Raw genomic sequence first — 57671 nt, forward strand, 5'->3', positions numbered from 1 at the left:
ATCCCGACCGTCACGATCTTCATGGACGGCTTCGCGGACGGCGTGAAGTACTACAACGAGCAGAAGTCGAAGGACGTCAAGGTCGTCGGCTGGGACGTCGACAGCCAGAAGGGCTCCTTCACGGGCGGCTTCGAGGCCGGCACGCAGGCCAAGGCCGTCGCGCAGACCCTGATCGACCAGGACGCCGACGTGATCCTGCCCGTGGGTGGCCCGATCTACCAGTCGGCAGCCGAGGCCATCAAGGACGCGAACAACGGTTCCGTGCTGATCGGTGCGGACAGCGACCTCTACGAGGCCGACCCGCGCTACAAGGACATCGCGTTCACGTCCGTCGAGAAGGGCATGCGCCCCGCCGTCAAGGACGTCGTCGAGCAGGCCGCCGACAAGAAGTACTCCAACGAGCCGTACGTCGGCACGCTGAAGAACGACGGCGTCGGCATCGCGCCGTTCCACGACTACGCCGACAAGGTCGACAGCGGCCTCGAGAAGGAGCTCGACACCATCAAGTCGGGCATCATCGACGGCTCGATCAAGGTCGAGACCAAGGCGACCGTCAAGTAGTCCGGTGAACGCGGGCGGGGGAACCTCCCTCGCCCGCGTTTCCGTGCGTCGATCACAGAAACAGACCCAGAGAACATGAAGCTCGAACTCCGCGGCATCACGAAGCGGTTCGGCCCCCTCGTCGCCAACGACCACATCTCGCTCACCGTCGAGCCCGGTGAGGTCCACTGTCTCCTCGGGGAGAACGGCGCCGGCAAGTCGACCCTGATGAACGTCCTGTACGGCCTGTACCAGGCGGACGAGGGCGAGATCCTCCTCGACGACGTCGTCCAGGACTTCGACGGACCCGGTGACGCCATGCGTTCCGGCATCGGCATGGTGCACCAGCACTTCATGCTGGTCCCCGTCTTCACCGTCGCCGAGAACGTCATGCTCGGCCAGGAGCAGACCGCGTTCGGCGGCCGGCTCGACCTCGCCGGCGCCCGCAAGCGCGTGCGGGAGATCTCCGAGCGCTTCGGGTTCGACGTCGACCCGGACGCCAAGGTCGAGGACCTCCCCGTCGGTGTCCAGCAGCGGGTCGAGATCATCAAGGCGCTGTCCCGCGACGCCTCGGTCCTGGTGTTCGACGAGCCGACGGCCGTCCTCACCCCGCAGGAGACCGACGAGCTGATGGGCATCATGCGCCAGCTCCGTGCGGCCGGCACCGCGATCGTGTTCATCACCCACAAGCTGCGCGAGGTCCGCGAGGTCGCCGACCGCATCACCGTGATCCGCCTCGGCAAGGTCGTCGGCGAGGCATCGCCCACCGCGACGAACAACGAGCTCGCGGCGCTCATGGTCGGCCGTGCCGTCTCCCTCGTCGTCGACAAGGCACCAGCCACCGGTGGTGAGGACGCGCTCGTCGTCGACGGGCTGACCGTCACCGACCCGTCCGGCATCGTCCTCGTCGACGACGTCTCGTTCACGGTCCGGCGCGGCGAGGTCCTCGCCATCGCCGGGGTGCAGGGCAACGGGCAGACCGAGCTGACCGAGGCGATCCTCGGCCTCGAGCCGGTGCACGCCGGCCGGGTCACGCTCGACGGGCGCGAGCTCACCGGCCGCACCGTCAAGCAGATCCTCGACGCCGGCGTCGGCTTCGTCCCGGAGGACCGGAAGGAAGACGGGCTCGTCGGCGAGTTCACCATCGCCGAGAACCTCATGCTCGACCGTGCCGACCACGCCGAGTTCGTCCGCGCCGGCACGATCCGATCGGCGGAGCGCGACGCGTTCGCCGACGAGAAGATCGCCGAGTTCGACATCCGCACGCCGAGCCGCACCACCGCGGCCGGCCGGCTGTCCGGCGGCAACCAGCAGAAGATCGTCCTCGCCCGCGAGCTGAGCCGCGACCTGCGCCTCTTCGTCGCGGCGCAGCCGACCCGCGGCATCGACGTCGGGTCGATCGAGTTCGTGCACAAGCGCATCGTCGCCACCCGCGACACCGGTGTCCCGGTCATCGTCGTCTCCACGGAGCTCGACGAGGTCGTGGCACTCGCCGACCGGATCGCCGTGATGTACCGCGGCGGGATCGTCGGCATCGTCCCCGCGGACACCCCGCGCGACGTCCTCGGCCTGATGATGGCCGGGGAACTCCCAGAAGGAACGGAACAGGTCGCATGATGGCCGGGGAACTCACAGAGCCCACCACGACCGGAACGGAGCTGGCAGCGTGAGCAACACGCCAGACAACACGCAGCCGGATGCCCAGCCGACGGCCGACACGCAGCCGGACGCACCGCTGACCGATGACCGCCTGCAGGACGTCGAGTCCACCCCGCACCTCATGACGGACTCCGCCGAGGACACCGAGCGACGCCAGGGCGGCGACCGCTGGCAGGCCGCACTGCAGGGCATCGTCAACGGCTCCGCGCTCGTCACGGTCCTCGCCGTCGTGCTCGCCCTCGTCGCGTGCGGCATCCTCATCGCCATCACCGACGAGAACGTCCGCTCGGCCGCCGGGTACTTCTTCGCCCGTCCGGCCGACACCTTCCGGGCGATCGGCACCGCGGTCGGCGGGGCGTACGCGTCGCTGTTCGAGGGGTCCGTCGTCAACTTCGGCGCGTCGAGCTTCCAGCAGGCCATCGTGCCGCTGACCCGCTCGATCGACTACGCCGTGCCGCTCATCGCGGCCGGTCTCGGCATCGCGCTGTCGTTCCGCGCCGGCCTGTTCAACATCGGCGGCCAGGGCCAGATCCTGATGGGCGCCGCGGCGGCCGGCTGGGTCGGCTTCTCGTTCGACGGCCCCGCGGCGATCCACATCCCGCTCACGATCATCGCCGGCATCGTCGGCGGTGCGGTGTGGGCCGGGATCGTCGGCGTCCTCAAGGCGCGGACGGGTGCCAACGAGGTCGTCCTCACGATCATGCTCAACTACGTCGCGCTGTACCTCGTGAGCTACCTGCTCCGCACGCCGGGCCTGCTGCAGGCGCCGGGCAGCCCGAACCCGATCTCGCCCGCGACGAAGGACAGCGCGGTGCTCCCGCCGCTGTTCGGGGTGCGCTACGGCGTGGACCTCGGCTTCGTCGTGGCGATCATCGCGGTCGTCGTCGTGTGGTGGCTCGTGAACAAGTCCTCGCTCGGCTTCCGCTTCCGCACCATCGGTGAGAACCCGCGTGCCGCGCGCGTGGCGGGCATGAGCGTGCCGTCCCTGACCATCTGGGTCCTCGTCATCTCCGGTGCCCTCGTCGGCATCGCCGGCGCGTACCAGGTGCAGGGCGCGGTCACGACCGGGTTCACCTCCGGCATCGACGCCGGCATCGGGTTCGACGCCATCACCGTGGCGCTGCTCGGCCGGTCGAAGCCGTGGGGCGTGTTCTGGGCCGCGATCCTGTTCGGCGTGCTGAAGAACGGCGGCTACGCCATGCAGGCCGCGAACGGCATCCCGATCGACATCGTGGGCGTCATCCAGGCCCTCATCGTCCTCTTCATCGCGGCGCCGCCGCTCGTCCGCGCGATCTTCCGGATCCCGCAGCCGGGTGCTCGTCGACGCGTCTCCACGAAGAACAGCAAGAAGGCGGTCGCCGCGTGAGCACCCTCAGCCCCACCGCGCCCAGCGCGTCGCCGATCGCCGGCCGTCCGGTCGAGACCACCCGCAGCTGGAAGCTCGCGATCGGGTACGGCGTCTTCACGCTGATCGCCCTCGTGCTCTTCGCGCTGCTGCCCCGCACCGGGACGACCACGTTCCGCCTCGCCAACAGCGGCGACTTCTTCGCCCTGCCCGACGTGCCGTTGCCGGCCGTGGGCACCGGGATCGTCGTGGTCGTGCTGCTCGCGATCCTCACCGTCTACGCGGTCGTCGAGACCCGTGCGGTGCGCCGCGTGCCGATGTGGGTCACCGCGGTGTTCGCCGTGGTGTTCGTCATCGGGTTCCTGACGTGGGCGGCCGCCGGCAAGTCCCTGCCGATCCCCGGCCTGCTGCTCGGCGCGCTGAGCCTCAGCGTCCCGCTGGTGTTCGGTGCTCTCGGCGGCGTCATCTCCGAGCGCGTCGGTGTCGTGAACATCGCGATCGAGGGACAGTTCCTCGCCGGTGCGTTCAGCTCCGCCATGGTCGCGTCCATCACCGGCTCGCCGTGGGTCGGCCTCGTCGCGGCGCTCGTCGCGGGCACGCTCGTGTCGTTCATCCTCGCGGCGTTCAGCATCAAGTACCTCGTCGACCAGGTGATCGTCGGTGTCGTCATCAACGCCTTCATCTCCGGCCTGACCGGCTTCCTGTACTCGCAGGTGCTCTCGCCGAACGAGACCACGCTCAACGTCGGCGTCCGGTTCCCGATCATCCCGATCCCGGTCCTGCACCAGATCCCGGTCATCGGTCCGGTGTTCTTCGAGCAGCGGGTCACGGTCTACCTGGCCTACGTGGCGGTCGCGGTCGTGACGTTCGGGCTCTTCAAGACCCGCTGGGGCCTGCGCCTCCGCGCGGTCGGCGAGCACCCGCAGGCGGCGGACACGGTGGGCATCAACGTCACCGGGACCCGGTTCTGGAACGTGTCCCTCGCCGGAGCGATCGCGGGCCTCGGCGGCGCGTACTTCACGCTCGACGCGGTCGGCCCGTTCACCAAGGACATGACCGCCGGCGCGGGCTACATCGCGCTCGCGGCGGTCATCTTCGGTCGCTGGGACCCGATCAAGGCGACGTTCGCGGCGCTGCTGTTCGGGTTCGCGTCGAACCTGCAGAACACCCTCGGCGCGATCAACTCGCCCGTGCCGAGCGAGTTCCTGCTCATGCTCCCGTACGTGGTGACGATCTTCGCGGTGGCCGGCCTGGTCGGGCAGTCGCGTGGGCCGGCCGCGTCCGGCAAGCCGTACATCAAGAGCTGACGGCCAGGAGGCACGGCACATGACCGACACGCACGCTGCGGGCGACGACGCGGTCGCGTCCACCGACGCGACCGCCTGGGCGGACCCGGCCACGGCCCTGGACGGGCGCGGCGGCCGGACCGCCGCCGACGGGACGGGGGCCGAGCCGCGCCTCCCGTCCGACGTGGACTGGACCGCCCTGCGGACTGCCGCGACGGCTGCGATGGGGCACGCCTACGCGCCGTACTCGTCGTTCCCGGTGGGCGCCGCGGCGCTCACCGACGACGGCCGGATCGTCTCCGGCTGCAACGTCGAGAACGCGAGCTACGGGGTGACGCTCTGCGCGGAGTGCTCGCTCGTGTCGCAGCTGCACATGACCGGCGGCGGCAAGCTCGTCGCGTTCACGTGCGTCGACGGCGACGGGGCGACCCTCATGCCCTGCGGCCGCTGCCGCCAGCTGCTGTTCGAGCACTCGACCGAGGGCATGCTCCTCGAGACGGTCTCGGGCATCCGCACCATCGACGAGGTCCTGCCCGATGCGTTCGGGCCGCGCACCCTCGCCACCTACCAGCAGGAGCACTGATCCACATGGCCGTCGAGCCGTTCGACACCGTCGACCTCATCCGCACCAAGCGCTCCGGGGGCGCCCTGAGCACCGCCGAGGTCGACTGGCTCGTCGACGCCTACACGCGCGGCTACGTCGAGGACCCGCAGATGGCGGCGATGGCGATGGCGATCTTCCTGAACGGGATGGAGCGGCGCGAGATCAAGGACCTCACGCTCGCGATGATCGCGTCGGGGGAGCGGATGTCGTTCTCGTCGCTCGGCAAGACGACGGTCGACAAGCACTCGACCGGTGGTGTCGGCGACAAGATCACGCTGCCGTTGGCGCCCCTCGTGGCGTCGTTCGGGGTCGCGGTACCCCAGCTGTCGGGCCGCGGGCTCGGGCACACCGGCGGGACGCTCGACAAGCTCGAGTCGATCCCCGGGTGGCAGGCGGCGCTGTCGAACGACCGTCTCCTCGAGGTGCTGACCGACGTGGGCGCGGTCATCTGCGCCGCCGGTACCGGCCTGGCTCCGGCCGACAAGAAGCTGTACGCCCTGCGGGACATCACCGGCACCGTCGAGAGCATCCCGCTCATCGCGTCGAGCATCATGTCGAAGAAGATCGCCGAGGGCACGGGTGCGCTCGTGCTCGACGTGAAGTTCGGGTCGGGGGCGTTCATGCCCTCGTACGAGGCGTCGCGCGAGCTCGCGCAGACGATGGTCGACCTCGGGAACGACGCCGGGGTGAAGACCTCGGCGCTGCTGACCGACATGGAGGTCCCGCTCGGGCTGACGATCGGCAACGCCCTCGAGGTGCGGGAGTCGGTCGACGTGTTGGCGGGCGGGGGTCCCGCCGACGTCGTCGCGCTGACCGTGGCGCTGGCGACCGAGATGCTCACGCTGGCCGGGTTGCCGGACGCCGACCCGGCGGCCGCACTGGCCGACGGCCGAGCGATGGACACCTGGCGGCGGATGATTCAGGCGCAGGGCGGGGACCCCGCAGCCGCGTTGCCGGTCGCCCGCGAGCAGCACGTCGTCACCGCGCCGTCGTCGGGCGTGCTCGCGCAGCAGGACGCGCTGCCGTTCGGCGTCTCGGCCTGGCGCCTGGGTGCCGGCCGGGCCCGCGCGCAGGACCCGGTGCAGGCCGGGGCGGGCATCGAGCTGCACGTCAAGCCCGGTGACACCGTCGCCGCGGGGCAGCCGCTCTGGACGCTGCACACCGACGACGCGTCGCGGATCCCGCGGGCGCTCGAGTCGCTCGAGGGTGCGTGGTCGATCGGCACCGAGGCGCCTCGGCGTGGGCCGATCGTGCGCGAGCGCATCGCGGGCTGAACCCGGGCCGTGGGACCGGCCACCGGCCGGGCTGCGGCTGCCTGCCCGGCTGTGGAGAGCCTCCAGTGGGTCCCGTCGTCTGTTGTGCACAGGTGCCTGCGCGGGGTCGGTGACCACCGATAGCCTGGGGGCATGAGCTCCGACGCCACGACCTACCGCCTGCCCGACGCCGGAGCGGTCATCAACGACCTGCCGAAGGTCTCGCTGCACGACCACCTCGACGGTGGCCTGCGCCCGGCGACGATCGTCGAGCTCGCCGGTGCCGCGGGCGTCACACTGCCGACGACCGACCCGGCCGAGCTCGGGCAGTGGTTCGCCGACCAGTCGAACTCCGGCTCGCTCGTCGAGTACCTGAAGACCTTCGACGTCACGATCTCGGTGATGCAGACGGCGCCGCAGCTGCACCGCATCGCGAAGGAGTTCGTCGAGGACCTGGTCGCCGACGGTGTCGTCTACGGCGAGGTCCGCTGGGCGCCCGAGCAGCACCTGCAGGGCGGGCTCACGCTCGACCAGGCGGTCGAGGCCGTGCAGGCCGGCATCGAGGAAGCGGTCGACGCCGCCGGCGGCAGCATCCGCGTCGGGCAGCTCGTCACCGCGATGCGCCACGCAGACCGCGCCCTCGAGATCGCCGAGCTCGCCGTCCGGCACCGTGACAACGGAGTCGTCGGGTTCGACATCGCCGGTGCCGAGGCCGGGTTCCCGCCCTCGAACCACCGTGCTGCGTTCGACTACCTCGCCTCCGAGCTCTTCCCCGTGACGGTGCACGCGGGCGAGGCCGACGGGCTCGCCTCGATCCGCTCCGCGCTCGTCGACGGGCGGGCACTGCGCCTCGGCCACGGCGTCCGCATCTTCGAGGACGTCGTCCTGTCCGACGCCGGTGACGGCTCGACGCTGGCCTCCCTCGGCGAGGTCGCCTCGTGGGTGCGCGACCGTGAGATCCCGCTCGAGGTCTCGCCGTCGTCGAACCTGCAGACCGGGGCCGTCGCGGCGTGGGGCGACGACCTCGCCGACCACCCCTTCGACGTGCTCTACCAGCTCGGCTTCCGGGTCACGGTGAACACCGACAACCGCCTGATGAGCGACACCTCGCTCTCGAAGGAGCTCGCACTGCTGGCGGGCACGTTCGGCTACGACCTCGACGACCTCGCGGCGTTCCAGATCAACGCGGCGCTCGGCTCGTTCCTGCCGCTCGAGGACCGCGAAGAGATCATCGCTACCATCACGGCCGGTCACCAGGAGGCCTGACGCATGCCACTGCCGCCGCTGCCGGACTCCGCCGTCGTGCTCGGGGCGACCGCGTCCTCGTGGCGCGACGCGCTCCGGCTGGCCGGCGGTGCCCTCGTGTCGTCGGGAGCGGCCACCGAGCCGTACACCGACGCCATGATCGGCCTGGTCGAGGAACACGGGCCGTACATCGTCATCTCGCCCGGGCTGGCGTTCGCGCACGCCCGGCCGGGGCCCGCGGTGCTGCGTGACGGGCTGTCCGTCGTGACGCTCGACGCGCCGGTGTCGTTCGGGCACCCGCACAACGACCCCGTGCGTGTGGTGCTCGGGCTCGCGGTCGCCGGGGTCGGCACCCACCTCGAGTCGATCGGGGAGATCGCGAACCTGTTCAACGACGCCTCGGTGACCGGTCGGATCGCCGATGCCGCCACCGCGGACGAGGTCCGCGCGATCATGGGGGTCACGGCATGAAGATCGTCACCATCTGCGGCGCGGGCATCGGTTCCAGCGCGATCCTCAAGGTGAACGCCGAGAAGGCCCTCGCGGCGCTCGGGCTGACCGCGTCCGTCGTGGCGGCCGACGTCGCGTCCGTGCAGAAGGTGTCCGACGACGCGAACGTGATCCTCACCAGCCAGGAGTTCGTCGAGGCGATCGGGTCCACCTACGCCGAGGTCATCGTGATCCGGAACCACTTCGACCAGGCCGAGATCACGGCCGCGGTGGACCGGGCGCTCGGCGAACACTGACGCCGGTTCCGTGGCCTCTAGAGTTGGGGCATGAGCACGGAGAACCCGCTGAACGACCCCGCCGCCGACCCGTTCGAGGTCGCGCGTGACGCCGCCGAGGTCATCGCCTCGAAGTCCGGCATCGAGCGCCACGACATCGCCCTGACCCTCGGGTCCGGGTGGGGGAAGGCCGCGGACCTCATCGGCGAGACCGTGTCCGAGATCCCCGCGTCCGAGGTCCCCGGCTTCAGCGCCTCGGCCGTCCCCGGACACTCCGGTACGGTCCGCTCGATCCGTCTCGCCGACGGCCGGCACGCGCTGGTCATCGGGGCGCGCACGCACTACTACGAGGGCCACGGGGTCCGTCGGGTCGTGCACAGCGTCCGGACCGCGGCGGCGACCGGCGCCTCGATCATGGTCCTGACGAACGGTGCCGGGGGCATCAAGGAGCACTGGACGCCCGGCACGCCCGTCCTCATCAGCGACCACATCAACCTCACCGCGAACAGCCCGCTCGAGGGCGCCACGTTCGTCGACCTCACCGACCTGTACTCGGCGCGGCTCCGGTCGGTCGCTCGCGGCGTGGACCCCTCGCTCGACGAGGGCGTCTACACCCAGTTCCGCGGTCCGCACTACGAGACGCCGGCCGAGGTCCAGATGGCGAAGACCATCGGCGGGCACATCGTCGGCATGTCCACCGCGCTCGAGGCCATCGCGGCGCGGCAGGCCGGCATGGAGGTCCTCGGCTTCTCGCTCATCACGAACCTCGCCGCCGGCATCCAGAAGACGCCGCTGTCGCACGCCGAGGTGCTCGAGGCCGGGCGCGAGGCCGAGCCGGTGATCGCCGACCTGCTCGCCCGCGTGGTGACCGCGCTGGGCTCCGCGTCGTGAAGCTCGACGTCGACGGCGTGCTCGCTGCTGCTCGTGCCTGGAGCGCGCAGGACCCGGACCCCGAGACCCGTTCCTCGCTCGATGCGGCGATCGACGCGGCGGCGACCGGCGACGGTCCCGCCGTGCAGGACCTCGCCGCGCGGTTCGCCGGGCGCCTGGCGTTCGGCACTGCAGGCCTCCGCGCCGAACTCGGGTACGGACCGCTCCGGATGAACCGGGTCGTCGTGACCCAGGCCGCCGCGGGACTCGCGCGCTTCCTCATCGACACCGGGCGTCGACGCAGCGTCGTCATCGGGTACGACGGCCGGGTGAACTCGGACGTCTTCGCCCGCGACTCCGCCGAGGTCATGCGCGGCCTCGGGCTCGAGGTCACCCTGCTGCCGTCGGCGCTCCCCACGCCCGTGCTGGCCTTCGCCGTGCGGCACCTCGACGTCGGTGCCGGGGTGATGGTGACCGCGAGCCACAACCCGCCGCGGGACAACGGCTACAAGGTCTACCTCGGCGAGGACGACGAGGGGTCGCAGATCGTCCCGCCCGTCGACGCCGACATCGCCGCCGCGATCGACGCCGTCGCCGCGGGCTCGATCGCGGACCTGCCCCGTGCCACCGACTACACCGTCGCCACGTCCGAGCTGCTCGGCGCCTACGTGTCCGCCACCGCGGCGACGGTGGCAGCGCCCGGGCTCGCTCCGGACGCGCAGCCGAAGGTCGTCTACACGGCCATGCACGGCGTCGGGTGGGAGACCGCCCGCGCGGTGTTCGAGGCGGCCGGGTTCGCCGTGCCGGTGACCGTGCCCGAGCAGATCGAGCCGGACGGGGCGTTCCCGACGGTGTCGTTCCCGAACCCCGAGGAACCGGGGGCGATGGACCTGTCGATCGCCCGCGGGGTCGCTGTCGGTGCGGACCTCGTCATCGCGAACGATCCGGACGCCGATCGGCTGGCGCTGGCGATCCCGGACGGCGACGGTTCCTTCCGCAGGCTCTCGGGCAACGAGGTCGGCTGGCTCCTCGGGTGGCGCGCTGCCGCCCGGGCGTCCGACGACGGTGTGCAGGGAACGCTCGCGGCGTCGATCGTGTCCTCGCCGGCGCTCGCACGGGTCGCGGCGCGGCACGGGCTGGAGTACCGCGACACCCTCACCGGCTTCAAGTGGGTCTCCCGCGTCCCCGGGCTGCTGTTCGGGTACGAGGAAGCGCTCGGCTACCTGGTCGACCCGGAGGTCGTCCGCGACAAGGACGGCATCTCGGCGGCGCTGTCCCTGCTGTCCCTCGCCGCGGACCTGGCCGCCCAGGGGTCGTCGATCGCCGGGCAGCTCGACGCCTTCGCGGCCGAGTTCGGGGCGTTCGCGTCAGGGCAGGTGGCGACCCGGGTCGACGACCTCTCCCGCATCGGTTCGATCATGGCGTCCCTGCGGTCGACGCCGCCGACGACGCTCGGCGGGCTGTCGGTGCTGTCGGTGACGGACTACGCCGGAGGTGTCGAGGGCTTCCCGCCGTCGGACATCCTCCGCTACGACCTGACGGGTGACGCCCGCGTGATCGTCCGCCCGAGCGGGACCGAGCCGAAGGTGAAGGTCTACATCGACACCGTCGCGGCGACCCCCGCCGAGGCGCAGTCGCTCGTCGACGCCCTCGCCGCCGACATCCGCCCCCTGGTGTCGTAGGCGCGGCCGCGCCGGCGCGCCGGCTCGCCGCGCGTCGCGCTTGCGGCGCTGGCCCGCCGCCCGCCGCGTGTCGAACCACGTTTCCGACATCGAACCAGCTCGTGCCGCTGGTTCGACGTCGGAAACGTGGTTCGAGGTTTGCGCGCGTGCGAGTTGTGAGCACGTGACTTCTCCACAGATCGAGCGTCGGGCACCGGGCACGACCCGAGCCCGGACAGGCTCGGACCATGGTGGTCCCCGTCGTCGTCCCCGTGCACCCCGACCCGGCCGCGGCCCGCGCGCAGCAGCGAGCGTTGCGCGACGGGCAGTTGATCCGCGTCGGCCACGGCGCCTTCGTCCACCGCGAGGACTGGGAGCGCGCGACCGCCTGGGAGCAGCACCTCGCTCGTGCGGCGGCGGTGCACGCCGTCACACCTCGTGCCGTCGTGTCGCATGCCTCCGCCGCGATCGCGCACGGACTGCCGTGGATCCAGCCGGTGCCGGAACGCGTGACCGTGCTCGATCCAGTGCGTCGGACCGCGCAGCGCACGAGGTTCGCGGACAAGGCCGCTGCGGCCGAACGACACGTGGTGCCGGTCGTCGTCGGAGGGCTGCCCGTCACGACCTTGGTCGACACGGTCGTGGACATCGCGCTGCGGTACGACCGTGGCCGAGCACTTGCGGTGGCGGACGCGGCGCTCCGACGTGGCGTGCAGCACGACGCGATCGAGGACGAGTTGGCGGCACGCGGCCCGGTTCGCGCAGGGCGACGGGCACGTTCGGTGCTGGAGTTGGCGGCGGGCGCCTCGGAGTCGGCGGGGGAGAGCGTCGCTCTGCTCGTGATGCGCGATGTCGGGTGTCCGGCGCCGGTCCAACAGCACGAGTTCCGCGACGACCGCGGTGTCATCGGCAGGGTCGACTTCTGGTTCCCGGACCAGGGCGTGATCGTCGAGTTCGACGGTCTCGTGAAGTACCGGGACGTCGGGATGCGCAACGGTCGCTCCGTCGAAGAAGTCGTCATCGCGGAGAAGGTGCGGGAAGATCGGCTGCGAGCGCTGGACGACGTACGCCGCGTCATCCGGCCGATCTGGCGTGACGTCGTGCCCGGCGGCGCGTTCCCGGCGATGCTGGCGGCGGCAGGTCTCCCGGTCCGGCGGGGCGTCCGAACGACGCCCGCGTGGTGAGCGGCCCCCGCGTGGAACCACGAATCCGACATCGAACCGACCAGGCGCGGTGGTTCGATGTCGGATTCGTGGTTCGAAGCGGCGGCGCGGCGCGCGGCGCGCGGCGCGCGCGGCGCAGCCGCCTACGCGAGCTCGAGCAGCACGTGGCCGGACGAGATCGTCTGGCCGACGGGGGCGTTCAGCCCCGTGACGACACCGTCACGCGGGGCAGCGACGGGCTGCTCCATCTTCATGGCCTCGAGCACGACGAGCAGGTCGCCCTTCACCACGGTGTCACCCTCGGCGACCGCGAGCTTCACCACGGTGGCCTGCATCGGGGACGTCACGGAGCCGGACGACGCCAGGCCGCCACGGACCCCGGACGACCGGCGCTTCGGCGGAGCGGACGGCCCGGCCGGACGACGACCGGCAGCACCGGCGGCGCCACCGGCGACGATCGACGGCATGGTGACCTCGATGCGCTTGCCCTGCACCTCGACGACCACGCTCTCGCGGGCTGCCGGTGCGGGGAGCTCCTCGGGGGAGCCGCTCCACGCCGGGATCTCGTTGACGAAGTCGGTCTCGATCCACTGCGTGTAGATGCTGAACGGGGTCTCGTCGGGCGTCGCGAACGCCGGGTCCGACACGACCGCACGGTGGAACGGCAGCACGGTCGGCAGGCCGGTGACCTCGAACTCGGCGAGGGCACGACGCGACCGCTCGAGCGCCTCGGCGCGCGTGGCGCCGGTGACGATGAGCTTCGCGAGCATCGAGTCGAACGAGCCGGAGACGACGTCGCCGGAGACGACGCCCGAGTCGACGCGGACACCGGGGCCGGACGGCGCATGGAACGCGTGCACGGGGCCCGGCGCCGGGAAGAAGTTGCGACCCGGGTCCTCGCCGTTGATGCGGAACTCGAACGAGTGCCCCCGCGCGACCGGGTCGGAGTAGTCGAGCACGCCGCCCTCGGCGATGCGGAACTGCTCGCGGACGAGGTCGATGCCGGTGACCTCTTCGGAGACGCAGTGTTCGACCTGCAGGCGGGTGTTCACCTCGAGGAACGAGACGGTGCCGTCGGCGCCGATGAGGAACTCGCACGTGCCGGCACCGACGTAGCCGACCTCGCGCAGGATCGCCTTCGACGACTCGTACAGCCGATCCTCCTGCGAAGCCGTCAGGTACGGCGCGGGCGCTTCCTCGACGAGCTTCTGGTGCCGACGCTGCAGCGAGCAGTCGCGCGTCGAGACGATGACGACGTTGCCGTGCTCGTCGGCGAGGCACTGCGTCTCGACGTGGCGCGGCTTGTCGAGGTACTTCTCGACGAAGCACTCGCCGCGGCCGAACGCCGCGATGGCCTCGCGCGTCGCCGACTCGAAGAGCTCTTCCACCTGGTCGCGCGAGCGGACGACCTTGAGACCACGGCCGCCACCGCCGAACGCCGCCTTGATCGCGACGGGCAGCCCGACCTGGTCGACGAAGTCGAAGACCTCGGAGACGTCCTGCACGGGCTCGATCGTGCCCGGTGCGAGCGGCGCGCCGACCTTCTCGGCCACGTGCCGCGCGGAGACCTTGTCGCCCAGGCGCTCGATCGACTCCGGCGAGGGGCCGATCCAGGTCAGCCCGGCGTCGATGACGGCGCGGGCGAAGTCGGCGTTCTCGGCGAGGAACCCGTAACCCGGGTGCACGGCGTCGGCGCCGGAGCGTCGGGCGACCGAGATGATCTTGTCGATGACGAGGTAGGTGTCGGCGCTCGTGGTGCCGTTCAGCGCGTAGGCCTCGTCGGCGAGGCGTGCGTGGAGGGCGTCACGGTCCTGGTCGGCGTAGACCGCGACCGATGCCTTGCCTGCGTCGCGGGCCGCGCGGATGATGCGGACGGCGATCTCGCCGCGGTTCGCGATGAGGACCTTGCTGATACGGGGCATGGTAAGTCAGCGTATTCGTGCGGCAGGGGCGCGAATTGACTGGCACCCACAAAGAACCGGCGCGAAGAAGTGTGGATGTCTACAGTGCCCAGAGGTCGTGCCACGCGATGCCGAACCCCCGCAGCAGCATCGCGCGCAGCACCGGGAGCGAGAGCCCGACCACGGCGGACGGTGCGCCGTCGATCCGGGTGATGTACGCAGCGGCCCGACCGTCGATGGTGAACGCCCCGGCGACCTCGAGCGGTTCGCCGGTGGCGACGTACGCGTCGATCTCCGCGGGCGACATGTCGTCGGCGAAGGTGAGCACGGCGCTGTCGACCGCCACCACCTGGTCGCCGTCGGCGACCATCGCCGACCCGCCGGGCGCGACGCCCGCGACGAAGGCAGCAGCGCCGAGCGGCCCGCCGCCCGACGCGTCCACGGTACGGACGGCAGGCACGGTGCCGGCCCGACCCGCGCCTCCAGGCCCCGGATCGGGTGCGTCCAGGGCGTCGGGTGCGTCCGCGGCGCGGCGCCGGTCCACGACGCAGTGCCCGCTCCAGAGCGTGCCGCCGCCGGCGGCGAGCATCTGCCGCCACCGCTCCCGCGCGACCTCCGGGTCGTGGGGCTTGCCGTACAGCACGCCGTCGACCTCGAACGCGGAGTCCCCGCCGAACACGAAGCCGTCGACCGGGGAGCCGTCGACGGGGGCGTCCGCGACGGCCGAGGCCTTGGCGACCGCGAGCATCGCCACCAGCTCCGGTCCGGTCAGGTCGCGGCCGAGCGACGTGGCGGCCGCGGCGACCGCGGCGTCCTCGTCGACCCCCGGCGCGACGAGCACCGGCTCGATCCCGGTCTGGGCGAGGAGGGCGCGGCGGGCGGGGGAGGTACTCGCGAGGTACAGACGCATGGGAACATCGAACCATGGGTGAATCCGTCGGAACGCTGCTCGACCTCGACGTCACCGGGATCGCCCACGGCGGCATCTCGGTGGCACGGCACGAGGGGCGGGTGGTCTTCGTGTCGGACGCGATCCCCGGCGAACGGGTGACCGCCCGCGTGACCGAGGACCGGAAGAAGTCGTTCTGGCGTGCCGACACCGTGTCGGTCGAGACGCCGAGCGACCACCGCGTCGACCACGTCTGGCCCGAGGCCGCCCTCGACCGCGACCCGGCCGTCCGCGCCGGCGGTGCCGAGTTCGGGCACATCGCCCTCGGCCACCAGCGCACGCTGAAGCACGACGTCCTCGTCGACTCCTTCGCGCGCTTCGCCCGCACGGACCTCGCTGCCGTGCTCGGCCACGACGTCGTGGTCGAGGCAGCCCCCGGCGACGACGAGTCGAACGGCACCGGCTGGCGCACCCGCGTCCGCCTGCACGTCGACGAGGACGGCACCGCCGGCCCCTTCGCGGCCCGGTCGCACACCGTCGTGCCCGTCGCGTCCCTCCCGCTCGCGAGCCGGGTCGTGCAGGAGAGCGCACCGCTCGGCCGCGGCGCGATGCCCGGCGCGTCCGTCGTCGACGTCCTCGCGCCGAGCGGCTCCGAGGGCGCGCGACTCGTGATCGACGAGCAGAAGCCGACCGTCGTGACCGAGGTCGTGGGGGAGCGTTCGTTCTCGGTCGACGACAACGGCTTCTGGCAGGTCCACCGTGCGGCTCCGGCCGTGCTGACCGCGGCCGTGCAGGACCTCGTCGACCGCGACCGGCTCGACCCGGAGGGGCAGCACCTCGACCTCTACGGCGGTGTCGGCCTGCTCGGCGCCGCGCTCGGCGACCTCGTCGGGCCGCGCGCCAAGCTCATCAGCGTCGAGAGCTCGGAGCGCGCCACCGAGCACGCGCAGGAGAACCTCTCCGAGTGGATCGGCGCCCGCGCCGAGACCGGCCGCGTCGACCGCTGGCTGCAGCGCACCGTCTCGACCCTGTCCGCCGGCGAGCGGCAGCGGCACCGCGCCGGGACGATCGTGCTCGACCCGCCGCGCTCGGGTGCCGGGCGCGAGGTCGTCGTGCAGATCGCGGCCCTCCAGCCGGCGCAGGTCATCTACGTCGCCTGTGACCCGGTCGCGTTGGCGCGCGACGTCGCGACGTTCGTGGACCTCGGGTACCGCCTGGAGGCACTGCGCGCCTTCGACCTCTTCCCGCACACCCACCACCTCGAGGCCGTGGCGCGCCTGGTGCCCGTCGCCTGACGTCGATCGCGGGTCGCCTCCAGGGCGGCGGCCGCGCGCTCGCCGGCGGTCGCGCGGGCGCCGCGCCGACCTGGCCGATTTGCGCGACGCGTGTCCGAGCGCACGACGACCGGCCGTGTCACGACCGCGTCGCGCCGCTGCCTGAGTCCGACCTGGGTATCCTTGGTCGTTGATGGCGAACCGGTTTCAGGGGCCGGGGAGCGCATCGACCAGAGAGGCCACCGTGGCAACAGACACGACCACAACCGGAACGACCGGACTGGCGACCAAGCCCGTCCGTGTCGCGATCGTCGACGACCACGAGTCCGTGCGGCTCGGGATCCAGGCAGCCTGCCAGAACGAGGGGTTCGAGGTGGTGCTGACCGCCGCGAGCGTGCCCGAGTACATCGAGAACCTCGGTGGGCGTGAGGTCGACGTCGTCGTCCTCGACCTGTCCCTCGGCGACGGCTCGACCGTGACCGCGAACGTGAAGGGTGTGCAGGGCACCGGTTCCGCCGTGCTCGTGCACTCGATCGCCGACCGCGTCGCGAACGTCCGCGAGGCACTGGCCGCAGGGGCGGCCGGCGTCATCCCGAAGTCCTCGGCGACCAAGACCGTGATGGCCGCCGTCGCCACCGTCGCCCGCGGGGACGTGCTCAACAACCTCGAGTGGGCCAGCGCGATCGACGCCGACCGGGACTTCGCGAAGGCGCAGCTCGGCCGCCGCGAACGCGAGATCCTGCACCTCTACGCCTCGGGCCTGCCGCTCAAGCTCGCCGCGCAGCAGCTCGGCATCGGGTACTCCACCGCCCGCGAGTACCTCGACCGCATCCGTGTGAAGTACGTCGAGGTCGGTCGGCCGGCACCGACGAAGGTCGACCTCCTCCGCCGTGCGGTCGAGGACGGCATCCTGCCGGGGCTCGACTCGGGCATCGACCCCGACGGCGACGGCCGCTGAGCAGCATGACGGCGGCTGACGCTGCGCCCGGGGCCGGGGCCGGGGCCGGGGCCGGGGCCGGGGCCGTGGCCGCCCGGACCGCGGCCGGGCGGATCGAACCCGCGCCGTTCGGGGCCGATCCCGCGCGGAGCGTCCGCGCGTCCATCACCCAGGCGTCGGTCGAGCGTGCGTTCGCGATCCTCCTCGCCGTGGCCGCACTCGGCTTCGGCGCGACGACCGTGCCCGCGGTGCTGTCGCAGCTGCCGTACCTCGACCCGGTGTGGGGTCCCGTCGTCGCGTTGGCGCTCGCCGCGTCGTTCCTCTTCGTCGGGGCGTCCGTCTTCGCGAGGCGCCTGGCGCAGATCGCGCAGATCGTGTGCGCCCTGGTGTTCCTCGTCGCCCTCGTCACCTGGCCGTTGACCGTGCAGGAGCCGATCCCGTCCGACCAGGCACCGTGGCCCTGGTGGCTCTGCACCGTGGGGTCGACCGCGGCCGCGATGGGCTTCGCCCCGTGGCGGGCGTCCGTCTACACCGCGCTCGTGCCGGCCGTGTACGTGGCCATCCGGTTCACCCCGCTGGGCGGCGACGCGGGTGTCGGGGCGTTGCTCAACGGCTTCTACACGGCGATCCTCAGCGGGGCCGCCCTCATCATCGTGATCGTGCTCCGCCGTGCAGCGGCAGCCGTCGACGCAGCCCAGGCCACGGCCGTCCGGCGGTACTCGCACGCGATCCGCGAGCACGCCACCGAGGTCGAGCGGGTCCAGGTCGACGCGATCGTCCACGACAGCGTGCTCACGACGCTCCTCTCCGCCGCCCGGGCCGACACCCGCGACGCCGAGATGCTCGCCGCGCGTATGGCCCGGAACGCCATCGACCACCTCGAGGCCGCGGCGGCGGACGGCCCAGGGGACGCACCCCCGGTCTCCCTCGTCGACCTGCGGACCCGCATCTCCGACGCCGTCGGTGCGCTCGCGGCGCCGGTGCGCGTCGACCGCGGGCACGTCGGGTCGATCCGGGTGCCCGCGATCGTCGCGGACGCCGTCGCCTCGGCGGCCGTGCAGGCAGCGGTGAACAGCGTGCAGCACGCCGGTCCGGCCGAGGTCGACCGGTGGATCGTCGTCGAGCAGCGCGGCGCCGGCGTCCACGTCGAGGTCGGGGACGACGGTGCGGGCTTCGACATCGCGGGGATCCCCGCCGAGCGACTCGGCGTCCGTCGTTCGATCGTGGAGCGGGTGGTCGCTGCCGGGGGCACCGCCGAGATCGTCACCGCGCCGGGAGCGGGCACCCGTGTGCTCCTCGACTGGGCGCCGGCGGCGGGGGAGCACCGGTGAAGGCCTCACTCCCGGCCGGGGTCGCGATCGGGCTCGCGACGCTCTTCTCCGTCTACCACCTCGTCCTCGCGGCGACGACGCTCCCCGGCGCCGCCCAGATCGGGCCGGTCGTCGCGTGCATGGTCCTCTACGCTGCGGCGACCGGTGTGGCGGTGTTCGTGCCCGGTCGGCCGCTCCCGGTCTGGGCGACGTGCTTCGCGCTCGCGACGGCCGTGGTGCTGCCCGTCGTCGCCTCGCCCACGGTCGACCTGACCGCCGGCCCGGGGAACGGCACGTGGTGGATCGCCGCGGTCGGCACCCTGATGGTCGTCCTCGTGGTGCGCGCGCGGGTCGCGTTCGCCTGGGTCGGTGTCGGGTTCCTCACCGTGCACGCCGTCGCGTGGGCCGGACTCGGGGCGCTCGGGTCGCTCGGCGTGCTCGGCAGTGTGGTGTGGGTGGTGATCGCCACCGGCCTCACGGCCGCGATGAGTCGGGCCACCCGTGTCACCCGCGACTTCGTCCGCGCCGAGCAGGAGACCGCCGACTGGCAGGCGGCGCAGGACGCCCACGTCTTCGAGCGGCAGTTCCGGCTCAGCCAGACGACGCGCATGGCGCTGCCGATGCTGCAGCGGATCATCGAGACCGGCGGTGACCTGGACGACGCCGAGCGTGCCGAGTGCCTGCACCTCGAACAGGCCATCCGCGACGAGATCCGGGGCCGGTCGCTGCTGTCGGAGGACGTCCGCGACGAGGTCATGCGCCTCCGTCGTCGTGGCGCCACGGTGCAGCTGCACGACGACGGCGGTCTCGACGACCTCGAGATCGACGACCTGCGCCGGGTGCACGCCCGCATCGCCGAGGCCCTGCGCCAGGCGCGGGAGGCCGACAACGTGATCATCCGGACCGTCCCCGAGGGGTCCGAGTCCGCCGTGACCGTCGTGGGGCTGCGGCTCGACCTCGCGGCGAGCGAGTCGGCGGCGCTCGGGGCCGGGATGGACGACGAGGACGGCGACGAGGACGAGTCGGTCGTCGTGTGGCTCGAGATCCCGCGGCACGAGACCGTCTGAGGCGGCCCGACACCGAACGTCGTCGGCGCCCGCGCGGACGACAGCGCCCGGAAACGGGGAACGGGCCGGTCGGATACCGACCGGCCCGTTCACGACCCGAGTCTGAGCGACAACCCGAATATCGCCCTGACTCGTAGCTGGTAGGTGGCTTCGTACCCTAGTCGGCCACCGACCTGCGATGTTCTTCGTTGAAGGACACCGAACACGAACTACTATGCCCGCAGCCGAACGCTCTGTCAGTCGTCATTATGGGGGACAAAATCGGCCATTTCCGCCGCCCTCGGCCCCTGCTGTCCCCCGTCTGCGGGGAGACCGACCGGGAATCCCGCGGTCGGGCTGCCGAGACCGCCCGGTACCCAGGGGTACATGGTCGCCCGCACCGTGCGGCACGCGCAAGCCCCCGGAGCGGCTCAGCGGAGCGATCGGCTCCAGGCGCCGGCACCGTGCTCGAGCGGTCGGCGGAGGCCCCGGGCGGACACGTCCCACCCCGAGCGCGGCGACACGGTGACCTCGGGACGGCCGAGCGACGCCGCCTCGTCCGCCTGACGCTGGAGGACGGCGATGACGGCGGCGAGCTCCTCCGGCGTGGGCTCGCCGGAGACGACACGGACGTCGGCGGCCGCTGCGACCGCCTGGTCGACGGGGACCGCGGGGACCACGGCTGCGTGGCGGCCCATCAGCGTGCGCCCGTCACAGCGGGATGTTCCCGTGCTTCTTGGGCGGCAGCGTCGCGCGCTTGCCACGGAGGGCCCGCAGCGCCTTGACGACCGAGACGCGCGTCGCGTGCGGCTGGATGATCCCGTCGAGCTCGCCGCGCTCGGCGGCGAGGTACGGGGACGCGACGTTGTACGTGTACTCGTTCGCGAGCTTCGCACGGACGGCCGCGACGTCCTCGCCGGACTCCTCGGCGCGCTTGATCTCGGCGCGGTACAGGATGTTGACGGCGCCCTGGCCACCCATCACCGCGATCTCGGCGGTCGGCCACGCGAGGTTGATGTCGGCACCGAGCTGCTTCGAGCCCATGACGATGTACGCGCCGCCGTACGCCTTGCGGGTGATGACGGTGACGAGCGGCACGGTGGCCTCGGCGTAGGCGTAGAGGAGCTTGGCACCGCGGCGGATGACACCGGTCCACTCCTGGTCGGTGCCGGGCAGGTAGCCGGGCACGTCGACGAGGGTGAGGATCGGGATGCCGAACGCGTCGCAGAACCGGACGAAGCGCGCGGCCTTCTCGCCGGCGTCGATGTTCAGCGTGCCGGCCATCGCCTGCGGCTGGTTCGCGATGATGCCGACCGTGCGGCCCTCGACCCGACCGAAGCCGATGAGGATGTTCGGCGCGAAGAGCGGCTGGACCTCGAGGAACTCGCCGTCGTCGACGATGTGCTCGATGATCGTCGTCACGTCGTACGGCTGGTTCGTGGAGTCCGGGATGACGACGTCGAGCTCGCGGTCGGCGTCGGTCGTCTCGAGCTCGGGCGCGACGTCGTAGGCCGGCGCGTCGGACAGGTTGTTGTCCGGCAGGAAGCCGATGAGCGAGCGGGCGTAGTCGAGCGCGTCGGACTCGTCCTCGGCGAGGTAGTGCGCGACGCCGGAGATCGCGTTGTGCGTCTGCGCGCCGCCGAGCTCCTCGAAGCCGACGTCCTCGCCGGTGACGGTCTTGATGACGTCGGGGCCGGTGACGAACATGTGGCTGGTCTTGTCGACCATGATCACGAAGTCGGTGAGGGCGGGGGAGTACACCGCTCCGCCCGCCGCCGGGCCCATCACGATCGAGATCTGCGGGATGACGCCGGAGGCCTGGGTGTTGAGGCGGAAGATCTCGCCGTACTTGCCGAGGGCGACGACGCCTTCCTGGATGCGCGCGCCACCGGAGTCGAGGATGCCGACGATCGGCACGCCGGTCTTCAGCGCGTGCTCCATCACCTTGATGATCTTCTCGCCGGCGACCTCGCCGAGGGAGCCGCCGAAGACGGTGAAGTCCTGCGCGTACACGGCGACGTTGCGGCCGTGGATGGTGCCGAAGCCGGTGACGACCGCGTCGCCGTAGGGCCGCTTCGACTCCATGCCGAAGGCGTGGGTGCGGTGGCGGACGAACTCGTCGAGCTCCACGAAGGAGTTCTCGTCGAGCAGCTGCTCGATGCGTTCGCGCGCCGTGGTCTTGCCCTTGGCGTGCTGCTTCGCGATGGCGGCCTCGCCCGCGGCGGTCACTGCTTCGTGGTACCGCTCGCGGAGGTCGGCGAGCCGGCCGGCCGTCGTCGAGAGATCGGGGGTGTCTCCTGGGGTCACCCGCTCACCCTACCGGCGGCGACGGCGGGGTCGGTTGGAGGACCCCCACGGTTCCTGCCCGTAGATTTGCTGCATGTCCACACCTGCGTCGTCGACGTTCCCGCTGAGTCGAACCGTCGTCGAGGCCGCGGGCGCGGTGCTCACCGAGCCGGTGACGACCGGGTCGACGAACGCAGACCTGCTCGCCCTCGCGACGACGCAGCCGCACGGCAGCGTCGTGGCGACGCTCGACCAGACCGCGGGTCGCGGCCGCCTCGACCGGACCTGGTCGGCGCCCGCCGGCCAGACGCTCGCGGCGAGCGTGCTCGTCCGCGCGGACCTCGACGACCGCGACCGCGGATGGCTGCCGCTCGTCGCCGGCGCCGCGATGCGCGACGCGGTCGTCGCCGTGCTGCACGGTCCGGAGCGTGTCGCGGTGAAGTGGCCCAACGACGTCCAGATCGACGGCCGCAAGGTCTGCGGCATCCTCTGCCAGGTCGCCGCCGACGGCAGCGTCGTCGTCGGCGCCGGCGTGAACCTGACCATCCCCGCCGACCGGCTGCCGACGCCGACGGCGACCTCGCTCGCGGTCGCCGGCGCGACGGGCTCGGCACCGGACCTCGCCGACCGTGTGCTGTCCGCGTTCCTCCGCGCGGTCCAGGAGGCCGTGGTCGCCCTGGTCGCCGGCGGTGCGGCCGCGGACGGGGTCCGGTCCCACGTCCGGTCGGCCTGCGGCACGATCGGGCAGCGGGTGCGCCTCGAGCTGCCGGACGGCACCACCTCGGAGGGGGACGCGACCGGCATCGACGACGAGGGCCGGATCACGATCCGGGATCGAGCGGGCGTCTCCAGGGGCGTCGCCGTGGGGGACGTCACCCACCTGCGGTATGCATGACGGCATGACCGACGAGCCGCCGCCCGAACGCGTGGTCGCGCGGCTGCGCCCGCACGCTCGCCGGCTCGTGCGCCCCGCGGTGTTCGTGGTGCTCGTCATGCTCGCCGGCGGGTTCGGCTTCGGGGTGTTCCGGGCACAGCTCGCCTGGCTGAACGCCGTCGTCGCCGGTCTCGTGGTGCTCCTCGTGTTCCTCGGCGGCGCGATGCCGCTGTTCCGCTGGATGTCGGAGCGCTACGTGGTGACCACCAGGCGCCTCGTCGTCGTGCACGGACTCGGCACGCGCACCCGGCGGGAGCTCCTGCACTCGCGGGGCTACGACGTGACGGTGCGTCGCCGCGGCCTGCAGGGGGTGTTCCGGTCCGGCGACGTCCTCGTGTTCCCCGGCGACGAGCCGGCCCTGGTGCTCGGCGACGTGCCGCACGCGGACCTCGTCGTGGCGGTCCTGCACGACCTCGTCGAGGCGCACGAGGCCCGGCGACGGCACCGCGAACCCGACTGGGACGAGATCGTCGGCGGGGTGGATCGACCGCGATGGGGCGACGTCAGACCCTGACGATGTCTCGACAGCGGGCGGTGCGGACGAGAACTGCGCCGAGGTTCCGGTACCGTCTTCCCGTGCGTATCTCTGTCATCGGCTGCGGTTACCTCGGTGCCGTGCACGCCGCCTCCATGGCCAAGCTCGGGCACGAAGTCGTCGCAGTCGACGTCGACCCGGTCAAGATCGAGCGGCTCGCCGCGGGTGAGGCTCCCTTCTTCGAGCCCGGACTCCCCGAGATCCTGAGCGAGGCGCTGGCCTCCGGCCGCATCCGCTTCACCACCGACATGGCCGAGGTCGCCGGTGCGCGGGTGCACTTCCTCGCCGTCGGCACGCCGCAGGGGCCGACCGGCGCCGCGGACCTCACGTACGTCGACGCCGCCGTCGCCGCGCTCACGCCGCACCTCGCCGCCGGCGAGTTCGTCGTCGGCAAGTCGACGGTCCCCGTCGGCACGGCCGCGCGCCTCGCAGCCGAGGTGTCCGAGGCGGTCCCCGGTGCGACGCTCGTCTGGAACCCCGAGTTCCTCCGCGAGGGCTTCGCGGTGCAGGACACGATCAGCCCGGACCGCTTCGTCTACGGCGTACCCGACGGCGACGCCGGGCAGGCCGCGGTCGAGGCCCTCGACGAGGTCTACGCCGAGGCCCTGGCGAGCGGCACGCCCCGGCTCGTGGTCAACCTGCCCACGGCCGAGCTCGTGAAGATCAGCGCGAACGCGTTCCTCGCGACGAAGATCTCGTTCATCAACTCGATGGCCGAGATCGCCGAGGTCGCCGGTGCCGACGTCACGGCGCTCGCCGACGCGATCGGCCACGACGCCCGCATCGGCCGCAAGTTCCTCAACGCCGGCCTCGGCTTCGGCGGCGGCTGCCTGCCGAAGGACATCCGGGCGTTCCAGGCGCGGGCTGACGAGCTCGGTGTCGGGGAGTCCCTGGCCTTCCTGGCCGACGTGGACGCCACGAACCTCCGTCGTCGCGCGCACGTCGTCGAGCTCGCGCAGGAGCTCCTCGGCGGGGCCGTCGCGGGCAAGCGCGTCGCCGTGCTCGGCCTGGCCTTCAAGCCGAACTCCGACGACGTCCGTGACTCGCCAGCACTCGACATCGCCGCCCGGCTGCTGGGCCTCGGTGCCTCGGTCGCCGCGTACGACCCGGAAGCCGTCGTCACGGCGCGCCGCGTGCACCCCGAGCTCGACTACACCGAGAGCGCGACCGATGCCCTGCGTGACGCCGACCTCGTGCTCGTCCTCACCGAGTGGACCGAGTTCCGCGAGCTCGACCCGGCCGTGGCCGCCTCGCTCGTGGCGACGCCCGTCGTGATCGACGGGCGCAACTGCCTCGACCGCGACGCCTGGACGGCTGCCGGCTTCACCTACCGCGGCATGGGCCGCTGAACACCGCGCGGGGGAGCAGCATGACGATCGACGACGCCGTGACGACCGAGGACCCGGTCGTCGACGCTCCCGTGGAGCACCGACGCCGCTTCGGGGCCTTCCACGAGGGACGGCGCCCGTCACGGGTGTCCCTGCTCGCGAACGGTGCACTGCTCCTCGTCGCCTCACTACTCGTCGCCGTGATCGCGTTCCGCACGCGGCTCGAGATGACGAACATCGACGGCATCTCCTACATGTCGATCGCGAAGCAGTACGCCGAGTGGCACTGGGCGGACGCCGTGAACGGCTACTGGTCGCCGATGGTGTCCTGGCTGATGGCGCCGTTCATCGCCGTCGGCGTCGGGCAGACCACGGCCTTCGCGATCGTGAACACGCTGTCCTGCGTCGCCGTGATGGCGATGGGGGCCTGGCTGCTGCTCCGGACGACCGGCAACGGCTGGACCGCCGCGTGGTCGATCGCCGCGACGGCCCCGCTCCTCATGGCGAACGTCAGCCTGCAGACCCCGGACACCCTCGTGCTCGTGTGGTGCCTCGGGTTCCTCTGGGCCCTGCTCGCTGCCGACCGCGCCTGGCACGGCTCGGTGCGACGGATCGTGCTCACCGCGGTGCTGCTCGGCGCCGTGTGCGCGTTCGGGTACTTCACGAAGGCGTTCCTCGTCCCGGTGTTCCTCGTGGTGGTGCCGGTGTGGGCGGTCGTCCGCTGGTTCCAGGACCGCCCCGAGGCCCGCGAGCGCCGGTCCGTCCTGCTGCCCGTCGTCGCCCTCGTCGCCGTGGTCCTGGTCTCCGCGCCGTGGGTCATCGCCCTGTCGGTGAAGTTCGGCGGCATCGAGGTCGGCTCGTCGCTGACCGTGAACGTCTCCGGCAAGTTCAGCGACACGTCGAGCACCGACGGCGACGAGTACCGCATCGCGACGCCGCCGAACGCCCGCGCGGTGTCGCCGAACGAGGACCGGACGCCGTCGATCTACGACGCCGGGATCCTCGAGGCCGAGCGCACGCTGCCCGCGGTGCCGCAGCCGGGTGCCGAGGCCGCTCCGACCGAGAGCCACACCACGACCCTCGTCGGCAAGGTGCGGTACTACGTCGAGCAGCGGCTCGAGGCGTTGCCCTACTACTTCAACCGCATCGGGTCGTTCGCACCGTTCGCGCTCGCGATCGGCGTCGTCTTCGTCGGCGCGGTCGTGGCGGGCGTCGTGCACTACCGCCGGTTCGTCTTCGCGAGCATCGTCGGCATCTTCTCCGGGGTGTACCTGCTCGGCTACGCGGGGATCGCGACGGTGGACACGCAGGGCGGCAACGCGCGCTACTACCTCCCGCTCTTCATCGGGTCGGTCCTGATCGCCGGGGCACTCCTGCCCGCGTTCTGGCGGGCGGCTCGTCGGGGACGTCGTGTGCGGCAGGTCGTCGCCGTGGCCGCGTGCGCCGTCCTGGTCGTCGCCGCGTACAGCCAGAACGTCAACGGCGTGAAGGCGCCCTTCTCGACGATGGGCACGCGCCCGTCGGGCATCCCCGTCGGGCAGGTGTTCGGCGGGGTCATCACCCCGGACGAACCGCTCTCGGACCTGCTGCTGGCCAACCACACGCTGCCCGCCGGCAGCACGATCCTCGGGACGAACACCCGGGACGCCACGCTCGTCGCGTTCCGCACCGGCACGCAGATGTACGGCGAACCGGGCCAGGAGTACGACTACCAGGACCCGTCCTTCGTCGCACTGCTCAAGAAGTCGGGCGTGCAGTATTTCCTGAACTACACGAACGCCCTCATCCCGAAGGACCGGGACTACTCGGCGATCGGCACGCTCGAGGACAGCTTCACCGTCCAGCAGACGTGCCAGGACATCCGGTCCGCGCCGGTCCAGGCCTGCCGGGTCGACGTCGTCAAGGTGTCGGGGAACTGACCTCGGTCGGCGTGCTGCGGGTCGGGGTGACCCACACCCGCAGCACGCCGCCGGTCAGCCCGACCGCGACGAGCACCGCGACGACGGCGACCACGGCGAACGGCACCGGGCCCCACGACTCGTAGCGGGCGATGCTCGCGGCCGAGAGCGGTCCGGTCGCGGCGTTCCAGAACCACCCGGCGGCGACCGCGAGGCCCCAGAGCCCGATGGCCGGGAGCGCCACGGCCAGCACCCGGGGCAGCACGGCCGTCCCGCGCCCGGGCAGGGGCAGCCGCCGCCACGCCACGGCGCTCAGCACGACGAGGCAGAGCAGCGCCGGGAACAGGTAGCGGCCCTGCGTGCCCGCGACCTCGGTCGTGTCGAGGTAGGCCTTCGCGCTGCTCGCGGTCTGCAGGAGCAGCAGGAGCGCGGGGAACACCGCGAGTGTCCAGGCGGTGCGCCGGGTCCGGCCACGGCGGAACGCCCAGCCGACGAGCACGACGAGCGCGACGAGCGTCAGGACCGCCGTGAGGAGGTCGCCGATGCTCACCTGCGCGCGCTGCCCCGGGGAGCCCCAGAAGGTCCGGGCGAGGGTGCCCCAGCTGACGTCGAGGAAGTGCCACACCGATGGCCCCTGGTCGTCGGGGAACGGGCGGTCGGGTCGGATCGCGGCGTAGCCGTCCGGCTGCAGGGTGCGGAACAGCCAGAGGTTGCGCAGCCACCACCAGGCGCCGATCACCGCGGCCACGCCGAGGGCGACGGCGGCGCGGAGGACGCGACGGCGGAACGGGACGACACCCGCACCGGCGACGAGGGCCACGACCGCGACGAACGGCACCGCCGGCAGCCCCGTGCCCTTCGTCCAGACGAGCAGCCCGAGCGCGACCCCGAGCCCGACGAGCGTCCGGCGTCGCAGGTCCCCGGTGAGGAGCCGCGTCGCGAGCCACACCACGACGCCGCCGAGCAGGAACGTCAGGGCGTCGTTCGTGACGGAGGCCCCGATCGACGCCAGCTGCGGCGTCGCGAACAGCGCGAGTGCGCCCATCAGGCCCGCCCGCGGCGACCGGGTGACCCGCCGGACCGATGCCCACGCGAGGAGCGCGAGCGGCGTCACGAGCAGCGCGTCCACCAGTCGGAGCGCGACGAGGGCGTGGTCCCAGCGGAGCGAGCCGTAGTGCAGCACGCGGAGCACGACGGCGTCCACCACGTAGGCCGTCGGCGGGTGCTGCGTCATCTGGTCGACCGTCGCGGAGTCGCCGGGGTGCGCCGCGAGCAGCTCGCTCACGGTCGACCACGTCGAGGAGTCGCCGGCGACCTGTTCCCGCTGCGCGGCCTGCACGGCGTTCGACACGTGCAACGTCCCCGGTGCCGGCCAACCGGACCCGGTGGCGACGTGCACGGCGGCGTCGAGGTGCGCGGGCTCGTCCGGTGCCTGGAAGGCCGGCACGACGATCGCCCAGAGCACCAGCCAGAGCCCGAACACCGCCGTCAGGACGGCGACCCACAGCCCCTCGCTCCGCGAGACGACGGGGTGCGGTTCGGACTGCATCGAGCGGACTCCCGGGGTCGGCGACGCCACCCGTGTCGGTGGCGCGTCGAGCCTACTGGCCCACGACCTCGGAACCGGCGGTGGAACCAGTCGTCTCGGCGGCGGGCACGGCCCGGTCGTGTCCGCGCTCGGGGTGGTACACCCACACCTTGTAGAGCCAGAAGCGGAACACCGTGCCGAGCACGAGTCCGATCACGTTGCCCGAGATGTTGTCCGCCAAGGCCGAGGTCAGCCCGAGCACGTAGTGCGAGATGCCCAGGCAGCCGAGCGAGATGACCATGCCGCCGAGCGACACGACGACGAACTCGATGCCCTCACGCGTGGCCACCGCCCGCCGCTGCTCGCGGAAGGTCCAGTAGCGGTTGCCCATCCAGTTGACGAAGATGGCCACGATCGTCGAGACGACCTTCGCCCAGAACGGCCCGGAGTGCACCTCGTCCGGGCTGAGCACCGTCGCCCGCAGCACGTTGAAGATGCCGGTGTCGACGACGAACCCCACCGCGCCGACGACGCCGAAGCGTGCCAGTTGGGCCACCAGTCGCCGCACGGTCTCTCCCGGGTCCGTAGAGTTGTCGCTGGTCGTGCTCACGAGGGCCGACCCGCAGGTCGCACAGGACGGCGACCCGAACAGCGATTCTAGACAGCGCGTTCTCGCCGGACGGTGTGAACGACGGAAGGAACACACAGCATGGCGTTGCGCGTCGGGGTCATCGGTGGGGGACAGCTGGCACGGATGATGGTGCCGGCCGCGGTCGAGCTCGGTCTCGACATCCGGGTGCTGGCCGAGGGCCCGGGCATGTCGGCGGCCATCGCGGCCACCGCCGAGGGGGACTACCACGACGCCGCGACCGTGCTCGCCTTCGCGCGGGACGTCGACGTCGTCACCTTCGACCACGAGCACGTGCCGCAGGACGTCCTCCGTGCCCTCGTCGACGCCGGCGTCGCCGTGCACCCCGGCCCGGAGCCGCTCGCCGTCGCGCAGGACAAGATCACCATGCGCACGCGCCTGTCCGAGCTCGGGCTGCCGGTGCCGGACTGGGCCGCCATGCACGACCCCGGCGAGCTGCAGGCGTTCCTCGACGACCACGGTGGACGTGCCGTCGTGAAGACCGCCCGTGGCGGGTACGACGGCAAGGGCGTCCGGGTGGTCACCGACCCGGCCGACGTCGCCGACTGGTTCATCGCCGTCGCCGAGGCCGGCGGCGAGCAGGCACTCCTCGTCGAGGAACTCGTGCCGTTCACCCGCGAGCTCGCCCAGTCCGTCGCCCGACGCCCCTCCGGCGAGGTCGTCGCCTGGCCGCTCGTCGAGACCGTGCAGCGCGACGGCGTCTGCGCCGAGGTCTTCGCCCCCGCCCCCGACAGCGCCGGACGCATCGCCGACATGGCCGAGGACATCGCCGTGCGGGTCGCGACGGAGCTCGGCGTCACGGGTGTCCTCGCGGTGGAGCTGTTCCAGACCGACGACGAGCGCATCCTGATCAACGAGCTCGCCATGCGCCCGCACAACACCGGCCACTGGACGATCGACGGCGCCACGACGAGCCAGTTCGAGCAGCACCTGCGTGCCGTGCTCGACCTGCCGCTCGGTGCCACCGGGTCGTTCGCCCCGGCCGCGGTCATGATCAACGTGCTCGGCGGTCCGGCGGACGGCGACCTCGCGGCGCGGTACCCGGGCGCGCTCGAGGCGTTCCCCGAGGCCAAGTACCACTTCTACGGCAAGGCTCCCCGGCCGGGTCGCAAGATCGGGCACGTGACCGTCATCGGCGACGACCTCGACGACGTCACGTACCGCGCCCGGTCCGCAGCGGCCCACTTCGACGACTGAGGCTGCGGTCCGCGCGGACGGTGCGCTCGGACGGTCCGCAGAAGGGCGGACACCCGCTCGGGTGGCACCCGATCTGGCGTGTGTACCCCCGCGCGTCGGCGTGCTCCCATGGACGGGACAGGGTCCACCGTCCACAGGGAGTACGTCATGCGCCGCGCCAGTGTGTTCGCCACCACGGGAGCGGTGAGCGCCTTCGTGGCGCTCGCCGCGGGAGCGCTCACGCCGACCACCGCCGTCGCGGCGACGAGCGCCGCCACGATCCGTGCGGCCGCTGCGTCGTCCCTCTACGCCTCCGGTCCCTACCGTTCCGACACGAGCGAGGCGGCGAAGCAGGCGACCGCCCTCGCGACGACCGACCCGATCGGCGCGGCCGCGGCGAAGACCATCGCGCAGTACCCGGTCGCGATCTGGCTCGGGGACTGGACGCAGGGGGCGACCCTGACGCGGACGATCGACGCCGCGATCGCGGGTGCCGAGCGCACCGGCACGACCGCGGTCTTCGTGACCTACGCCATCCCGCAGCGTGACTGCGGCGGGTACTCCGCCGGCGGCTTCGACGAGGCGACGTACGACGCGTGGGTCGACCAGATCGTCGCCCGGGTCGCCGGGCACCGGGCGGCCGTGATCGTCGAGCCGGACTCCCTCGCGATGCTCAGCAACAGCGCGTGCAGCGAGACCCTCGACGCCCAGCGGTACCGCATCCTCGCCCGCGAGGTCGCTGCCTTCACGGCGGCGGGCGTGCCGGCCTACCTCGACGCGGGGAACTCGAACTGGGTCCCGCCGGCGGTGATGGCGTCCCGGCTGAACAGCGCCGGGGTCCAGCGCGCGCGGGGCTTCTTCACGAACGTCGCGAACTACTACCCGACCGCGCAGGAGCAGGCCTACGCCGAGAAGGTCTCCGCGGCCACGGGCGGGTCCCACTACGTGATCGACACGTCCCGGAACGGCCAGGGGTGGCGCGGCACCTGGTGCAACGGTCCCGGCTCCGGGCTCGGCACCTCACCGCGGGTGGTGTCGGACGGCTCGGCCCTCGACGCGCTGCTCTGGGTGAAGACCCCCGGAGCGAGCGACGGCACGTGCAACGGCGGGCCGGCGGCGGGGAAGTGGTGGTCCGCGTTCGCGAAGTCCCTCGTGGCGAACGCGCGGCTCGGGACGCCGGTCGCCACGGCTGCTCCGGCTCGGACCGCCCCGTCCGTCGCGCCGACCGCGCACCGGGACTCGGTCGCGTCGGCCGCGAAGCGGCGCGTGACGGTGTCGGGGTGGACGTTCGACCGCGACGACCTCACGAAGTCGGTCACCGTGCGCGCCACGGTCGGCGGGAAGGTGGTGGGGACCGCCACGGCGGACGCCTCGCGGCCGGACGTCGACCGGGTGCACCGGGTCGGGCGGAACCACGGGTTCCGGGCGACCGTGGCGGTGTCGAGCGGGAAGCGGAGCGTGTGCCTGACGGCGGTCGGGATCGGCCGGGGCGGGGACACCTCGATGGGGTGCACGACCGTCACGGTCCGCTGACGCCACCGGATCGCGGGAGGATGGGCGCATGCCGCGTGATCTCGTCCGCCGTGCCGCCCGTCGACTCCGTCGCTCCCTGACCGGGGCGCGGTCGGCCCCGGCCACGGAACCCGTGCGCCTGCCGGTCCTCGGCTACGTCGTGGCCGGAGGCGGTGGGGCGCACCCCGCCTCGGCGCACGTGCGTGTCGTCCGCCGCACCGAGCACCTCGCGCGCACCGGTGCGGCCGAGGTCCGGCAGGTCGACCCCGCCGCGTTCGTCGACGGGACCGACACGACCGACTACCGGGCCGTCCTCGTGCAGCGGGACGCCCTGCCGCGGGACCTCGTGGCACCCTTCCTGGCCGCAGCCGCCGCGCGGGGGACCCGGACCGCCGCCGAGGTCGACGACGACTTCTTCACGGACTCCGGCCGCGACCGTCTGGCCCGGGCCGAGTACGACCCGGACCGGCTGGCCTCGATCGACGCCCTCGTGCGCGGCGCCGACCTCGTGGTCGTCAGCACCCAGGAGCTCGCAGCGCTCGTGCGGCCGCTCGCGCACCGGGTCGTGGTGGTCCGGAACGCCCTGGACCCGACGATCTGGACCCCGGGCGAGCCGGCCGCCGACGACGTTCGCCCCGCCGACGAGCACCGGGTGCTCTACATGGGGACGCTCACCCACGGCGCCGACCTCGAGCTGCTCCGGGACGTCTTCACCGACCTGACCGCACCCGACGGCACGCCGATCCGCCTCGAGGTGATCGGCGTGACCGAGGACGCCGACGATCCCGGCTGGTACCGCCGCGTCGAGGTGCCGGACGGCCACTACCCGGCGTTCGCCCGCTGGCTCGTCGACCACCGGCAGCGCTGGCGCGCGGGCGTCGCTCCGCTGCGGGACGAGGAGTTCAACCGGGCGAAGAGCGACCTCAAGGCGCTCGAGTACACCGCGCTCGGGCTCCCCGCGGTCGTCTCCGACCGGCCGTCCTACCGGGACGCGCGCGGGCACGGCGTCGTGGCGGTGCCGGACGACGTCGGTGCCTGGCGCGACGCGGTCCGCGGCGCCGTCGACTCCGGGTCCGCCGACGCCGTGGCCGCCCGCTGGGTCCGCGACGAACGGACGATCGGCGACGACGGGGACGCCTGGCGGTCCGCCCTGCTCGACTAGGCTCGTCGCGTGACCGACACCGCAGCCCCCGTCCAGCCGCTCGTCTCGATCATCATGGGGTCGGACTCCGACTGGCCGACGATGCGCGCCGCGGCGGACATGCTGACCGAGCTCGGCATCCCGTTCGAGGCCGACGTCGTGTCCGCCCACCGCACCCCCGACAAGATGACGCGGTTCGCCCGCGGCGCCGCTGCCCGGGGCATCCGTGTGGTCATCGCCGGCGCCGGTGGGGCGGCGCACCTGCCGGGCATGGTGGCCTCGATGACGACGCTCCCGGTGATCGGCGTGCCCGTGCAGCTCGCGCGCCTCGACGGACTCGACTCGCTGCTGTCCATCGTGCAGATGCCCGCCGGCATCCCGGTGGCGACGATGGCGATCAACGGAGCGGCGAACGCCGGGCTCCTCGCCGCGCGCATCATCGGCTCGGCCGACCCCGCGATCGCGGCGCGCCTCGGCGAGTACGCCGAGGGGCTGGAGCAGCTCGTCGAGGAGAAGGCGCAGCGCCTGCGCGACTCGCTCTAGCCGGCGGCACCCCGGTCGAGGGGACCGACCGCTAGAGGTCGGCGTGCAGCTGCCAGGTCTCGGCGGCCGAGTCCTTCCAGTCGTACATGCGCGCCCGGTCCGGACCCGCGACGGCCAGCTGCCCGGCGAGCAGCGGGTCGTTGACGACCTGGTAGACCGCCTGCGCCAGTCGTTCGGGGTAGGAGTCGCGGGGATCGCGGGCCACCGTCACACCGGCGTCCGAGGCGACCTCGCGCACGGCGTCGTCGTCCGAGTGCACGACCGGCGTGCCGAAGCTCATCGCCTCGATCACGGGGAGCCCGAACCCCTCGGCGAGGCTCGGGAACACGAACACCGTCGCCCGGTCGTACGCCACGGCGAGGTCCTGGTCGTCGATCCGTCCGAGCACCTTCACGCGGTCGCGGGACAGTCCAGCGCGCTCCGCGGTGCCGTACACGTCGACGTCGCCCCAGCCGTCCGGGCCGGCGATCACGAGCGGGACGTCGGCGGGGGCGTCCGGGTGTGCCATCGCCTCGATCAGGTACTGCAGGCCCTTCCGGGGCTCGAGCGTGCCGACCGCGAGCACGTAGCGCTCCGGCAGGCCGAGCCGCTCGGCACGGAGGTCGGCGTCGACGGGGGTCCGCAGTCGCCCGCTCGGCGCGCCGCCGATGACCCGGAGCCGTTCGTCGAAGCGATGGATGCCGTTCAGCGTCGCCGCGACCGCGTGGGTCGGCACGACGACGGCGTCGGCGTGCTTCCACGCGCGCTTCACCATCGCCCGGTGGAAGTGGACGCCGCGGGGCGTGAGGGTCTCGGGGTGGGTCCACGGCACGGTGTCGTGCACGGTGACGACCGTCTGCCGGCCCGGATCGCTGAACCGGTCGTGCTTGACGAGGGGCGCGAGCACGCTCGGCGAGTGCACCATGCCGCGTCCGACGCCGCCGACGAAGCCGCCCTGCCACGCGAGGGAGAGCTCACGGCGGGGGAGCGCCAGGCGGTCGAGGTCGCCGAGACCGGGGAGCAGCGTGCGGATGTGCGCGAGCTCGTCCTTGCCGACCGCCGAGACGATGCCGGCGACGTCGGCACCCTCCGGGGCACCCGCGATGAGGTGCCGTGTCAGTTCTTCGGCGTACCGACCGATGCCGCCGGGGACGGGGGCGACGATCTGGTCCACGACGACGTGGAGTGTTGTCATGCGGTGCGCCTCCTCGTGGTGCTGTGGTGCGCACTGCGCGGCCGGAAGCCGACCATATCAGTCCGCGCGGGGAGGGACCGGGGCGCCGGATCGCGGTGTGGCGGCGGCGGTCACGCGGCGGTGCCGGGCGGCGAGGGCGGCCCCGACACCGGCGAGCACGACGTCGCCGATCGTCATGAACACCCGGCTGATGACGGCGAGCGCGAGCGGTGCGGAACCCCCGGCGACGCTGCCGAGCAGGAGCACGAGGATGCCCTCGCGCGGGCCGATGCCGGCGGGGGCGATGACCACGATGAAGCCGACGAGCCAGGCGACGGCGTACGCACCAACGGCCACCGGGAACAGGGTCGGGGAGTCGGCGCCGAAGACCCGGAGCACGACCGTGGCCTGCACGCCGTACGCGATCCACATGACGAGCGACCAGACGAGCGACATGACCGTGCCGGACCAGGTCAGGGTGGTGTCCTGCGGCGGGCGGCGGAGCACCCGGAAGGCGATCGCGATGAGCCGACCGAGCACGGGCGGGGTGAGACACACCAGGCCGACGACGATCACCGGGATGAGCCACCAGAAGGTCGCGAACCCGGTCGACGAGGCGAGCAGGACGGCGACGATCCCGACGACCGCGGCCGTGACCATGCTGACGAGCATCGAGGCCAGCGCCGCGACCGCGCTGCCGGTGCGCTGCAGCCCGTGCGCACGCCCGAGCTCGGCCTGGGCGGCGATCGACCACACGCCGCCGGGGATGTACTTGCCGAGCTGCCCGACGAAGAAGATCGAGGACGCCGCGGCCAGGCGCACCCGGTACCCGCTGGCAGCCATCATCGCGCGCCAGGACAGCATGTTCGCGACGAGGGCGACGATGGTGAAGACGATGCCGACGACCACCGTGAGGGCGTCGAGCCGCACGAAGTCACGGGCGATGTCGTCCCACTGCTTCGCGATGCTCCAGACCAGGAACACGACGGCCACGACCGCTGCAGCCCACTTCACGACGGTCAGCACGCGAGCGCGCCGACCGGTCGTCGGCACCGCGCCCGTGGCGACGTCGGAGGAGGTGTCGAGCGGGTCCGGTGACCCTGCGGCCGACCCCGTAGGCTGTTGTGCGTCCATCGACCGACAACTCTAAGGGAGCGCGCTGGATGCGACCCGATCCGGATCCCCGTCCGACCCTCCTCGTCGCCGCGTCGACCTTCCCGGCCGAGGCCGGCGACGGCACGCCCGGCTTCGTCCTCGACCTCGCGACCGCCCTCTCGGACGAGTACCGCGTCGTCGTCGTCGCCCCGATGACGAAGGGCGCCCGCGCGCACCAGCGGATCGGTGACGTCGAGGTCCGTCGGTACGGGTACTTCCCGGCCCGGTGGCGCGACCTGGCGGACGGCGCGATCGTCGACAACCTCAAGGCGAAGAAGTCCCGCTGGCTCCAGGTCCCGTTCTTCTTCGGCTCGATGGCAGCCGCCCTCCGCCGGGAACGCCGGCGCTCGCAGCCCGACGTCGCCCTGCTGCACTGGATCATCCCGCAGGGTGCCGTCGGCCAGCTCGTGCTCGGTGACCTGCCCCGCGTGGTGACCACGCTGGGCGGCGACCTGTACGCCCTGCGCAACCCGGTCCTCCAGCGGGTCAAGCGCTCCGTGATCCGCAGCGCCGCGTCGGTCACCTGCATGAGCACGGACATGGCGCGCGAGCTCGGCAAGCTCGGCGCCCGCGACGACCAGGTGCACGTCGTGCCGATGGGCGTCGACCTCGAGCCGATCACCCGCGCGGTCGCGCGCGAGACCCGCGTCCCCGGCCGGGTGCTCTTCGTCGGCCGGCTCGTCGAGAAGAAGGGCGCGATCGTCCTGCTCGACGCCCTCGACCGGATGGCCGAGCAGCCGGCCGAGGTCGCCGTCGTCGGCGACGGTCCGCTCCGCGCGCAGCTCGAGGCCCGGGCCGGGTCCGCCGTCACGTTCCTCGGCGCCCGCGGCAAGGAGGACCTCGCGTCCGAGTACGCCAAGGCCCGCATCGCGCTCTACCCGTCCGTCCCCGCCGCGAACGGCGACCGCGACGGCCTGCCCGTCGCCCTGCTCGAGGCGATGTCCGCCGGGTGCGCGATCGTCGCGTCGGCCGTGCCCGGCATCGTCGACGTCATCGAGGACGGCGTGAACGGCCTGCTCGTCGAGCCCGGCGACGCCGCGGCGCTCGCTGCTGCCGTGGACCGCCTGCTCGCCGATCCCGAGCTCGCCGAGCGGCTCGGCCGTGCCGCGGCCGAGACCGCGGCCGCGCACACCGTGGACGCCGTCGGCGACCGGTACCGCGGACTGCTGGCGGCCGCGCGCCGCTGACGCGCGTCCCTGCAGGTCAGGAGGGGGCCCCACCAGCCGGTACCGGCGCACCGCGCCAGCGGGGTGACGGCCGTGTCTGGAGGGACGGTGCGGGCCCGCACCGCGCCTCCTGGACCGCATCAGGTCACCGCGAGAACGACGCGAGCTTCTGCTTGAGCTGCTGGTCGATGTACGGCTCCAGCGACTTCGCCCAGGTACCCGTGATGTGGCTCGTGTCGCGGTAGACGAGCACACCGCCGATCACGGCCGGGCAGGTGGTGTCCGTGCAGTAGTACTTCGTCAGGTCGAGCACGCTGCCCGTGCCTCCGGCGGCGGTGAACGCCGCCATCGCCTCGGCCGACGAGTCGGTCTGGGCGAGGGCCACGGACCGCGGGTTGTCGCAGGACGAGTCGGTCGGGCCGGTCATCCGGCTCACGCACGCGACGACGTCGCGTCGGGGGACCGGGTTGTCGCGGACCGCGATCACGGGGAGGTCGTCGCCGGCAGCCTGCTGCCAGGCGTCGAGGAGACCGGCGCGGGTGGCGTCGTCGCGCTGCTGGCCCTCGGGGGCGTCCACCGGCATCTGGGTCGTCGAGTGCGCGACGATCAGGGCGTCGGCGTCCCGGTGCTGCTCGACGAACGCGATCGCCTGCTGCTTCCAGCGGTCGCAGCCGCGACCCGAGGCGGGGCTCAGGGACTGCTGGTGCGCGGTCGTCAGGTAGCACCCGCCGATGCCGGCGAGGTCGATCCGCCAGTCGTTCTTCGCGGCCAGGTCGCGGTAGACGCCGAGCAGGGTGTTGCTGTGCGAGTCGCCGATGACGAGCAGGTGCTTCGAGTAGCCGGTGGTCTTGCCGAGCACGCAGGTCTCGAAGCGGCCGCTCCAGCACTTCTTGATGTTCGGGTCCGGCTCGTCGGGTGACGGGTTCGGGTCGTCCTCCTTGGCGGCGGACGGCGCCGGGACACGGACGTCGGCGAGCTTCGGGTCCACGCACGGCTTCGCTGCGCTGATCTGCGCCGCAGCCCCGAAGCACGAGACCTCGCCGTCCTGCAGGCGCTTCGTGAAGGTCGCGGCCTGGACCTCCTGGACGTGCACGGCGGTCAGCGTCGAGACGCCGAGCGCCGCGACGACCACGGTGCAGACGACTCCGAGGACGGCGACGCGACGCGGGCGCAGGGTGCGCACCCAGCCGGAGAACCGGAGCGGCTCCTCGAACCACACCGTCGTGACCGCCGCGAGGACGAGCGACACCACCAGGACCGCGAGCTTGCTCTTCCAACCGAGCGGGTGGTCGAGCCAGATCGGCACGATGACGACGAGCGGCCAGTGCCACAGGTACAGCGAGTACGAGACGCGCCCGACGAACGCGATGGGGCGGACCGCGCCGAGGAGCTCGAAGAGCGTGCCGGCACCGAACGTCACCATCAGTGTCGCGCCGACGACCGGGAGCGCAGCGGCGATGCCGGGGAACGGCGTCGTCGGGGTGATCACGACGAGCGAGGCGAGGAGCGCGAGCGCCCCGACGATCGCGGCGCCCGAGCGGACGGACCGGGCCACGACCGTGCGCGGTGCGGGGAGCGCGACGGTCGCCGCGAGCCCGCCGAGCGCGAACTCCCACGCGCGGGTGGCCGTCGAGAAGTAGGCGACGCCGGGGTTCGTGTTCGTCTGCACGATGCACCAGACGAGCGAGACCACGACGACCGTGCCGAGCAGGATCCGAGCCGTGGTGACGGGGGAGACCCGCTTCCGCACGACGAGCGTGAGCAGGAGCAGCAGGAGGGGCAGCGCGATGTAGAACTGCTCCTCGACCGAGAGCGACCAGAAGTGCTGGAACGGCGAGGCCTGGTTGTCGGCGTCGAGGTAGTCGACCGAACTGGCCGCCAGCTCCCAGTTCTGCGCGTAGACCGTCGAGGCGATGAGCTCGCGCCCGTACTGCGACCAGAGGGCGCTCGGGACGACGAGGAGCACCGCGGCGCCCGTCGCGAGGATCGTCAGGAACGCGCCGGGCAGCAGCCGCTTCGCCCGCCGGGACCAGAACTGCCCGAGTCGGATCCGCCCGGTGGAGAGCTGCTCGCGCAGCAGGTGGCCGGTGATGAGGTAGCCCGAGATGACGAAGAAGACGTCGACGCCGACGAACCCGCCGTGCAGCCGGTTCGGCCACAGGTGGTAGACGACGACGGCGAGGACTGCGAACGCCCGGAGCCCCTGGATGTCCCAGCGGGTGGTGTCCCGGGCGCGGTGTGCGGGTCCGCGCGGGTCCTCGGTTGCAGTGCTCACTGACGGAATCCTACGAGTTGTCGTGCGATCCTCGGAAACGGACGCGGCTTCGGGGACGTTCAGATCCGGGCGGCACGCAGGGCGTCGACGGTGTTGCGGACGCCCTGGCCGAAGTCGGTGAAGTCGCGGGCGTCCACGGTCGGCAGCACCCGGGAGGCGAACCGGAGGTCGAGGCCCTGGTAGGTCGCCGAGGGGTCGGCACCGTGGCGGACGTCGAGGGGTTCCCCGAAGGCGTCCTCGACCGCGGCGACGACCTCGGTGATGGTGGCGCTGCGGCCGGAGGCGAAGATCTTGGTGACGGCGGTGCCGGCGGCGGTCGACCGTTCGGTCGTGTCCACCGCGTCCAGCACCATCGCCGCCGCGTCGTCGATGTAGAGGTAGTCCCGCGTGGTCTCCGTCGGGACGTAGATCGACGACGGTCGGCCCTCGAGGTGCGCGAGCGCCAGCTGCGACACGAGCCCCTGCGCCTTGCCGAGGTTCGCCCCCGGCCCGTACAGGTTCGAGAACCGTCCGACGAGCAGGCGCGCACCGGTCGACTCGGCCCAGGTACGGAACCGCGCTTCGGACGCGAGCTTCGACCGGCCGTACGGCGCGAGCGGAGCCGGCTCGGAGTCCTCGTCGAACGGGGCCGGCGAGGAACCCGCGTAGACGGCACCCGCCGAGGACGCGAAGAAGAGCGTGCCTGGAGCGGCCTCGTCGCCCGCGAGGGTCTCGAGCACCCGCCCGATGAGCTGCTGCTCGGCCTCGAACACCTCCGCACCGGTCGCGACGACCCCCGTCCCGGCGCACCAGACGACGCGCCAGGGGGAGTCCGGCGTGCGGACGCCCCGGATCGCCGTCACGAGCGCCTCGACCGCGGCGTCCTGGTCGTCCCAGGGCACCGAGGCCGCGCGGACGTCGGTCCCCGGTGCCGCCTCGACCGCCGCACGACGGACCGCGCGCCCGAGGAAGCCTCCGGAGCCGACGACGAGCGTCGCCGGGGTCGACGAGGCCGTCACGCTGCGAAGACCCCGGCGGCCGTCGCCGCGTGCAACGCCTCGCGCCAGTCGCGCATCGGCGCCAGGCCCGCGCGGGACCAGCCGTCGTGCCCGAGCACGCTGTACGCCGGACGCGGTGCGGGACGCACGAAGGCGGCGCTGTCGGTCGGGAGGACGCGGTCCGGGTCGAGCCCGTTCTCGGCGAAGATCGCCTTGGTGAAGTCGTACCAGGACCCCTGGCCCGAGTTCGTGCCGTGGTAGATGCCAGCCGGGGCGTCCGCGTCGACGAGCTCGACGATGCGCGCCGCGAGGTCACCCGTCCACGTCGGCTGCCCGACCTGGTCGGTCACGACGGACACCGTGTCGTGCGTCTGCGCGAGCCGGAGCATCGTCGCCGCGAAGTTCGGCCCGTGCGCGCCGTAGATCCACGCGGTCCGCACGATGTACGACGAGTCCGGCGCGATCCGGCGCACGTGTGCCTCGCCCTCGGCCTTGGTCCGACCGTAGGCGTTCAGCGGGTCCGTCGGGGCGTCCTCGGCGTAGGGCGCGGTGCCGTTGCCGTCGAAGACGTAGTCCGTCGAGATCGTCACCAGCTTGGCGCCGTGCCGGACGGCCGCCTCGGCGAGGAGCCTCGGGCCCGTCGCGTTGACCGCTGCGGCGTCGGACTCGTGCGTCTCGGCATCGTCGACCTTGGTGTACGCGGCCGAGTTGATCACGACGTCGTGGCCGGCGACGGCGGCGTCGACCGCGTCGGGGTCCGTGATGTCGAGGTCGGCGCGACCGAGCGCGGTGACGTCACGACCCTGCAGCGCGAGCTGCAGGTCGCGACCGAGCATGCCGGCGGCGCCGGTGATCAGGGTGCGGGTCATCGTGACGTCCGGGCTCAGGCGAGCGCCGCGCGCTCCTTGAGGGGCTCCCACCACGCGCGGTTGTCGCGGTACCACTGGACGACGTCGGCGAGACCCTGCTCGAACGGCACCTGCGGCTCGTAGCCGAGCTCCGCCTGGATCTTCGAGATGTCGACCGAGTAGCGGAGGTCGTGGCCGAGGCGGTCGGCGACGCGGTCGACGTACGACCAGTCCTTGCCGGTCGCGTCGAGCAGCAGCTGGGTGAGCTCCTTGTTGGTGAGCTCGGTGCCGCCGCCGATGTTGTAGATCTCGCCCGCGCGGCCCTTGGTGAGCACCAGCGCGATGCCACGGGTGTGGTCGTCGACGTGCAGCCAGTCGCGGATGTTGTTGCCCTCGCCGTAGAGCGGGACGTGCTTGTCGTCGATGAGGTTCGTGACGAACAGCGGGATGACCTTCTCGGGGAAGTGGTACGGCCCGTAGTTGTTCGAGCAGCGCGTGATCGAGAGGTTCAGCCCGTGCGTGCGGTGGTAGCTGCGGGCGAGCAGGTCGCTGCCGGCCTTCGACGCCGAGTACGGCGAGTTCGGCTCGAGCGGACGCTCCTCGTCCCACGAGCCCTCGCTGATGGAGCCGTAGACCTCGTCGGTGGAGACGTGCACGAAGCGCTCGGTGCCGTGCCGGAGCGCGGCGTCGAGCAGACGCTGGGTGCCGACGACGTTCGTCTCGACGAAGATGCCGGAGTCGCGGACCGAGCGGTCGACGTGGGACTCGGCGGCGAAGTGCACGATGGCGTCGATGCCGGGGATGACCTCGTCGAGCTTGGCCGCGTCGCGGATGTCGCCCTGCACGAAGGTGTAGCGCGGCGAGTCCGCGACTGGGGCGAGGTTCTCGAGGTTGCCCGAGTAGGTCAGGGCGTCGTAGACGACGACCTCGGCGCCCTCGAGTCCGGGGTACGCGTCCTGCAGGGTGCGACGGACGAAGTTCGAGCCGATGAAGCCGGCTCCGCCGGTGACGAGGATCTTCACGAGGTCAGGTTCCTTTTCGGAGTCGGTGACGTTGGATCGATGGACGAGTGTAGCGGGGCGTCCCGGAGCAGCAGGTTCCGGCGGGCCTCGACGAGCGCCCAGATCACCGCGACGGCGGCGAGGAGCAGCACCACGACGAAGCCGTACCGGCCGGCGGGCGTCAGGTTCACGAGTCGACCGAGACCGGCGACCGTGACCTGCAGGTGGGTGTTCTCGTAGAAGCCGCGGTAGGCGACCGTCAGGCCGTAGAGCCCGATCACGGGGAAGCCCCAGAGCGCGAAGGAACCGACGCGGCCGCGCTCCGGTGCGCTCGTCACGAGGTTCCGCCACGCGATCGCGCTGACGGCGATGAGCGGGACGAGCCCGATGAACAGGTAGCGGCCCTGTGCGCCGGCGATGAGCTGCGTGTCGTCGTACGAGGAGAAGTTGTTCTGCAGCTGGATCACGAGCGTCAGCGCCGGCAGGACGAGCAGCACGATCGCCGTGGTGCGCTGCGCCGTGCGTCGGAACGCCCACCCGACGATCACGGCGAGGGCGATGACGGTCAGGGAGTCCGTGAGGATCTGCGTCATCGGGTAGCGGAGCGCACCGAACTGCCCCCAGAACGACGAGGTGAGGCGGTCCCACTCGACGTTCATGAACTCGCCGAAGTTGGCGCTCGTCTCGCGGCCCCACGGCTTGTCCTGGCGGACGGCACTCACGCCGTCGGGCTGGAGCGTGCCGAAGAGGACCAGGTTGCGGATCCACCACCATGAGCCGGCCGCGGCGACGATCGCGCCGGCGACGGCGGTCCGGCCGATGCGGGCGCCCCACGACAGGGTCCCGTGGCCGGCGACGAGCAGGGCGATCGCGACGAACGGCACCGTCGGCAGCCCGGTGCCCTTCACCGAGCAGACCGCGGCGACGGCCACCCCGAGCCACACGGCGATGCGCCACCGGTGGTCGCCGGTGAGGGCCCGGGCGGCGAGCCACGAGATCACGGCACCGAGCACGATGACGGGCGCGTCGTTCGTGACGGACGAGCCGATCTGCGCCAGCTGCGGCACGGCGAACAGGGCGAGGACGCCCACGATCGCGGTGCGCGGGGAGCGGGTGACCCGCCGGACGGTCGCCCACGTCAGGAACGGCAGCGGGAGCAGCATCACGACGTCCATCAGGCGCAAGGCCATGACGCCGATGTCCCAGCGCAGGTGGAAGAACCCGATCGCCTTGAGCACGACCGCACCGACGCCGTAGTACGTCGGCGGGTGCTGCGACATCTGGTTGACGAAGTCGTGGTTGCCCGGGTTCTCCGCCGTGAGCTGTGCGACGGTCTCGCGGTCCGCCGCGGCGACGTTCGTGGACTGCCCCTGCTCGACGTACGTCGTCTTGAGCAGGTCCATGTCGCCCGGCGCCGGCCACCCCTTGCCGAGCGCGAGCTGTTCGGCGGCGTCGAAGTGCGCTGCCTCGTCCGGGGCCGCGAACATCGGCGTCAGGAAGGCCCACAGCGTGAGCAGCAGCGCGAACGCAGCCGTCAGTGCGATGACGGCGCGTCGTTCCCCCCGGGTCACCGGCAGTGCGGCGGTGACCTCAGTCGCCATAGCGCTGGAGTTTCTGCAGGTCGAGCTGTTCCTCGGCCAGCGTGCGGTTGAGCCGCGTGAGGTCGGCGACGACGCCGATCACGATGCTGAGCACCGCGGTGATGAGCAGCACCACCCCGAGGATGATCGACTGCAGGTGGTTGCCGCCGGTGTGCATCGCGAGGAGCACCAGGTACCGGACGAGCGGCCACGCCCCGAGCGCGCCGAGGATCGCCGCGACCCAGAGGAAGAGCGCCATCGGGCGGTACATCAGGTACACGCGGGCGATCGCCGACCCGGACTGGAACATGTGCTGCCAGATGTTCTTGAACAGGCGGGACTCGCGCGTCTTCGGGTTCGTCGTGATCGGGATCGACGCGATCGCCAGGCGCTTGTACCCGGCCTGCACGATCGTCTCCATGCAGTAGCTGAAGCGCGTCACGATGTTGAGGCGGATGAGCGAGTACTTCGAGTACGCGCGGAACCCGCTCGCGGCGTCCGGCAGGTCGAGGCCCGCCGCGCGCGAGGCGACCCACGAGCCGAAGCGCTGCATGAGCTTCTTGAACCCGGAGAAGTGCTCGATCGTCCGGGTCTGGCGGTCGCCGATCACGATCTCGGCTTCCTTGCGGAGGATCGGCTGGACCAGCTCGGCGATGTGCGCCTGCGGGTACTGGTTGTCACCGTCGGTGTTCACGACGATGTCGGCACCGTGGAGCAGCGCGTAGTCGACGCCGTCCCGGAACGACCGGGCGAGGCCCATGTTCGTGGTGTGGTGCACGAAGTGCCGGACACCGTGCTCCTTGGCGACCTCGACCGTGCGGTCGGTGCTGCCGTCGTTGATGACCAGGATCTCGATCTCGTCGATGCCGTCGATCTGCTTCGGGATCGAGTCGATGACGCTGGCGAGGGTGTTCTCCTCGTTGAGGCAGGGGATCTGGACGAATAGCTTCACGGGCTCGCTTGGTCTCGTTTCGGGAGTCGGCAGTGCGCAGAACCATGACAGCCTATGCGAACTCGCGCCTTGCTAGGCTTCCCCGGTGCAGATCCGCGAACTGAAGATCCCCGGCGCGTGGGAGTTCACGCCCGTCCAGCACGGCGACGCACGAGGAGCATTCCTCGAGGCGTACCGGGCCGACGTCCTCGAGGAGACGGTCGGCCACCCGCTCGACCTGCGGCAGGTGAACATGTCGATCTCGGCGGCCGGCGTCGCACGGGGCATCCACTACGCCCTCGTCGCGCCGAGCCAGGCGAAGTACGTCACGGCCGTCCGCGGGGCGTTCATCGACTACATCGTCGACATCCGCGTGGGCTCCCCGACGTTCGGGCAGTGGGACTCGGTCCGCATCGACGACGTCGACCGCAAGGCGGTGTACCTGTCCGAGGGGCTCGGGCACGCGATCGTCGCGCTCGAGGACCAGTCGACGGTGAACTACCTGGTCAGCGCGCACTACAACCCGGAGCGCGAGAAGGGGATCACGATCCTCGACCCGACCGTGGGGCTCACCCTGCCGGACGGGCTCGGCGAGCCGGTCCTCTCCGAGAAGGACACCAGCGCACCGACCCTCGAGCAGGCTGCCGCCGCAGGGCTGCTCCCCACCTACGAGGAGTGCTTGGCCTACACCGAGTCCCTCCGTACGACGAAGTAACGAAGCAAAGGACGCACCCGTGAAGGGCATCATCCTCGCCGGGGGTTCCGGCACCCGTCTCTGGCCGATCACCAAGGGCATCAGCAAGCAGCTCATGCCGATCTACGACAAGCCGATGGTCTACTACCCGCTGTCGACGCTGATGATGGCCGGCATCCGCGAGGTGCTGGTCATCACGACGCCGGAGTACAACGACCAGTTCCGCGCGCTCCTCGGCGACGGCTCGGCCCTCGGCATGGACATCCAGTACGCCGTGCAGCCGAGCCCGGACGGCCTCGCGCAGGCCTTCGTCATCGGCGAGGACTTCATCGGCGACGACAGCGTCGCGCTGGTCCTCGGCGACAACATCTTCCACGGCACGGGCCTCGGCACGAACCTCCGCAAGAACACCGAGGTCGAGGGCGCGACGATCTTCGCGTACCACGTGGCCGACCCGAAGGCGTACGGCGTCGTCGAGTTCGACGACAGCTTCACCGCGGTCTCCATCGAGGAGAAGCCGACCGAGCCGAAGTCGAACTACGCCGTCCCCGGCCTGTACTTCTACGACAACAAGGTCATCGAGATCGCGAAGACGATCGAGCCGAGCGCCCGCGGGGAGCTCGAGATCTCGACCGTCAACGAGCGCTACCTCGACGCCGGCGAGCTCGGCGTGCAGGTCCTCGACCGCGGCACGGCCTGGCTCGACACCGGCACGTTCGAGTCGATGATGCAGGCGTCCGAGTACGTCAAGGTGATCGAGGACCGTCAGGGCTTCAAGATCGGCTGCATCGAGGAGATCGCCTGGCGCAACGGCTGGATCGACGACGCACAGCTCGCCGACCTCGCCGCCCCGCTCGTCAAGGGCGGCTACGGCGTCTACCTCCAGCGACTCCTCTCCGCCTAGTCATCCCCGTGGCGCCCGGCTCTGGTTGGTTCGGTCGACGCCGCCGTCGTGACGCGACGCCCTCCGGCCCCGATGCGGTCCAGGAGGCGCGACACCCGTCCGCGACGGCGGCGCCGCCCGAGCGGGTGGCCGGGTTCGACGGCCCGGCGCAGGTCCGGCAGACCGGCGTCACCGTACTCCTCGTCAGCCGGTCCGACCGGCACGACCGGTTGCCGGCAATGGTCACCGCTGCCCGGACCGCCTTCGGTCCCGAGGTGGACGTCCGTGCCGTGGCCTACGTCGCGGACGTCTCCCCGGTCCTGCCGTCGCCCCGGGGTGTGCCGTGGGTGCGGCCGGACGCCGTCGACGGCATCGGATCGGCCGTGAACGCCGGGGTCGCCGGTGGGGTGCGGGGCGTGCTCGTCGTGGTGGACTCGACGGTGGGCGTCACCGACCAGGACCTCCAGGTGCTCGCCGAGGCCGGTGCGCACGGTGTGGCGCAGGCCCGGGTATGGCTCGCCGACGGCTCCGCACGCCACGGGGCCCGGCTCCTCCGGCCCGGGGCGCTGCCCTGGAGCGACGACACCGCGTCGGTCGTCCCCGGCGACGACGGACTCCGGTCGACGATCCTCACCGCACGCGACACCGCAGCCGCTGCGACCGTCTTCGCCGCGGACCAACCCGCACTGGCGATGCCCGGGCGTGCGCTGGTACCGGCACCGTGCCTCCCGGACGAACGCACCACGCTGTCGGCCTGGAGCCGCGCGGTCGCGGACCGCACCGGTCGTGACGTCGCGCTCGTCTGGGCGCTCGAGCGCTCGGACGAGGCGGGGCGCACCGTCGACGCGGCGACCGTCGACGCCGTCTCGGCGTGGCGTGACCGCGCCGTCGACGGGACCGGCTCGGTCGTTGCCGGGCCACCGGTGCCGCCGTGGGGCGCTCGGCCGGTGACGCCCGCGGCCCCGACGGGGTCGGCCACCGAGCAGCTCGCGTGGTCGCTGAAGATCGCCGCGCCCGCCGGACCCGAGGGCGACGGCTGGGGTGACGTGCACTTCGCGGCCGAGCTCGCCGCCGCGCTCGAGCGCCTCGGACAGCGGGTCCGCGTCGACCGCCGGGACGCCCACGTGCGGGACGACGACGGCGCGGACGACGTCACGCTCGTCGTGCGCGGGCTCGACCGGGTGCCGCCGAACCCGGCCTCCGTGAACCTGCTCTGGGTGATCAGCCACCCGGACGACGTCGCGGACACCGAACTGCGGTCGTTCGACCGGGCGTTCGCGGCGGGTCCGGCATGGGCCGCCGCGGCGAGCGCGCGGTCGGGCGTGCCGGTCCGGACGCTGCTGCAGGCGACCGATCCGGCGGTGTTCCGCCCGGGCGCGTCGTCCGGGCCCGACGCCGGCCGCGTCGTCTTCGTCGGCTCCACCCGCGGCGCCGCTCGCCCCGTCGTCGCGGACGCGGTCGCACTCGGTGCCGACCTGCGCGTGCACGGGCCCGGGTGGGAGGACGTCGTGCCGGAGTCGTCCCTCGGGGCGCCGTCGTTGTCCCGGGCCGAGGCGGCCCGTGCCTACGCGTCCGCCCGTGTCGTGCTGAACGACCACTGGCCGGACATGGCCGCCGGGGGGTTCGTGTCGAACCGGGTGTTCGACGTCCTGGCCGCCGGGGGAGTCGTGGTGACCGACCCCGTCGTCGGGCTCGGCGAGGTGCTCGACGTGCCGACGCTGGCGGTGGCGGCGTCGCGGGAGGACCTCGCGGCGCTGCTCGACCCGGCGTACCCGTGGCCCGCCGAGGCCTCGCGTGCCGAGGTGGCCGCGCGCATCGCCGCCGAGCACTCCTTCGATGCCCGTGCCCGCGTGCTGCTCGACGCCGCGCGCGCCGAGCGCGCGCGCCTGCGGCGCTGAGCGCGCCGCGCGGGGCGCGCCTGCGGCGCTGAGCGCGCCGCCGGCTGCGCGGCCGCGGCGTCGAACCACGTTCGCGACGTCGAACCAGGCCGCGCGCCCGGTTCGACGTCGGATTCGTGGTTCGACGCGGGCGCGGGCGCGCGCCGCTGCGCGTCTGCGCCGCCGCACAACCAAAGCCGCGCCGAACCGCGGGAAGGCGCGGCGCGAAGTGCTTTTGGTTGTGCGCAGCGCAGCGCCGCGCGCCGCGCGCCGCCGCGCCGCGCGGCGCGCGCTACTTGCGTGTCACCCAGCGCGCCCGGACGGCGAGCCCGACGCGCAGCACCGCCCGCAGGGGCCACAGCCACCACGCCCGGTACTTCCGCGACAGGAACCGGTAGGCGCTCCGGTGGTGCTCGATCTCCATGCGGCGCCGGTTCGACGAGGTCGAGTGCGCCCCGGTGTGCGTGACCACGGCGGTCGGCACGTACACGTTCGCCCGCCCGGCGAGCCCCACGCGCTGCCCGAGGTCGACGTCCTCGAAGTACATGAAGTACGACTCGTCGAAGCCCCCGAGCTCGCGGAACAACGACGTCCGGATGAGGAAGCACGCGCCGGACAGCCAGCCGGCCTCGCGCTCGACGACCTGGGTGGTGGACCAGTACCGCTGGCTCCAGGGGTTCGCCGGCCAGAAGCGCGAGAACGCCGCGTGGCCGAGGCCGGTCCGGAGCGACGGGAGCTGGCGCGCCGAGGGGTAGGTGTCGCCCTGCTCGTCGAGGATCCGCGGACCGAACGACCCGCCGGACGGCAGCCGGTCGGCGGCGGCCACGAGCTCGTCGATGGAACCGGGTGCGAGGACGACGTCGGGGTTCGTGACGAGCAGGAACTCCGGCCGGACGTCGGGGAGCACGTCGTCGAGCGCGCTGAGGGCCGCGTCGATCCCGCCGCCGTAGCCACGGTTGCCCCCGGAGGAGACCACGACGGCGCCGTACGACTCGCCGATCGCCCGCAGTGCGTCGAGGTCGGCCGAGCCGTTGTCCGCGATCACCACGGCCACGGGTTCACTGGACGCCACCTCGATGCTCGCGAGGAACGGTCGGATCGTCTCACCGGTGTTGTACGTGACGGTGAGCACCGCGACCCGGGTCATCGGACACCCCCGGAGCCGCCACGAGCGACGGCGGCGTACGCGTCGACGTGCACGGCGGCCGTGGCCTCCCACGTGAACGAGGAGGCCCGGCGGAGTGCGGCCGCCCGGTGCGACGCGACGAGCGCGGGGTCGTCGAGCAGCGAGGCCATCGCCGCCCCCAACGCCGACGTGTCGGGCTCGGTGTACACGGCGGCGTCACCCCCGACCTCGGGCAGCGACAGGCGCCTGGTGGTGAGCACGCACGCGCCGGTCGCCATCGCCTCGACCACCGGCAGGCCGAAGCCCTCGCCGAGGGACGGGTACACGACGAACTCCGCGCCGCCGAGGAAGCCGGAGAGGTCCTCGAGCGGGAGGTACCCGGCCTCGATGACGTGGTCGGCGTCCTGCAGCGCGTCGAGCCGGGCGATCGCGGCCTCGTCCCAGCCTCGGGCACCGGAGAGCACCAGCCAGGGCGTGTCCGACCCCGTGACCGCGCGGGCGTCGCGGACCGCGGCGTAGGCGTCGAGCAGCGCGGTGACGTTCTTGCGCGGTTCGATCGTGCCGAGGAACGCGATCCAGGACGCATCGTCGGGGAGCGTCGCGGCGATGCGGGCGTCCTCGACCTCGGCGGTGGACGGCTCGTGGAACACGGTCCGGTCGACCCCGAGCGGTGCGACCCGGACGTCCGCACGGATGCCGGACACCACGCGTGCGGCCTCGGTCGCGGTGGCGGCGCTCGGCACGATGACGACCGGACGGGTCCGGAGCGATCGGCGGCTCCACCAGGTGAAGAACGTGCGCTTCAGGCGGGAGTGCCACTCGGGGTTCGAGAAGAACGTGGCGTCGTGCAGCGTCACCACGGAGCCGCGGCGCCACGAGAACGGGAACGTGTAGTGCGGGGAGTGCAGCACCGCCGCGCCGATCCGCCGGCCGAGTGCCGGCAGCCCGGTCTGCTCCCAGAGGAAACGCAGCGGCACGGAGTCGGTCCACGCGGGTGCCGTGTGCAGCGTCACGTGCGGTGCGACGGCGCGGAAGTGCGCGGCGTGCGTGGGCCGGACGACGAGGTGCACGTCGAGCGACGGGTCGGTGAGGTGCGACGCGACCCCCTCGACGTAGCGTCCGACACCGCCGAGGTTGCGCGGTACCGCGGTCCCGTCGATGAGGACGGTGAGCTGCGGCACGCGAGGTTCCTTCCGGCCGGGGACGCCGCGGCCGGGACCGTCGACGGGGGAGTCCCCAGGATAGCCCGCTCCGCTCATGCGTCCGGGTCCACGGCGCTCCGCGAGACGGACGCGACCCGCGTCTCACGGAGCCGCCGCGCGAGGTGCGCGGAGAGGTGCCCCGTCACGTCGGCCAGTGCTGCCAGGACGAGCCGCGCCTCCCGTCGGGTGCGACCGGAACGCAGTCCGACCAGGCCGCGCGCGATCGTCCGGACCGCAGCCCGCAGGACCGTCGGCCACGGCGCGTGCCACAGGGCGACGACCAGCCGGTTGCGGGCGTTGCGGAAGACGAACAGGTCGCTCTGCACGCCGGACGACGCCGAGTGGTCGTGCACGACGACCGCGTCGGCCGCGTACTCGACGCGCCACCCGCGGCGGCGGAGCCGCCAGGCGAGCTCGGTGTCCTCGTAGTACATGAACAGCGACTCGTCGAGGAGTCCGACGTCGTCGAGCGCGGCCTTCCGGAGCGCGGAGGCGCCGCCCGAGAACCCGAACACGTCGCGGTCCGCCGCCTGGTCGGCCGCGCCGAACCAGTCGCGGTCCATGCCGTTGCCGTCGCGGTCGACCCGCACGCCGGTCGAGTTGAGGCGGACCTCGCCGTCGGCGTCGGGCACCCACAGGTGGCCGGTGTGGTCGCGCAACGCCCGTCCGGCGGGGGCCGGGGCACCGGCCTGGAGGCGCGACCAGCGCCCGGCGAGCACGATGCGGCCCGTCACGGCCGCCACGGCCGCAGGGGCGGCGTCGAGGTGGTCGCGGAGGGCCGCGACGAAGCCCGGAGCCGGCTCGGCGTCGTTGTTGAGGAGGACGACGACGTCGGCGTCCGCGTGCCGGATGCCCGTGTTCGCGCCCGCGGCGAACCCGCCGTTGGTGTCGCGGACCAGCACCGTCGCCTCGGGCAGCTCGCGGCGGAGCACGGCGACGGAGTCGTCCGACGACCCGTTGTCGACCACGATGACCTGGTCGGCCGCGCCGTCGTCGAGCACGGCGCGGGCGGCCTGGGTCGTGAGGTCCGCACGGTTCCAGTTGACGACGACGACCGCGGTGCGGGAGGCGCCGTCGGTGGGCGTCAGCCGAGCTCCTCGATGGAGGGCTTCGCGTAGACGCTGCCGACGGCGTCGCCGAACGACGGGACCTCGAACGAGTCGCACTCCGGCAGGTCGTGCAGGTGCCGCCCGGCGGAGTCCATCATCGACACGTTGATGAAGTACTTGCCGGTGCCGAAGTTCGTGTCCGTGATCCGGAGGCGGAGCTTCCGGCGCCCGTGCAGCGGCTGGAGCGTGACGCCCATGATGCCGGTGGTGGTGCCGTAGACGACCTGACCGGCGGTGTTGTTGATCTGGACGGCGGCCTCCCAGTCGGCGACGCCGTCGAGGTGCTCGAACTCCATGTCCACGACGAGGTCGTCACCGGGCAGAACGTCGGCGCGGTGCTCCTTGCCGTCGGCGTGCACGGTCGCCCCGAGGACGGTGCCGCGGCCCACGGCGACGTCGGCGCTGAGCTCGCCGGACCGGCGCTCCTCGAGCACGTCACGGAACTTGCTGACCGCCTGGACGGCGTCCCCGTCGTGCAGGACCTTGCCCTTGTTGAGCAGCACGACCCGGTCGCACATCTCCTGCACCTGGCTGAGCGAGTGCGTGACGATGATGATCGTCTTGCCCTGCTCCTGGAACGAGCGGATGCGGTCGAGGCACTTGCGCTGGAACGCCTCGTCGCCGACGGCGAGGACCTCGTCGACGAGCAGCACGTCGGGGTCGGTGTGCACGGCCACGGCGAACGCGAGTCGCACGTACATGCCCGAGCTGTAGAACTTCACCTGGGTGTCGATGAAGTCGCCGATGCCGGAGAACGCGAGGATGTCGTCGAACCGCGCCTCGGTCTCCTTGCGGCTCAGACCGAGCAGCGCCGCGTTGAGGTAGACGTTCTCGCGGCCGGACAGGTCCGGGTGGAAGCCGGCGCCGAGCTCGAGCAGTGCGGCCAGCCGCCCCCGGCGCGAGACGGTGCCGGACGTCGGCTGGATGATGCCGCCGATGGCCTTGAGCAGCGTCGACTTGCCGGAGCCGTTCTGGCCGATCAGCCCGACGGTGGTCCCGGCCTGGATCGACACGGTGACGTCGTCGAGCGCCCAGAAGTCCTGGCGGTGCTTGCGACCGGCGCGGCCGAGCGTGACGATCCGCTCGCGGATGGTGTTGTCCTTGCGGACGGTGAAGCGCTTCCGGACGTGGTCGATGACGATGACGTCGGGGCGCTCGTCGCCGCGCTGCTGGGCGGTGGGTGCGACGGGGGTGCTGATGGCCATGGGTCTAGAGCTCCTGCGCGAAGTTGCCCTGCAGACGCGAGAACACGCGCTGCGCGCCGATGAGGCAGAACAGGCCGATGACGAACGCGATGCCGAGTCGGAGCATGAGGTGGTCGGGGTAGACGACCTTCGCCGGGTCGTGCAGCCAGATGGCGTTCTGCATGCCGAGGACGGACAGCGTGAGGGGGTTGTTCGTGTACACCGCGAGGATCCAGTCGACCTTCAGCCGCTGGACCACCATCGAGTACGAGTAGACGATGGGGGACGCCCAGAGCAGGACCATGAGGCCCACGTCGATGAGGAACTGCACGTCGCGCAGGTAGACGTTGAGGGCCGCGAGCACGAGCCCGATCGCGGCGCCGTACACGAGGATGACGAGCAGCGAGGGGATCAGGTAGACGAGTCCCTCGTGCCAGGGGAACACCCCGATGACGAGGGTCGCGGCGATGAGGATGGCGAACTGGATGACGTAGTTCACGAGCGCGGCACCGACGCTCGCGAGCGGGAAGACCTCGCGCGGGACGTAGACCTTCTTGATGAGCCCGCTGTTGCCCACGATCGAGCTGGTGGAACCGGCGACGATCTCGCTGAAGAGCGTGTAGGCGCTGAGGCCGGTGAAGACGTAGATCGCGAAGTTGTCGATGCCCTTGGCCGCGCCGAGGATCTGCCCCATCACGAAGTAGTAGATGAGGAGCTGGGTCAGCGGGCGCACCAGCGTCCACACGAACCCGAGCGCCGAGTCCTTGTACCGCGCCTTGAGGTCGCGGCGCACGAGCATGCCGAGCATCTCGCGCTGCCGGAAGACGTCGCGCAGTTCTCGCCAGGTTCCTCGGATGGCACTCGTCGGAGCGCCGACCACGACCAGGGGCTCCTTCGCGAGCGCGGCCATGCGGGCTTGATCGACCATGTGTCTCTTCGTTCGTGGGGGCAGGACCGGAACAGCATACTCACCGCATCACCCAGGACGCCGGTGCGCGCTGCGGACCGGGCGACACCTGTCGTCCGCCCCCGTGCGGGGGTGAATGTGCGCGGATTGAACCCTCAACCTTCACTTTGGGGTTACCGTTGACGCAACCCGGACCCTTGTCAACATCCACAGGACGGCCCGTCAGCATGCACTTCGCGTCACGGCCGATCGCTGCGTTCGCGGTGGTCGGTGTTCTCAGTCTCCTCGCGGCGGGTTGTTCCGCCACGAGTGACGACGACCCCACCGCGTCGCCCACGCGGTCCGCCGCACCGACTCCGACCGCGTCGGCGACCGCGACGTCCGGCCCCTCGTCGACCCCGTCGCCGAGCAGCTCCGACGACGCGGACGACAGCCCCTCGGCGTTCCCGGGCTCCGGCCAGACGACCGAGCCCGACGACGACCCGTCGGACTTCCCGGCCACCGCCGTCGTCACGTACGCCGGGTGGGACACGGGCAGCCGGACGCTCCAGGCCGGTGGACTCGTGTCCGGCACGACGAACACGTCGGGCACGTGCACGTTCACCGCGACGAAGAGCGGTGTCACCCGGACCCTGACCAGCACGGCGGAGGCGAGCGCGTCCTCCGTGAACTGCGCGCAGGTGTCCTTCCCGGCGGCCCAGGTGTCCAGCGGCACCTGGTCCGTCACCCTCGACTACCGGGTCGGCGCACAGTCGACCACGTCCGACCCGATGACGACGGAGGTGCCGTGATGCGATCCATCCGAACCGACGGGCGACGACGCCCGCTGCGGTCGTCCCTCGCCCTCGTGGCCGCCCTCGCGGTCGCCGTGAGCGGCCTGACCTTCGGCACGGTGCTGTCCGAGCAGACGACGACGGAGTCCGCCTCGGCCGCGACCGCCGCGTCGTTCGACCCGGGCAACATCATCAGCGACGTGAACTTCTACAACGGGTCGGCGATGAGCTCGTCGTCGGTGCAGTCGTTCCTCAACAGCGTCGCGCCGAACTGCAAGCAGGCATCGGGCGGCCCGGCGTGCCTCAAGAACTTCTCGCAGAACATGAGCGGCATCGCCGCCGTGTCCGGTCGGTGCTCCGCGATCAACGGCGGCGTGAAGTCGGCGGCCACGGTCATCGCGCAGGTCGGCGCCGCGTGCGGCATCAGCCAGAAGGTCCTGCTCGTGCTCCTGCAGAAGGAGCAGGGCATCGTCACGACGAACAGCCCGACGAGCTACATGTACCTGCACGCCACCGGCTTCGCGTGCCCGGACACCGCGCCGTGCGACCCGAAGTACTACGGCTTCGGCCAGCAGGTGTACGCCGCCGCGCTGCAGTTCAAGCGCTACCAGGCCTCGCCGACGTCCTGGGCGTACCAGGCCGGCCGCAACAACTCGATCCTCTACAACCCGAACGCCGCGTGCGGTCGGAAGACGGTCTACATCAAGAACCAGGCGACCGCCGGGCTCTACATCTACACGCCGTACACCCCGAACGCCGCCGCGATGTCGAACCTCTACGGCACGGGTGACGGCTGCTCGGCGTACGGCAATCGGAACTTCTGGCGCATGTACACCGACTGGTTCGGCTCGCCCACCGGTGGCAGCTCGCCCGCCGGGCACGTCGACTCCGCGACCGCCGGGTTCCGCCAGGTCACGGTGGGTGGCTGGGCGTACGACCCCGACGTCGCGACGAGCCCGATCCGGGTGGCGTTCTACGTGGACGGCGTCGGCAAGAAGACCATCACGGCAGACGGGGCGCGTTCCGACCTGGGCAGCCAGCTCGGCGCCGGCAACACCAGCCACGGGTTCTCGACGACCCTCACCGGGATCTCCGGCGGCAGCCACAACGTCTGCGTGTTCGGCATCAACCAGGGCGCCGGTGCCAACGCACTGCTCGGCTGCCAGCAGGTGACCGTCCGGACCGGGGCGCCGTTCGGCAAGCTCGACCAGGCCACCCTCGCGGCGGACAAGCTGAGCGTCCGCGGCTGGGCGATCGACCCGGACACGAAGTCCTCGATCCCCGTGCAGCTCCGCGTGGACGGCGTGGCGAAGAAGGCCTGGACCGCCAGCGCCTCGCGCACCGACGTCGGGAAGATCTACCCGGGCTGGGGCGACGCGCACGGCTACTCGGCGACGATCAGCGGCATCGGTGCCGGGAAGCACACGATCAGCACGTGGGCGAAGGACACCTCCACGGGCAAGTGGACGCAGCTCGGGGCGAAGACCGTGACGAAGGCGAGCGGTTCGCCGTGGATCGTCATCGACGAGGCATCGTCGACCGCACCGGGCAAGCTCAAGATCCGCGGCTGGACGGCCGACCCGGACACGATCGCGCCGCTGCGCGTCCACCTGTACCTGGACGGCAAGGCCCTGACCTCGTTCACGGCCGACCAGACCAAGGCGGGCCTCGACAAGGCGCTGCCCGGCTACGGTGACGACCACGCGATCCTGTTCACCCGCAGCAGCGTCCCGGCCGGGAAGCACCAGCTCTGCATCATCGCGATCAACGTGGGACCCGGCGGCAACAGCAACGTCTGCACGACGTTCCAGACGCCGACCGGCCCGCCCAAGGTGAAGATCGAGTCCGGTTCGTCGCCGACGCTCGGCTCGCTGCAGGTCAGCGGCTACGCGGTCGACCCCGACACGGTGCAGCCGATCGGCGTGACGTACACGGTCGACGGCAAGAAGGTCACCACCGGCACGGCCGACCAGGCCAGCGCCACCGCGGCGAAGGCGTACCCCGGGTACTACTCGAAGCACGGCTTCCAGGCCACGCTCACCGGCATCGGCCCGGGCAAGCACACCGTGTGCGTCGTCGGGACGAACGTCGGGGGCGGGAAGGACGCCAGCGCCTGCAGCACGGTCGCGATGACCTCCGGCAACCCGGTCCTGCTGCTCGACGAGGTCTCCTCGCCCGCGGCCGGCCAGGTCAAGGTGCGCGGCTGGACGATCGACCCGGACACCGCGTCCCCGATCCAGGTGCACGTGTACGTGAACGGCGCCGGCGCGAAGTCGCTCACCGCGAACGAGGCGAAGGCGTCGCTCGCCACCACCTACGGCGGGTACGGCGCGAACCACTCGTTCTCGACGACCGTGTCCGGCTACAGGGCGGGCAGCACGCAGGTCTGCGTCTACGCGATGAACACCGGCGCGGGAGCGAACACCACGCTGTGCCGGACGATCACGGTGAAGTAGTGCGCTGACGGTCTGACGGACCACGATGCGAGACGGGAGGCGCCCCACCAGCCGGTGGGGCGCCTCCCGTCTCGTCCGTGGTCGGCTCAGCCGCGTCCGGTACCGCGGCGCACGGCGCGCGCCAGACCGCCGAAACGGTGCAGCAGGCGGTACTCGGCCGACCGGGTGAGCTCGTCGTACCGCAGGGCGATCGTGTCGCGCTCCTCCTCCGCACGCCGACGCGCGGCGTCGAACGACGCCACCGCCTGCTCGGCCACGACGAGCCGCTCGTTGATGTCGCGGACGCCCTGCAGGTGCACGTCGCGCTCGAGCTCGGCGACCCGCAGGACCTCGCGCTCGTTCGTCGCCCAGCGGAGGAACGGGGACCGGCTGCCGGTCCGGGACCGCGCGTGCTCGATCGCCGCCTCGAGGACCGGGCGCACCTGCTCCGCACGCGCCGCGAAGGAGTGTCGCTCGACCACGACGGCGCGCAGCCGTTCGACCAGCGCCGTCCGCTCGTCGGCGGGCATCGCGAGCGCCCGCTCGAGCGACGCGGCGTCCTCGAACACGGGGACCTCGCCGAGGCCGAGCTCGTCGAGTCCGAGCGCGCAGTCCGTCACGGGGAGCGCCCCGGACGCGAGCGACTCGTAGAGGCGGGAGTTCAACGTGCCGTACTCGGCGGCGGGCGCGATGACGTCGTCGACGACGAAGGCCGCCGACCGGTAGACCTCGGGGAGCGCGAAGTAGGGGACCATCGGCCGCAGCTCGACGCCGGGGGACGGGTCGACGTGCTCGGCGTTCGCGGCGAACCAGACGATCGGCTCGGCCGGACGGACGTCGTCGAGGACGTCCTGCACGTGGCGGCGGACGCCCCAGAAGTTCACGGTCGCCACCGCACGGTCGCTCCGCGGGGTACCCGGGTCGGTCGTGAAGAGCTCGAGGTCGACGCCGATCGGCACGACCTCGACCGGGCCGTCGTAGTGCGCGGCGACGGCGTCGCGCGCGGTGCTCGACGACGTCCAGATCGCCTCGAACTCGTCGAGGTACGGCAGGGCCGCCCACTTCGCCGTCCAGTTGCGCACCCAGGCCACGAGGGCGGTGGACGGCGGCACCCGGCCCGGCACGAAGGACTCGATCATCACGACCACGACGGCGGT

Annotated in this window: 50 protein-coding genes (2 of these 50 running past the window's edge); 30 read left to right on the forward strand and 20 right to left on the reverse strand. The window is 72.1% G+C overall.

Features of this window, described 5'->3' with window-relative positions:
• From ACIPEP_RS05065 to ACIPEP_RS05120, 12 genes are all read left to right on the forward strand, one after another.
• Positions 1-561, forward strand: partial view of a BMP family protein gene (locus ACIPEP_RS05065; protein WP_070418441.1) — the 3' portion only. Its footprint begins 516 nt before the window's first position; 561 of the gene's 1077 nt are visible here — the last part of the coding sequence; its start codon lies off the left edge, out of view; it ends in the stop codon at positions 559-561.
• Positions 562-636: 75 nt separating this feature from the next.
• Complete coding sequence (locus tag ACIPEP_RS05070; protein ID WP_261646978.1) at positions 637-2157, forward strand: ABC transporter ATP-binding protein; 1521 nt, start codon at positions 637-639, stop codon at positions 2155-2157.
• 49 nt (positions 2158-2206) lie between these two features.
• On the forward strand, positions 2207-3565 hold the full coding sequence (locus ACIPEP_RS05075; protein ID WP_402716658.1) for an ABC transporter permease: 1359 nt from the start codon (positions 2207-2209) through the stop codon (positions 3563-3565).
• A complete protein-coding gene (locus ACIPEP_RS05080; protein ID WP_402716659.1) occupies positions 3562-4851 on the forward strand; it encodes an ABC transporter permease in 1290 nt (429 codons plus the stop codon). The genes ACIPEP_RS05075 and ACIPEP_RS05080 overlap by 4 nt, the downstream gene beginning before the upstream one ends.
• A gap of 163 nt (positions 4852-5014) precedes the next feature.
• On the forward strand, positions 5015-5413 hold the full coding sequence (locus tag ACIPEP_RS05085; protein ID WP_070419511.1) for a cytidine deaminase: 399 nt from the start codon (positions 5015-5017) through the stop codon (positions 5411-5413).
• A gap of 5 nt (positions 5414-5418) precedes the next feature.
• Positions 5419-6708, forward strand: a complete 1290-nt coding sequence (locus ACIPEP_RS05090) for a thymidine phosphorylase (protein ID WP_092386459.1) — start codon at positions 5419-5421, stop codon at positions 6706-6708.
• Between the two features lie 132 nt (positions 6709-6840).
• Positions 6841-7953: an adenosine deaminase gene (locus ACIPEP_RS05095; RefSeq protein ID WP_229086413.1), complete on the forward strand. Its 1113-nt coding sequence runs from the start codon at positions 6841-6843 to the stop codon at positions 7951-7953.
• A 3-nt stretch (positions 7954-7956) separates the two neighbouring features.
• Complete coding sequence (locus ACIPEP_RS05100; RefSeq protein WP_070418446.1) at positions 7957-8403, forward strand: PTS sugar transporter subunit IIA; 447 nt, start codon at positions 7957-7959, stop codon at positions 8401-8403.
• The gene (locus tag ACIPEP_RS05105) at positions 8400-8678 is read left to right on the forward strand and encodes a PTS sugar transporter subunit IIB (protein ID WP_070418447.1); all 279 of its coding nucleotides are present in this window, start codon (positions 8400-8402) and stop codon (positions 8676-8678) included. Before ACIPEP_RS05100 ends, ACIPEP_RS05105 begins: the two co-directional genes overlap by 4 nt.
• A gap of 30 nt (positions 8679-8708) precedes the next feature.
• A complete protein-coding gene (locus tag ACIPEP_RS05110; RefSeq protein WP_402716660.1) occupies positions 8709-9548 on the forward strand; it encodes a purine-nucleoside phosphorylase in 840 nt (279 codons plus the stop codon).
• Positions 9545-11209 (forward strand): phospho-sugar mutase, encoded by a 1665-nt coding sequence (locus ACIPEP_RS05115; protein ID WP_402716661.1) that lies wholly within the window; start codon positions 9545-9547, stop codon positions 11207-11209. The genes ACIPEP_RS05110 and ACIPEP_RS05115 overlap by 4 nt, the downstream gene beginning before the upstream one ends.
• Positions 11210-11436: 227 nt before the next feature.
• Positions 11437-12372, forward strand: a complete 936-nt coding sequence (locus tag ACIPEP_RS05120) for a hypothetical protein (RefSeq protein ID WP_402716662.1) — start codon at positions 11437-11439, stop codon at positions 12370-12372.
• 122 nt (positions 12373-12494) lie between these two features.
• On the opposite strand, the gene ACIPEP_RS05125 is transcribed toward ACIPEP_RS05120, so the two are convergent.
• Complete coding sequence (locus ACIPEP_RS05125; RefSeq protein ID WP_092386469.1) at positions 12495-14273, reverse strand: biotin carboxylase N-terminal domain-containing protein; 1779 nt, start codon at positions 14271-14273, stop codon at positions 12495-12497.
• Positions 14274-14352: 79 nt separating this feature from the next.
• The gene (locus ACIPEP_RS05130; RefSeq protein WP_402716663.1) at positions 14353-15162 is read right to left on the reverse strand and encodes a Maf family protein; all 810 of its coding nucleotides are present in this window, start codon (positions 15160-15162) and stop codon (positions 14353-14355) included.
• Positions 15163-15176: 14 nt separating this feature from the next.
• On the opposite strand from ACIPEP_RS05130, the gene ACIPEP_RS05135 reads away from it, so the two are divergent.
• The 4 genes from ACIPEP_RS05135 to ACIPEP_RS05150 all read left to right on the forward strand — a co-directional run bounded on the left by ACIPEP_RS05135 (position 15177) and on the right by ACIPEP_RS05150 (position 19729).
• Positions 15177-16436, forward strand: coding sequence for a class I SAM-dependent RNA methyltransferase (locus ACIPEP_RS05135; RefSeq protein WP_402716664.1), 1260 nt, complete (start codon positions 15177-15179; stop codon positions 16434-16436).
• Between the two features lie 172 nt (positions 16437-16608).
• Positions 16609-17373, forward strand: a complete 765-nt coding sequence (locus ACIPEP_RS05140; RefSeq protein ID WP_374115184.1) for a response regulator — start codon at positions 16609-16611, stop codon at positions 17371-17373.
• 5 nt (positions 17374-17378) lie between these two features.
• Positions 17379-18683 (forward strand): sensor histidine kinase, encoded by a 1305-nt coding sequence (locus tag ACIPEP_RS05145; RefSeq protein ID WP_402716665.1) that lies wholly within the window; start codon positions 17379-17381, stop codon positions 18681-18683.
• Positions 18680-19729, forward strand: coding sequence for a hypothetical protein (locus ACIPEP_RS05150; protein WP_070418455.1), 1050 nt, complete (start codon positions 18680-18682; stop codon positions 19727-19729). The genes ACIPEP_RS05145 and ACIPEP_RS05150 overlap by 4 nt, the downstream gene beginning before the upstream one ends.
• Positions 19730-20139: 410 nt before the next feature.
• Here the strand turns inward: ACIPEP_RS05150 and ACIPEP_RS05155 are convergent, their stop codons facing one another.
• Together ACIPEP_RS05155 and ACIPEP_RS05160 are read right to left on the reverse strand one after the other, a co-directional pair.
• Positions 20140-20406 carry an acyl-CoA carboxylase subunit epsilon gene (locus tag ACIPEP_RS05155; RefSeq protein WP_083403379.1) on the reverse strand — a complete coding sequence of 89 codons (267 nt, stop codon included), beginning with the start codon at positions 20404-20406 and terminating at the stop codon, positions 20140-20142.
• Positions 20407-20419: 13 nt separating this feature from the next.
• On the reverse strand, positions 20420-22015 hold the full coding sequence (locus tag ACIPEP_RS05160) for an acyl-CoA carboxylase subunit beta (RefSeq protein ID WP_402716666.1): 1596 nt from the start codon (positions 22013-22015) through the stop codon (positions 20420-20422).
• Between the two features lie 73 nt (positions 22016-22088).
• Between ACIPEP_RS05160 and ACIPEP_RS05165 the strand changes: the two genes are divergently transcribed.
• The 4 genes from ACIPEP_RS05165 (at position 22089) to ACIPEP_RS05180 (ending at position 26710) form a co-directional block, all read left to right on the forward strand.
• Complete coding sequence (locus ACIPEP_RS05165; RefSeq protein ID WP_402716667.1) at positions 22089-22889, forward strand: biotin--[acetyl-CoA-carboxylase] ligase; 801 nt, start codon at positions 22089-22091, stop codon at positions 22887-22889.
• 4 nt (positions 22890-22893) lie between these two features.
• Positions 22894-23442, forward strand: coding sequence for a PH domain-containing protein (locus tag ACIPEP_RS05170; protein WP_402716668.1), 549 nt, complete (start codon positions 22894-22896; stop codon positions 23440-23442).
• Between the two features lie 62 nt (positions 23443-23504).
• Positions 23505-24812 carry a UDP-glucose/GDP-mannose dehydrogenase family protein gene (locus ACIPEP_RS05175; protein WP_070418458.1) on the forward strand — a complete coding sequence of 436 codons (1308 nt, stop codon included), beginning with the start codon at positions 23505-23507 and terminating at the stop codon, positions 24810-24812.
• Between the two features lie 20 nt (positions 24813-24832).
• Positions 24833-26710: a hypothetical protein gene (locus tag ACIPEP_RS05180; protein WP_070418459.1), complete on the forward strand. Its 1878-nt coding sequence runs from the start codon at positions 24833-24835 to the stop codon at positions 26708-26710.
• Here ACIPEP_RS05180 and ACIPEP_RS05185 read toward each other — a convergent pair.
• A complete protein-coding gene (locus tag ACIPEP_RS05185; RefSeq protein ID WP_402716669.1) occupies positions 26691-28238 on the reverse strand; it encodes a DUF2142 domain-containing protein in 1548 nt (515 codons plus the stop codon). The genes ACIPEP_RS05180 and ACIPEP_RS05185 overlap by 20 nt on opposite strands.
• 52 nt (positions 28239-28290) lie before the next feature.
• Positions 28291-28773: a GtrA family protein gene (locus tag ACIPEP_RS05190; RefSeq protein ID WP_254789528.1), complete on the reverse strand. Its 483-nt coding sequence runs from the start codon at positions 28771-28773 to the stop codon at positions 28291-28293.
• A 153-nt stretch (positions 28774-28926) separates the two neighbouring features.
• On the opposite strand from ACIPEP_RS05190, the gene ACIPEP_RS05195 reads away from it, so the two are divergent.
• From ACIPEP_RS05195 to purE, 4 genes are all read left to right on the forward strand, one after another.
• Positions 28927-30063 (forward strand): 5-(carboxyamino)imidazole ribonucleotide synthase, encoded by a 1137-nt coding sequence (locus ACIPEP_RS05195; protein WP_402716670.1) that lies wholly within the window; start codon positions 28927-28929, stop codon positions 30061-30063.
• A gap of 147 nt (positions 30064-30210) precedes the next feature.
• On the forward strand, positions 30211-31575 hold the full coding sequence (locus tag ACIPEP_RS05200) for a glycoside hydrolase family 6 protein (RefSeq protein WP_402716671.1): 1365 nt from the start codon (positions 30211-30213) through the stop codon (positions 31573-31575).
• Between the two features lie 28 nt (positions 31576-31603).
• Positions 31604-32716, forward strand: coding sequence for a hypothetical protein (locus tag ACIPEP_RS05205; RefSeq protein ID WP_402716672.1), 1113 nt, complete (start codon positions 31604-31606; stop codon positions 32714-32716).
• 9 nt (positions 32717-32725) lie between these two features.
• Positions 32726-33238, forward strand: coding sequence for a 5-(carboxyamino)imidazole ribonucleotide mutase (gene purE, locus ACIPEP_RS05210; protein ID WP_071295772.1), 513 nt, complete (start codon positions 32726-32728; stop codon positions 33236-33238).
• A 31-nt stretch (positions 33239-33269) separates the two neighbouring features.
• Here purE and ACIPEP_RS05215 read toward each other — a convergent pair whose 3' ends face one another.
• Both ACIPEP_RS05215 and ACIPEP_RS05220 read right to left on the reverse strand, forming a co-directional pair.
• Complete coding sequence (locus tag ACIPEP_RS05215) at positions 33270-34412, reverse strand: glycosyltransferase family 1 protein (protein WP_071303777.1); 1143 nt, start codon at positions 34410-34412, stop codon at positions 33270-33272.
• A 57-nt stretch (positions 34413-34469) separates the two neighbouring features.
• Entirely contained in the window at positions 34470-35525 is a 1056-nt protein-coding gene (locus ACIPEP_RS05220; protein ID WP_083295289.1) for a YbhN family protein, read from the reverse strand.
• Between the two features lie 29 nt (positions 35526-35554).
• On the opposite strand from ACIPEP_RS05220, the gene ACIPEP_RS05225 reads away from it, so the two are divergent.
• Positions 35555-36733: a glycosyltransferase gene (locus ACIPEP_RS05225; RefSeq protein WP_402716673.1), complete on the forward strand. Its 1179-nt coding sequence runs from the start codon at positions 35555-35557 to the stop codon at positions 36731-36733.
• A 124-nt stretch (positions 36734-36857) separates the two neighbouring features.
• On the opposite strand, the gene ACIPEP_RS05230 is transcribed toward ACIPEP_RS05225, so the two are convergent.
• Genes ACIPEP_RS05230 through ACIPEP_RS05255 form a run of 6 tightly spaced genes read right to left on the reverse strand, consistent with a single transcriptional unit; the run spans position 36858 to position 44345 of the window.
• The gene (locus ACIPEP_RS05230; protein WP_402716674.1) at positions 36858-38987 is read right to left on the reverse strand and encodes an acyltransferase family protein; all 2130 of its coding nucleotides are present in this window, start codon (positions 38985-38987) and stop codon (positions 36858-36860) included.
• Between the two features lie 59 nt (positions 38988-39046).
• Positions 39047-39985 carry an NAD-dependent epimerase/dehydratase family protein gene (locus tag ACIPEP_RS05235; RefSeq protein WP_402716675.1) on the reverse strand — a complete coding sequence of 313 codons (939 nt, stop codon included), beginning with the start codon at positions 39983-39985 and terminating at the stop codon, positions 39047-39049.
• Positions 39982-40833 carry a dTDP-4-dehydrorhamnose reductase gene (gene rfbD, locus ACIPEP_RS05240; RefSeq protein ID WP_309779936.1) on the reverse strand — a complete coding sequence of 284 codons (852 nt, stop codon included), beginning with the start codon at positions 40831-40833 and terminating at the stop codon, positions 39982-39984. The genes ACIPEP_RS05235 and rfbD overlap by 4 nt, the downstream gene beginning before the upstream one ends.
• A gap of 14 nt (positions 40834-40847) precedes the next feature.
• Positions 40848-41834, reverse strand: a complete 987-nt coding sequence (gene rfbB, locus ACIPEP_RS05245) for a dTDP-glucose 4,6-dehydratase (protein ID WP_070418472.1) — start codon at positions 41832-41834, stop codon at positions 40848-40850.
• Positions 41831-43414, reverse strand: coding sequence for an ArnT family glycosyltransferase (locus ACIPEP_RS05250; RefSeq protein ID WP_402716676.1), 1584 nt, complete (start codon positions 43412-43414; stop codon positions 41831-41833). Before ACIPEP_RS05250 ends, rfbB begins: the two co-directional genes overlap by 4 nt.
• A complete protein-coding gene (locus tag ACIPEP_RS05255; protein ID WP_070418474.1) occupies positions 43404-44345 on the reverse strand; it encodes a glycosyltransferase family 2 protein in 942 nt (313 codons plus the stop codon). Before ACIPEP_RS05255 ends, ACIPEP_RS05250 begins: the two co-directional genes overlap by 11 nt.
• A gap of 85 nt (positions 44346-44430) precedes the next feature.
• On the opposite strand from ACIPEP_RS05255, the gene ACIPEP_RS05260 reads away from it, so the two are divergent.
• Genes ACIPEP_RS05260 through ACIPEP_RS05270 form a run of 3 tightly spaced genes read left to right on the forward strand, consistent with a single transcriptional unit; the run spans position 44431 to position 47799 of the window.
• Positions 44431-45039 (forward strand): dTDP-4-dehydrorhamnose 3,5-epimerase family protein, encoded by a 609-nt coding sequence (locus ACIPEP_RS05260; RefSeq protein WP_070418475.1) that lies wholly within the window; start codon positions 44431-44433, stop codon positions 45037-45039.
• 19 nt (positions 45040-45058) lie between these two features.
• Positions 45059-45922 (forward strand): glucose-1-phosphate thymidylyltransferase RfbA, encoded by an 864-nt coding sequence (rfbA, locus tag ACIPEP_RS05265; protein ID WP_071295765.1) that lies wholly within the window; start codon positions 45059-45061, stop codon positions 45920-45922.
• A gap of 8 nt (positions 45923-45930) precedes the next feature.
• Entirely contained in the window at positions 45931-47799 is a 1869-nt protein-coding gene (locus tag ACIPEP_RS05270; RefSeq protein WP_402716677.1) for a glycosyltransferase, read from the forward strand.
• 271 nt (positions 47800-48070) lie between these two features.
• On the opposite strand, the gene ACIPEP_RS05275 is transcribed toward ACIPEP_RS05270, so the two are convergent.
• The 5 genes from ACIPEP_RS05275 to ACIPEP_RS05295 form a co-directional block, all read right to left on the reverse strand.
• Positions 48071-48925: a glycosyltransferase family 2 protein gene (locus ACIPEP_RS05275; RefSeq protein ID WP_402716678.1), complete on the reverse strand. Its 855-nt coding sequence runs from the start codon at positions 48923-48925 to the stop codon at positions 48071-48073.
• Entirely contained in the window at positions 48922-50085 is a 1164-nt protein-coding gene (locus tag ACIPEP_RS05280) for a glycosyltransferase family 4 protein (protein WP_402716679.1), read from the reverse strand. Before ACIPEP_RS05280 ends, ACIPEP_RS05275 begins: the two co-directional genes overlap by 4 nt.
• 74 nt (positions 50086-50159) lie before the next feature.
• Positions 50160-51272, reverse strand: coding sequence for a glycosyltransferase family 2 protein (locus ACIPEP_RS05285; RefSeq protein WP_402716680.1), 1113 nt, complete (start codon positions 51270-51272; stop codon positions 50160-50162).
• Entirely contained in the window at positions 51191-52420 is a 1230-nt protein-coding gene (locus ACIPEP_RS05290; RefSeq protein WP_070418481.1) for an ABC transporter ATP-binding protein, read from the reverse strand. The genes ACIPEP_RS05285 and ACIPEP_RS05290 overlap by 82 nt, the downstream gene beginning before the upstream one ends.
• A 4-nt stretch (positions 52421-52424) precedes the next feature.
• Positions 52425-53327, reverse strand: a complete 903-nt coding sequence (locus tag ACIPEP_RS05295; RefSeq protein WP_070418482.1) for an ABC transporter permease — start codon at positions 53325-53327, stop codon at positions 52425-52427.
• 206 nt (positions 53328-53533) lie between these two features.
• On the opposite strand from ACIPEP_RS05295, the gene ACIPEP_RS05300 reads away from it, so the two are divergent.
• Both ACIPEP_RS05300 and ACIPEP_RS05305 read left to right on the forward strand, forming a co-directional pair.
• Complete coding sequence (locus tag ACIPEP_RS05300; RefSeq protein ID WP_402716681.1) at positions 53534-54097, forward strand: hypothetical protein; 564 nt, start codon at positions 53534-53536, stop codon at positions 54095-54097.
• Positions 54097-56535: a hypothetical protein gene (locus ACIPEP_RS05305; protein ID WP_071303789.1), complete on the forward strand. Its 2439-nt coding sequence runs from the start codon at positions 54097-54099 to the stop codon at positions 56533-56535. Before ACIPEP_RS05300 ends, ACIPEP_RS05305 begins: the two co-directional genes overlap by 1 nt.
• Before the next feature lie 86 nt (positions 56536-56621).
• On the opposite strand, the gene ACIPEP_RS05310 is transcribed toward ACIPEP_RS05305, so the two are convergent.
• Positions 56622-57671: the 3' portion of a glycosyltransferase gene (locus tag ACIPEP_RS05310; protein ID WP_092386509.1), read on the reverse strand. It continues 249 nt past the right edge of the window; the window shows 1050 of its 1299 coding nt (coding positions 250-1299); its start codon lies off the right edge, out of view; the stop codon is at positions 56622-56624.

Origin of the sequence: Curtobacterium sp. NPDC087082 (assembly GCF_044745045.1) — a bacterium.
In the GTDB taxonomy this organism is placed as follows: domain Bacteria; phylum Actinomycetota; class Actinomycetes; order Actinomycetales; family Microbacteriaceae; genus Curtobacterium.

Coding starts and splice junctions, on each gene's coding strand:
- ACIPEP_RS05070 (WP_261646978.1), top strand. CDS start 637: ATGAAGCTCGAACTCCGCGGCATCACGAAGCGGTTCGGCCCCCTCGTC.
- ACIPEP_RS05090 (WP_092386459.1), top strand. CDS start 5,419: ATGGCCGTCGAGCCGTTCGACACCGTCGACCTCATCCGCACCAAGCGC.
- ACIPEP_RS05095 (WP_229086413.1), top strand. CDS start 6,841: ATGAGCTCCGACGCCACGACCTACCGCCTGCCCGACGCCGGAGCGGTC.
- ACIPEP_RS05100 (WP_070418446.1), top strand. CDS start 7,957: ATGCCACTGCCGCCGCTGCCGGACTCCGCCGTCGTGCTCGGGGCGACC.
- ACIPEP_RS05105 (WP_070418447.1), top strand. CDS start 8,400: ATGAAGATCGTCACCATCTGCGGCGCGGGCATCGGTTCCAGCGCGATC.
- ACIPEP_RS05110 (WP_402716660.1), top strand. CDS start 8,709: ATGAGCACGGAGAACCCGCTGAACGACCCCGCCGCCGACCCGTTCGAG.
- ACIPEP_RS05120 (WP_402716662.1), top strand. CDS start 11,437: ATGGTGGTCCCCGTCGTCGTCCCCGTGCACCCCGACCCGGCCGCGGCC.
- ACIPEP_RS05125 (WP_092386469.1), bottom strand. CDS start 14,273: ATGCCCCGTATCAGCAAGGTCCTCATCGCGAACCGCGGCGAGATCGCC.
- ACIPEP_RS05130 (WP_402716663.1), bottom strand. CDS start 15,162: ATGCGTCTGTACCTCGCGAGTACCTCCCCCGCCCGCCGCGCCCTCCTC.
- ACIPEP_RS05135 (WP_402716664.1), top strand. CDS start 15,177: ATGGGTGAATCCGTCGGAACGCTGCTCGACCTCGACGTCACCGGGATC.
- ACIPEP_RS05140 (WP_374115184.1), top strand. CDS start 16,609: ATGGCGAACCGGTTTCAGGGGCCGGGGAGCGCATCGACCAGAGAGGCC.
- ACIPEP_RS05145 (WP_402716665.1), top strand. CDS start 17,379: ATGACGGCGGCTGACGCTGCGCCCGGGGCCGGGGCCGGGGCCGGGGCC.
- ACIPEP_RS05155 (WP_083403379.1), bottom strand. CDS start 20,406: ATGGGCCGCCACGCAGCCGTGGTCCCCGCGGTCCCCGTCGACCAGGCG.
- ACIPEP_RS05165 (WP_402716667.1), top strand. CDS start 22,089: ATGTCCACACCTGCGTCGTCGACGTTCCCGCTGAGTCGAACCGTCGTC.
- ACIPEP_RS05170 (WP_402716668.1), top strand. CDS start 22,894: ATGACCGACGAGCCGCCGCCCGAACGCGTGGTCGCGCGGCTGCGCCCG.
- ACIPEP_RS05180 (WP_070418459.1), top strand. CDS start 24,833: ATGACGATCGACGACGCCGTGACGACCGAGGACCCGGTCGTCGACGCT.
- ACIPEP_RS05185 (WP_402716669.1), bottom strand. CDS start 28,238: ATGCAGTCCGAACCGCACCCCGTCGTCTCGCGGAGCGAGGGGCTGTGG.
- ACIPEP_RS05195 (WP_402716670.1), top strand. CDS start 28,927: ATGGCGTTGCGCGTCGGGGTCATCGGTGGGGGACAGCTGGCACGGATG.
- ACIPEP_RS05200 (WP_402716671.1), top strand. CDS start 30,211: ATGCGCCGCGCCAGTGTGTTCGCCACCACGGGAGCGGTGAGCGCCTTC.
- ACIPEP_RS05205 (WP_402716672.1), top strand. CDS start 31,604: ATGCCGCGTGATCTCGTCCGCCGTGCCGCCCGTCGACTCCGTCGCTCC.
- ACIPEP_RS05215 (WP_071303777.1), bottom strand. CDS start 34,412: ATGACAACACTCCACGTCGTCGTGGACCAGATCGTCGCCCCCGTCCCC.
- ACIPEP_RS05220 (WP_083295289.1), bottom strand. CDS start 35,525: ATGGACGCACAACAGCCTACGGGGTCGGCCGCAGGGTCACCGGACCCG.
- ACIPEP_RS05225 (WP_402716673.1), top strand. CDS start 35,555: ATGCGACCCGATCCGGATCCCCGTCCGACCCTCCTCGTCGCCGCGTCG.
- rfbD (WP_309779936.1), bottom strand. CDS start 40,833: ATGACCCGCACCCTGATCACCGGCGCCGCCGGCATGCTCGGTCGCGAC.
- ACIPEP_RS05250 (WP_402716676.1), bottom strand. CDS start 43,414: ATGGCGACTGAGGTCACCGCCGCACTGCCGGTGACCCGGGGGGAACGA.
- ACIPEP_RS05275 (WP_402716678.1), bottom strand. CDS start 48,925: ATGACCCGGGTCGCGGTGCTCACCGTCACGTACAACACCGGTGAGACG.
- ACIPEP_RS05290 (WP_070418481.1), bottom strand. CDS start 52,420: ATGGCCATCAGCACCCCCGTCGCACCCACCGCCCAGCAGCGCGGCGAC.
- ACIPEP_RS05295 (WP_070418482.1), bottom strand. CDS start 53,327: ATGGTCGATCAAGCCCGCATGGCCGCGCTCGCGAAGGAGCCCCTGGTC.
- ACIPEP_RS05300 (WP_402716681.1), top strand. CDS start 53,534: ATGCACTTCGCGTCACGGCCGATCGCTGCGTTCGCGGTGGTCGGTGTT.
- ACIPEP_RS05305 (WP_071303789.1), top strand. CDS start 54,097: ATGCGATCCATCCGAACCGACGGGCGACGACGCCCGCTGCGGTCGTCC.